We start from the raw sequence: 55,563 nt of genomic DNA, 5'->3' as shown, positions 1-55,563 counted from the left end.
TCCAGGAGGCGCAGTCGCTGCTGGTCGGGGCGCCGGCCAAGGTCAGCGAGGCGGTCACGACCCTGCCGACCGATCTCAAGGCGCTGCAGGAGCGGGCTCAGGGCTTCGCGCTGCAGCAGGTGGCCCGTGCGGTCGAGTTGGCGGTGAAGGCCAAGGAGACGTACGACGAGCTGGCCGAGCGCGGCAAGGTCGCCGTGGACAAGGCCCGCCCCGCCACGCCGGCCGAGGCCGCCGGTCCGATCGGGGGCGCCCGCCCGGCCGAGGAGCCGGTCGAGGTCGAACTGGTGGAGGCCGAGCTGGTGGAGGACGGCGCCGCCGAGCCGACGCCGAAGAAGTCCGCCCGGGCCCGGAAGGCCGCTGCCGCCGACTCGGAGTGAGTGGGGACCGCTGACGGGGGCACATTCGGTGACCACGGGACGTTGACCGCGGTGCGGACGGCCGCCGTGCCAGGATGGGCGGCGATCGAAGCGCCGGAGTTCGAGAGACAGAGGAGATCGTGATGGTCGGAGTGCTCCAGATTCTGGCCTTTTCCTACCTGAACCCGATCTGGTGGGCGACGATCGCCATCCTGGCCTACAAGCTGTTCGCCCTGGTCGACGCGGCCACCCGCCGCGAGGACGCCTACCGGGCGGCGGACAAGAAGACCAAGGGGTTCTGGATCGTGATCCTCGCGATCTCCTTCGGCTGGGACTTCCTGTTCGGGGTGAACTTCTTCACCGGCATCGGCACCCTGGCCGGCCTGGTCGCCTCGATCGTCTACGTGGTGGACGTCCGCCCCGCGATCCGGGCGCTGACCGGAGGCGGCGGCCGGAGCAACACCGGCCCGTACGGGCCCTGGTAGGCGGAGCGGCGGACAAGACGGCGGCCCGGGCGGTGAGTTCACCCGCCCGGGCCGCCGCTTGTCCGCCTGCCTGTCGGCCCGCGTGCCTGCCTGCGCGGCCACCCGCGGGCCCGCCCGCCCGACTGTCAGCCGAGGATCAGCTGCACCGGGTTGCGCTCCAGCAGCAGCACCGCGACGTCGTCGGTCAGCGCGCCGCCGTTCAGCTCCTCGACCTCGGCGATGGCGCTGTCGATCAGCCGCCCCCGGGTCAGCCCGGCGGCTTGGTGGTCGCCGATCAGGTCCGCGAGCCCGTCCTGGCCCAGGCGCCGGGAGCCGGCCCCGACCCGGCCCTCGATCAGCCCGTCGGTGTAGAGCAACAGCCGCCAGCCGGGCCGGAGTTCGATCTCCTGGGCGGGCCAGGCGGCCTGCCCGTCGTGGCACGGCAGCAGGCCGAGCGCGGGCCCGGCGTAGTCGGCCGGCAAGGAGACCGGCTGGTGGTCGCGGCCGAGCAGCAGCGGCGCCGGGTGCCCGGCGAGGTAAAGCCGGGCCCGCTCGCCGGAGCCGAGCGAGTCGAGGCCGCCGGTGCCGCCGGGTTCGATGACGAGCATGCAGAGCGTCGCGAAGATCTCGTCGCTGCGCCGCTCGTGTTCCAGCACGTGTTGGAGGGTGGTGAGCAGGGCCTCGCCGGTGAGGCCCGCGAAGACCAGGGTGCGCCACGCTATCCGGAGTGCGACGCCGAGCGCGGCTTCGTCGGGGCCGTGGCCGCAGACGTCGCCGATCACGACGTGGACGGTGCCGTCGTCGGTGCGCACGGCGTCGTAGAAGTCGCCGCCGAGCAGGGCGCGGCGGCGGCCGGGGCGGTAGCGGCGGGTGAAGGAGAGCCCGGCGCCGTCGAGCAGCGGGGTGGGCAGCAGGTGGCGTTGGAGGCGGGCGTTCTCCTGGCCGCGCAGCTCGGCTTCGACCAGGCGGCGCTGGGACTCGTCGGCGCGCTTGCGTTCGACGGCGTAGCGCAGCGCGCGGGCGAGCAGCGGGCCGTCCGTCTCGTTCTTGATCAGGAAGTCCTGGGCGCCGGCGGCGACGGCGGCCGCGCCGAGTTCGGCTCCGGCGGCGTCGGTGAGCACCACGACGGGTGTGTGCGGGGCCCGGCGGAGCAGCTCGTGCAGGCCTTCCAGGCCGTCGGTGGAGCCGGTGGAGCCAGCAGAGCCGAAGGAGTTGGCGGAGTCGGAGGGGTCGGCCGGGCGCGGCAGGTCGGCGGGCGCGGCGAGGTCGAGCAGCACGCACCCGAATTCGGGGCCGCGGGCGCGGCCGCGCCGGCTGGAGAGCGCGGACGGGGCGAGCAGTCCGGCGGCCTGGTCGAGGCCGCGGGCCCAGTGGATCTCGATCGAGGCGCCGCTGTCGGCCACCGCTGCCTTGATCAGCTGGGCGTCCGACGCGTCGTCCTCGATGACCAGGAGCCGCAGCGGCGTGCCGCCCTCGGCGGGGCTGTCGGGGCCGGGCCTCGACGGCACCTCGGAGACGTGGGACGGGTGGGCGGCGTGCGCGGCCCGGACCGCCTGCGAGCGGGGGTGGGGTATCGGGGGAGTCGCCGTCGCCTGGCCGGTCGTGGCGGGGCGGTTGCGGGCATGGCCGACGGGGGCGCCGCCATGGGCGCCCGGCAGGTCCGCGGCACCAGGTGCCCGCCCGTCTCCCGTTGCGGGCATCGGTCGTTCCTCCCTTTCCCCGACTGCGTAACGGTCGATGTCCGTCCGCAGTGCCCGCCTGGCACCGTGCGTCGGGGAACTTCTCGCGACCATAACGTGATCTCCGGGGATTTCTCGGGCCGACCGGCGCCGTTGTGGTTATTGCCACGCCGGTGGCGGTGCGGTGATCGGACTCGGACGGCGGCTCGGATGCCCGTCCCGGCGGCTGCCGCGCGGGGCGGGGAAGGAGGCAGACGATGGTGGCACGGATCACCCTGGTCGAGGGTGACATCACGGAACAGCAGGTGGACGTGGTGGTGAACGCCGCCAACTCGTCCTTGTTGGGGGGTGGCGGGGTGGACGGTGCGATCCACCGCAGGGGCGGGCCGGAGATCCTGGCGGACTGCCGTCGGCTGCGCGCCTCGCACTGGGGCAAGGGGTTGCCCACCGGGCGTGCGGTGGCGACGACGGCCGGACGGCTCCCGGCCCGGTGGGTGGTGCACACCGTCGGGCCGGTGTACCGGGCGGAGGAGTACGAGGAACGGGCGGAGTTGCTGGCCTCCTGCTATCGCGAGTCGCTGCGCACCGCCGCGGAGCTGGGCGCGCGCACGGTGGCCTTCCCGGCCGTGTCGGCCGGGATCTACGGCTGGCCGCCCGCGGACGCGGCCCGGATCGCGCTGGCCACCGTCGCGCGGGTGTTGGGCGGCGGTGACGCGGAGGCGGGTGCGGAGCTGGCGGAGGTGCGGTTCGTGCTGTTCGGGTCGGAGATGTACGAGGTGTTCGAGCGGGCCCGAGAGGAACTGCTCGGGCGGGACGGCTGACGGCGGGACAGGACGGGACACGACAGGACGGGAGTGGCCTGGGCGGGGCGCGGTGCGTACCGGGCGGCGTGTGGTGCCACCGCCCGGTGGGATCCATCGTCGCGTGACGAGGCGTCAACGCGCCAGAGATATTCGATAACTCGTTCGAGTGAATGCGTCGGATCGCTCACCAGCTCCCGTTCGCCCCGGCCACCACCGGGCGGCTACGGCGCGAGCGCCGACCAGGGCAGCGTGACCTCGCCCTGCCGCCAGCGCCCCCGCGCGTCCACCAGTGGCCAACTGCCCGTCAGTGCCGTGCAGGCGGCCACCCAGCGCTGCCGCGCGCCGAACGCGCCGTACGGCGCGGCCGCCGCCCAGGCCCGGTCGAAGTCGGTCAGGAAGGCGTGCACCGGCCGGCCCGGCACGTTGTGGTGGATCAGCGCCTTCGGCAGCCGTTCGGCCAGGTCGGAGGGCTGGCCGAGGCCGCCCAGCCGGACCGCGAAGGTCACCGTCCGGGGCCCCTCCGGGCCGAGCGCGACCCAGACGTGCCGCCGTCCGATCTCGTCGCAGGTGCCCTCGACCAGCAGGCCGTCCGGGGCGAGTCGCGCGCACAGCCGCTCCCAGACCCCGGCCACCGCCGACTCGTCGTACTGCCGCAGCACGTTGGCCGCCCGGATCAGCTGGGCCGGTACGCCGCCGTCCAGCGGTACCTCGAAGCCGCCGCGCCGGAAGGTGAGCAGCGGCGGCTCGGCGTACGGCAGCGCGGCCGCGACCCGCTCCGGCTCGATCTCGATCCCGACCACCCGGACGTCCGGGCGCACCGCGCGCAGCCGCCCGGCCAGCTCGACGGCCGTCCACGGGGCGGCGCCGTAGCCGAGGTCCACCGCGACCGGCGGGCGGCCGGCGGCGCGCAGCGTCCCGCCCAGGGCGTGGGCGATCCAGCGGTCCATCCGGCGCAGCCGGTTGGTGTTGGTGGTGCCCCGGGTGACGGTCCCCACGGGGCGTCCGGTCCGCCCGCGGGCGGGCGCGGCGGTCGCGGGGTCGAAGGAGGCAGCCATGCCCAGAAGGGTAGTCGGGGCGCCGGCGGCACCGCGCTGACCAGGGGCGACGCCGGTCCGTACGGCTCGTGGGGCGGGCCGGGAATGCCGGACGCCGCCCGCGTGGTTGGCATCCTGGTGGTGATGTGTGCCCGGACGGGGCAGCGCACACCGGACAGCGGGCGGCCCGGACGCGGACCGCTTTGACGGGCCGCACAGAGGAGGCTTCAGCCAGGTGATCCAGCACCCCGTCCGTTCGGTACGCCGTGCCCAGGCCGCCGCGCCCGCGCGCGGCCGGCTCCAGTCGCTCGTCCCGGGGCGCCGCCGCCCGCGCCGGATAGCGATGCTGAGCGTGCACACCTCGCCGCTGCACCAGCCCGGCACGGGGGACGCAGGCGGGATGAACGTCTACATCGTCGAGCTGGCGAAGCGCCTGGCCGATCTCAACATCGAGGTCGAGGTGTTCACCCGGGCGATCTGCTCGGACGACGCCCCGACCGTCGAGCTGGCTCCGGGCGTCCTGGTCCGCCACGTCACCGCCGGGCCGTACGAGGGCCTCATCAAGGAGGACCTGCCGGCCCAGCTGTGCGCCTTCACCCACGGGGTGCTGCGGACGGAGGCGGGCCACCGCCCCGGCCACTACGACCTGGTGCACTCGCACTACTGGCTCTCCGGGCAGGTCGGCTGGCTGGCCGCGCAGCGCTGGGGGGTGCCGCTGGTGCACACCATGCACACCATGGCGAAGGTCAAGAACGCCGCGCTGGCCGAAGGCGACACGCCCGAGCCCGCGGCCCGGGTGATCGGTGAGACGCAGGTGGTGGAGGCGGCCGACCGGCTGATCGCCAACACCACCGAGGAGGCCGCCGAGCTGGCGCTGCACTACGCCGCCCGGCCGGACCAGCTGGCCGTCGTCCACCCCGGGGTCAATCTGGAGGTGTTCCGTCCGGGCGGCTCGCGGTCGCAGTCGCAGTCCGCGGTCCGGGCCCGGCTGGGCCTGCCGCAGGACGCCGCCGTACTGCTCTTCGCCGGTCGGATCCAGCCGCTGAAGGCCCCGGACGTGCTGCTGCGGGCGGTTGCCGCGCTGCTGGCCCGCCGCCCCGAGCTGCGCGAGCGCCTGGTGGTGCCGGTGGTCGGCGGGCCGTCCGGCACCGGGCTGGCCCGGCCGGAGAGCCTGCACAAGCTCGCCGCTCAGCTCGGCATCTCCGACGTGGTGCGCTTCCATCCGCCGGTCGGCCAGGAGCGGCTCGCGCAGTGGTACCGCGCGGCGACGGCCCTGGTGATGCCCTCGTACAGCGAGTCGTTCGGCCTGGTCGCGCTGGAGGCGCAGGCCTGCGGCACCCCGGTGGTGGCGGCCGCGGTGGGCGGCCTGCCGGTCGCGGTGCGGGACGGCGAGACGGGCACCCTGGTGCGCGGCCACGACCCGTTGGAGTGGTCGCACGCGCTGGAGCCGTACGTCACCGATCCGGCGCTGGTGGCCCGACGCGGCGCGGCGGCGGCCCGGCACGCGTCGGCCTTCGGCTGGGACACCGCCGCGGCGACCACCGCCGAGGTGTACGCCGGCAGCCTGGCCCGCCCGGCCGGTCGGCTGGCCGCCGCCCGGCGGCGGCTGACCTGAGCCGGCCTGAGCCGCCCGACCCAGCCGGGTGACGCGACCGAGCCGGGTGACCCGGCCGAGCCGGCCGTGCGACGGCTGAGGCTGCGCCTGGCGGGTACCGGCGAGTAACGTCATCCCCATGGCAATCCGCACCAAGGACGAGGCCCTGACCCTCCTGCGCGCAGCCCTGGACGACGCCGGGGTGGCCTGGGAGCCGGCCGCCACCGACCCGTACACGCTGGTAGCGACCCTCCCCGGAACGCGCAAGTTGAGCACCACCTGCGCCCTGCGGGCCGGCGACCACACCCTGTCGGTGAACGCCTTCGTGATCCGCCGCCCGGACGAGAACCACGAGGCGGTCTACCGCTGGCTGCTGGAGCGCAACACCCGGCTGTACGGGGTCGCCTACGCGATCGACGCGCTCGGCGACGTCTACCTGGCCGGCCGGCTGCCACTGGAGGCGCTCACCCCGGCGGTCGTCGACCGACTCCTCGGGACGGTGCTGGAGAACGCGGACGAGCCGTTCAACACCCTGCTGGAGCTGGGCTTCGCATCGGCGATCCGGCGTGAGTGGGAGTGGCGGACCAAGCGCGGGGAGTCCACCCGCAACCTGGCCGCCTTCGCCCACCTGGCCGCCGCCGACGCCGCCGCCCCGGCCGCACCCGCTGACGACGTCCCGGCCGCCGACTGAGGATTCCGGTTCAGGCTCCCGCCGGAGCCTTCTCGGGCTCCGCCGCCGGAGCCACCGCCGGAGCCACCGCGGGCTCCGCCGCCGGCGCGACGGCCACGACGGTCCTGGCGTCCGCCGCGGTGCCGGCCCGCTTCCCGAGCAGCGCGTACCCGACCGCGGCGATCGTTCCGCAGATGCCGCACGCGCCCCACAGCACCCCGCCGCCCGCCCGTTCCAGCAGCACGCCGCCCGCGGCCGGGCCGAGGAACGAGGCCAGCGACCAGGACAGCGAGTAGACGCCCTGGTAGCGCCCGCGCGCGTGGGTCGGCGACAGTTCGGCGATCAGTCCCATGAGGGTCGGCGTGTAGAGGATCTCCCCGATCGTCCAGACCGCCACGGTGAGGGCGTAGAGCCATGCGGACGATCCGGCCAGGGTCGTCATCCCGAATCCCCAGCCGACGAGCAGTGCGGCCGCCGCCAGCATCGCCGACCGGCTGCGGTTCTCGACCCACCGCGTGAACGGGATCTGCAGCAGCACGATCAGCAGCCCGTTCAGGCCGATGACCAGGCCGTATTCGGAGGAGGTGATCCCCCGGCGGCCCATGTCCACCGCGAGGGTGGTGGAGCCCTGCTGGAGCACGAGGGCGAGCAGCAGGGTGAGTCCGACCACGGCCATGAAGCGGCGGTCCCGGAACACCGTGCCGAGGCCGGTCGCCGGTTCGTCGGCCTTCGCCGCCGGGGTGTCGGGCTTCGTCTCCGGGAGCCTGACGAAGATCACCACGGCGCAGAGCACCGTGGAGAGCGCGTCCAGCAGGAAGAGCGTGAGGTAGCCGTGGGTGGCGATCAGGCCGGCGACGGCCGAGGAGAGGCCGAAGCCCAGGTTGATCGCCCAGAAGTTCAGCGAGTAGGCGCGGACCCGGTCGGCGGCCGGGACGATGTCCGCGATGATCGCCGAGATGGCCGGCCGGGTGGCGTTGTTGCAGAAGCCCACCAGGAAGACCACCACCGCGATCGCCACCTGGCCGTCCGCGAAGCCGAGCACGGCGGTGAACAGCGCGGTGCCGAGTTGGGCGGCGAGCAGGGTCGGGCGCCGCCCGATCCGGTCGGTCAGCACCCCGGCGACGATCGAGGACAGCGCCGAACCGAGGCCGAACAGGGAGGCGACCAGGCCCGCGTAGGACGCCGAGTACCCCCGGCTGCCGGTGAGGTAGAGCGCCAGGAACGTGACCACGAAGGCGCCGAGCCGGTTGATCAGGGTCGAGACCCAGAGCCACCAGAACTGGCGCGGTAGCCCGCCCGCCGTCTCCTGGACCATTCTTCGGAACCGGGGGGTGACGAGCATGTGGGGCTCCCGAGGGCAGGTGTCCGCTGAGCGGCGCGGGCAGGACCGATCAGCCGACGAATGTAAGCGCCAGATGCGCGGAGCACACGTTACACACCGGCTGAAGGTCCCCACCAGGGGTTTTCGGGCCCTCTACTAAGCTGGGCGTCATGGCTGACACGACGTACCGACTCATCCTGCTCCGCCACGGCGAGAGCGAGTGGAACCAGAAGAACCTGTTCACCGGTTGGGTCGACGTCGACCTCAACGAGAAGGGCGAGAAGGAGGCCGCCCGCGGTGGCGAGCTCCTGGCCGCCGAGGGCCTGCTCCCCGACGTGCTGCACACCTCGCTGCTGCGCCGTGCCATCCGCACCTCGCAGATCGCCCTGGACAAGGCCGACCGCCACTGGATCCCGGTCAGCCGCAGCTGGCGTCTGAACGAGCGGCACTACGGCGCGCTGCAGGGCAAGGACAAGGCCCAGACCCTGGCCGAGTTCGGCGAGGAGCAGTTCCAGCTGTGGCGCCGCTCGTACGACACCCCGCCGCCGGCGCTGGCCGACGACTCCGAGTACTCGCAGGCCGCCGACCCGCGCTACGCCGAGATCCCGAGCGAGCTGCGTCCGCGCACCGAGTGCCTGAAGGACGTCGTCGACCGGATGCTGCCGTACTGGTACGACGCCATCGTCCCCGACCTCGCCGCCGGCAAGACCGTGCTGGTCACCGCCCACGGCAACAGCCTGCGCGCACTGGTCAAGCACCTTGACGGCATCTCCGACGAGGACATCGCCGGCCTGAACATCCCGACCGGCATCCCGCTGGTGTACGAGCTCGACGCCGACTTCAAGCCCGTCGCCAAGGGCGGTCGCTACCTCGACCCGGACGCCGCCGCAGCAGCCATCGAGGCGGTCAAGAACCAGGGCAAGAAGTAAGCCGCTTGCCGGAACGGCCCCCGACCTGCGCGAATGGCGCGGATCGGGGGCCGTCTTCGTTCCCGGGCCCCTGGGGGCGGGAGTCCTCAGTGGCCGCCGCAGCAGCCGCCGTGCGCGCCGCCGCACTGGCAGGGCGCGCCGGACTGGCAGCCGCAGCCGCAGCCCGGGCCGCAGCCGCAGCCGGCCGCGAGGACGGGCAACAGCTTCGGGGTGGGCGGCTCGACGGTGTCGCGGGCCGATGCCGGGCGGGTCGGGTTGGCCTTCATCGAGCTGTTCCCTCCGTGAAGCGGGCACACTCCGGCGCCCGATACTCCGAGTGAAACCGCCGAACGGAGGGAGCGTCAACGGGCGCGCAGTGGTGGGACGTACGGGCGTCCGTGCGTCCGCACCACCCCCGCCACAGGTTTACTCACCCCTCGGGGCGAGCGGTCGTCACAGCGGAGCTCATTCCGCCGCGCCGGCCTCCACGGTCTCGGCGGCCTCGGCGGCGGCCATGAACTCGGCCACGTGCTCGCCCGTCACCAGGTACACCACGCGCTTGGCGACCGACACCGCGTGGTCCGCGAAGCGCTCGTAGTAGCGGCCGACCAGGGTGAGGTCGACGGCGGTCTCGATGCCGTGGTGCCAGCGCTCGTCGATCAGGTGCGACAGCAGCTCGCGGTGCAGGCTGTCGATGGCGTCGTCGTCCTGCTCCATCTCCAGGGCCTTGTCGACGTCCTTGGTGGCGATCACCAGACCGGCCTTGGCCACCAGGCGCTGGGCGAGCTGGCCCATCTCCAGGACGGTGGAGTGCAGGTCGCGGGGCACCGCCGTGTCCGGGTAGCGCATCCGCGCGACCTTGGCGACGTGCCGGGCGAGGTCGCCGCAGCGCTCCAGGTCGGCGCTCATCCGCAGCGAGGTGACGACGATGCGCAGGTCGGTGGCGACGGGCTGCTGGCGGGCCAGCAGGTCGATGGCCCGGTTCTCCAGCTCGTGGTGCAGCTCGTTGACCTTCTCGTCGGCGGAGATCACGCTCTCCGCCAGCGCCAGGTCCGCGTCGAGGAGGGCGGTGGTGGCGCGGCCGAGGGCAGAGCCGACCAGCCGGGCCATCTCGACCAGGCTGTCGCCGATCGCATCGAGTTCCTCGTGGTACGCGTCGCGCATGTTCTCTCCTCAGTAGCTGTGTCGGTGGCGGTGCCGACCGGTCATCCCGTCCGACTGTCGTTCCGGCGTCCGGGTGGCCGCTGCTGGTGGCGCGCATCGTACGCGCACACCCGAGCCGGTGGCCGCTGTTCGACGCACCGATCTCTCCCACACGGGCTGCCCGGCCAACTTTCCGCCGCCCGGGCGACGCCGCACGGCCAGTGCGGTGAATCAGTGGCTACCTGAAGGTGAATTCTCGGCAACGTGCGGTCGATGCCTTGATCCACCCCTTGGGGAGTGGCCTGGCCGTGCGCTTACGCTGGCCACATGGACGTGAACGTGGCCGCCGCCGCTGCCTGCGCCATAGCCGGGCTCGGCGTAGGCCTCACCGCCTCCATCGCCTTCCGTTGGAGCGAGCGCGAGCAGGCCAGGAGCAGACACGGCGGAACAGGCGGCAAGAACCACGGCCGGTACCAGGGACTGGGCACCGGCAACCCCGAGCCGCCACTGCCGCCGGGGGTCGACACCGTGCTCTCGGTGCTCCGCTCCTGCGCGATCGTGCTGGGCGAGGGCGACGAGGTGGTCAAGGCCAGCTCGGCGGCGTACGCGATGGGCCTGGTGCGCGGCGGCGCCGTCGCCGTGGACCAGATGCTCGCGCTGGCCCGCGCCACCCGCCGGGACGGCGAGATCCGCCAGGTCGAGCTGGAGGTGCCCCGACCGGGCGCGGCCCGCGCGGCCGAGCCGCTCGCGGTCTCCGTCCGGGTCGCCCCGCTGGGCTCCCGGCTGGTGCTGGTGCTGGTCGAGGACCAGACCGACCGGCGCCGGGTGGAGGCCGTCCGCCGGGACTTCGTGGCCAACGTCAGCCATGAGCTCAAGACCCCGGTCGGCGCCCTGTCGCTGCTCTCCGAGGCGGTCGCCGACGCGTCCGACGACCCGGAGGCGGTGCAGCGCTTCGCCGGCCGGATGCAGGTCGAGGCGACCAGGCTGGCCAGCCTCGTCCAGGAGATCATCGACCTCTCCCGGGTCCAGGACGACCGGTTGATGGTGGACCCGGAGCCGGTCGCCGTGGACGAGCTGATCGCCGAGGCGATCGACCGCTGCCGCCAGCAGGCCGCCGCCAAGCAGATCCTGATCGCGGCGGGCGGCATCGCCGGCCTCTACCTGCACGGCAACCGCGGCCAGCTCGCCGCCGCGCTCGGCAACCTGGTCGAGAACGCCGTCAACTACAGCCCGCCCCGCACTCGGGTGGCGATCGCCACCCGGCGCATCTCCAGCGCCGCGGCGCTCGGCGAGGCGGACGGCGAGCTCATCGAGATCTCGGTCACCGACCAGGGCATCGGCATCTCGGAGAAGGACCGCGAGCGGGTCTTCGAGCGCTTCTACCGCGTCGACCCGGCCCGGTCCCGGGCCACCGGCGGCACCGGCCTCGGCCTCTCCATCGTCAAGCACGTGGCCGCCTCGCACGGCGGCACCGTCTCGGTGTGGAGCGTCGAGGGGCAGGGCTCGACCTTCACCGTCCGCCTGCCCGCCGGACAGGTGCCCGCCGACGAGGAGCCGGACGAGCCCGACGAGCCCGACGAGCCCGACGCCGAAGGGCCTGCCGCCGCACCCCGAACCCGTCCGCTCTCCGCCGGGGAGCGGGAACCACACCTGTCAGCCACAACCCCTCAGCGTGCCCCGGAGGCCCGATCGTGACCCGAGTACTGGTGGTCGAGGACGAGGAGTCGTTCAGCGACGCCCTCTCGTACATGCTCCGCAAGGAAGGCTTCGAGGTGGCCGTCGCCGCCACCGGCCCCGACGCGCTGGAGCAGTTCGAACGCAACGGCGCCGACCTCGTCCTGCTCGACCTGATGCTGCCGGGCCTGCCCGGCACCGAGGTCTGCCGCCAGCTCCGGGTGCGCTCCAGCGTCCCGGTGATCATGGTGACCGCCAAGGACAGCGAGATCGACAAGGTGGTCGGCCTGGAGATAGGTGCTGACGACTACGTCACCAAGCCGTACTCCACCCGCGAGCTGGTCGCCCGGATCCGCGCGGTGCTGCGCCGTCGCGGCGAGGACGGCGGCGCGGGCGAGAACGGCGGCGGCCCGGGCGCCCTGGAGGCGGGCCCGGTCCGGATGGACGTGGACCGGCACGTGGTGACGGTGGACGGGGCCAAGGTCGACCTGCCGCTCAAGGAGTTCGACCTGCTGGAGATGCTGCTGCGCAACGCGGGCCGGGTGCTCACCCGCATGCAGCTGATCGACCGGGTCTGGGGCGCGGACTACGTGGGCGACACCAAGACCCTGGACGTCCACGTGAAGCGTCTCCGGGCCAAGATCGAGCCGGACCCGGGCGCGCCGCGCTACCTGGTCACCGTCCGCGGCCTGGGCTACAAGTTCGAGCCGTAAACCGCGGGCACCCCGCCCATGCGGAAGGCCCCCGCCGGCAGTCGGCGGGGGCCTTCGCGATGCTCCCGGCGGCCCCGTGCGGGCTCGCCGGGAGCGGGTGCCGCCGTCAGTGGGCGGCCGGGACGGCGGGGATGGTGGCGCCGGCCGGGACGGCTGCGCCGCTGGTCGGGGCACCCGGGGTACCAGGAGTGCCCGGAGCGCCCGGGGTGGTGGCGCCGGTGGTCGGGGCGGACGCGGTCGGGGAGGAGGAGCTCTTCGGCGGCGTGGTGCTCGCCGCGGGGGTCGGCCCGAAGCCCTTGTACAGGCCGCGGCCGTTCTCGCCCGCGTCCGAGTTCACGCCGGCCCGGGCCTCGACCTTCTGGCCGTCCTTGAAGGTGAACGTCGTGGCGGCGAAGCCGCCGACGTGGACGGAGGTGGAGGAGACGGAGGCGGACGGGTTGCCCTGGCCGCCGATCGCCACCGCGCCGCCGGCCGGGACGACGATGCTCGACAGCGGGGCGCCCGCGGCGTCCGTGAAGGTGGCGGTGGCGCCGTTGCCGACGGTGATGGACTGCAGCTCGGCCGGGGTGGTCGCGGTGTTCGCGATGTTGACGACCACGTTGGCGGGGCCGGTGTAGTCGCCGGCGGTGCCCTCCCCGGTGACGACCACGATGTTGTTCAGCCGGAGGTTCGCTCCGAGCGTCGCTGCCGCGTTGTCGGGCTTGATCTGCAGGGTGTCCGGCGCGTTGCCGGCCGCGCAGGACGACAGCGAGGCGATGGCGATGGCGGCGATGGCGGCGATGCTGCCGCGTCGAAGGCTCCGGCTCACGGCGGCGGCTTCTCCTCAGGTCACGTGTCGGTAGGTCAGGTCTCAGATTATCGACCTCGCTTATGCGCTCCTCACGGGGTGGTCCCCCGTGTCGCACTCCCGGGGACCGCCGGAGGCCGTCCGGGCGTACGGTCGGCATGTCACGGTCACATCGAGGACAAGCTTCGACCAGGATCGGATAACGATTCGGACGCGACCCGGGAAAGGGTGAAAGCTCAAGATCCAATCACGGGTGCGGGGGTGTTGCGCAAGGGTTTCGGCGAACCCCGGAACCGCCTCCGACCTGCGGGAAGCCCCCGTCGAACATCGGCCGCAGCACGTCATGGGGGTCCTTGTCAAGCCCCGAGACCGGCCCTGACCTGCGAAAACGCCCTTCGGGTGCGCCGAGAAGCGTGTTATTCTGGAAAGCCACGGAAGGGGTCCTGTCACATGACGTTCAAGGTTGGCGACACGGTGGTCTACCCCCATCACGGGGCCGCGCTGATCGAGGCCATCGAGATTCGCCAGATCAAAGGTGTGGACAAGACCTACCTGGTGCTCAAGGTGCAGCAGGGAGACCTGACGCTCCGCGTGCCCGCCGAGAACGCGGAGTTCGTCGGTGTGCGCGATGTAGTCGGCCAGGAGGGTCTGGACCGGGTCTTCGAGGTGCTTCGCGCACCGTACACGGAAGAGCCGACCAACTGGTCCCGTCGCTACAAGGCGAACCTGGAGAAGCTCGCCTCGGGTGACGTTATCAAGGTCGCCGAGGTTGTGCGCGACCTCTGGCGTCGCGAGCGCGAGCGCGGCCTCTCGGCCGGCGAGAAGCGGATGCTCGCGAAGGCGCGCCAGATCCTCGTCAGCGAACTCGCGCTGGCGGAGAACACCAACGAGGACAAGGCGGAAACGCTGCTCGACGAGGTCCTCGCCTCGTAGCGCACGCGTCACCGCAGTGCAGTCGGGCTGCCGCCCAACGCTCACAGCGCCCGGTGCCGGCGCGCCGCTCCTCGGACGAACCGTCCGGGAGTGGTGCAGTGGCACTTCGGGCGCTGAGGCGTGTCCGGACGACGCCTCCCGCCCGAGCCGGTCCCAGGCCTGCAAGACCGTTTCTGCGGAGCTGTGCGGCGGGCAGCGGACCGTGGTTCTTCGGAAGGGGCCCGGTGCGCCCGCCGGGCACGCCATGGCCATACCCACTTCGCCGAAGGAGTGAAACCTGAACGCGTCAGCAGCAGTCGCAGCAGCAGTGGTGCCCGCCGCCGGACGCGGTGAGCGGCTGGGGCCAGGAGCCCCGAAGGCCCTGCGGGAACTGGGCGGTGTGCCGCTCCTGGTGCACGCCGTCCGGGCGCTGGCCCGCAGCCGGGCGGTCGGCCTGGTCGTGGTCGCCGCGCCCGCGGACGGGGTGGCCGAGGTGGTCGCCCTGCTGGACAGCCACGGGCTGGACGGCAAGGACATCCGGGTGGTGGCCGGTGGCGCGACCCGCCAGGAGTCGGTCCGGCTGGGCCTGGCCGCGATCCCCGAGGACGTCGAGATCGTCCTGGTGCACGACGCGGCCCGCCCGCTGGTCCCGGTCGAGGTGGTGGACGCCGTCGCGGCCGCCGTCCGGGCCGGGGCACGGGCGGTGGTCCCCGCGGTGCCGCTGGCCGACACCGTGAAGCGGGTCGAGCCGAATCCGGGCCGCCCCGAGCCGGTGCTCGACACGCCCGAGCGGTCCACCCTGCGCGCGGTGCAGACCCCGCAGGGCTTCGACCGGGCCACCCTCGCCGAGGTGCACGCCAGGGCGCTGGCCGAGGAGAGCGCCGGCACCGCCGACGCGCCGCCGGTCACCGACGACGCCGGCCTGGTCGAGCGGTACGGCGGCCAGGTCGTCGTGGTGCCCGGCCACGAGGAGGCGTTCAAGGTCACCCGCCCGCTGGACCTCGTGCTCGCCGAGGCCGTACTCGCCCGCCGGAGGGCCGCCGATGCCTACTGAGCCGATGCCTACTGATCCGTTGATCCCCCGCGTCGGGATCGGCACCGACGTGCACGCCTTCGAGGCCGGCCGCCCGCTCTGGGTGGCCGGGCTGGAGTGGCCGGACGCCGAGACCGGGCTGTCCGGGCACTCGGACGCCGACGTCGCCGCGCACGCCGCCTGCGACGCGCTGTTCTCGGCCGCCGGGATCGGCGACCTGGGCGCCCACTTCGGCACCGACCGCCCGGAGTGGGCCGGCGCCTCCGGGGCGAAGCTGCTCGGCGAGGCGGCCCGGCTGGTCCGCGAAGCGGGCTTCGAGATCGGCAACATCGCGGTCCAGGTGATCGGCGTCCGGCCGAAGATCGGCAAGCGGCGGGCCGAGGCGCAGGCCGCGCTCTCGGAGGCGGCCGGGGCCCCGGTTTCCGTCTCCGGCACCACCACGGACGGGCTGGGCCTCACCGGCCGGGCCGAGGGGCTGGCCGCGATCGCCACCGCCCTGGTGTACGAGCGGCATTGAGCCGGTGGGCCCGCTTGCCGGTGGGCCTGGTCGGCCAGTTCGGTCAGTTCGGTCGGTCAGTCCGGTCGGCGGGCTCGGTCGGTGAGCCGGAGGCTGCTGAGGTGAGCGGGCCGGGAAGAATCCGCGGCTGACGGGTGTTCACCAGGCCTGGTGGGGGCCCGAGTCGATACTGTGCGGTTCCGGGCCCGCGCGGGGTTTCCCCCTCGGGCCGTACCGCCGCCGACGAGATGAGGATTCCTGCATGAGCGCTCAACTCTCCGACCGTGCCAAGGCGTTGATCGACGGCAAGAGCTTCGCCGTAGTCTCCACGATCCAGCCCGACGGCAGCCCCCAGTCCTCGGTGGTCTGGGTCAAGCGGGACGGCGACGACATCCTGTTCTCCACCGTCGAAGGCCGCCGCAAGCACCTCAACCTGGTGCGGGATCCGCGCGTCTCGATCCTGCTCAACCCGGCGGACAGCCCGTACGAGTACCTGGAGGCGCGCGGGGAGGTCACCCTGACCACCGAGGGCGGCCGGGAGCTGATCGACGAGCTGGCCGCCAAGTACCGGGGGGTGGACAAGTACACCTGGGACGGCCCGGACGACGTCCGGGTGACGGTGCGGCTCACCCCGCGCAAGGTGGTCGGCAGCGTCTGACGTTCCCGCCCGCAACTGCCGTTCCCCGGGATCACACCACCGTTGTCCCGGGGAATGTGGCGGGGCACCCCCCGCTGCCCACTACGCTTGACGCTGTGAGCATTCGTCTGTACGACACCAGCACCCGCCAGGTACGCGACTTCGTCCCGCTTGTACCGGGTTGTGTCTCGATCTACCTGTGCGGCGCTACCGTCCAGTCGGCGCCTCACATCGGACACATCCGGTCCTACCTCGACTTCGACATCATGCAGCGGTGGTTCGCGTACCGCGGCTACCAGGTGACCTTCGTCCGGAACGTCACCGACATCGACGACAAGATCATCGCCAAGGAGCGCGAACTCGGCACGCCGTGGTGGCAGATCGCCTACGAGAACGAGCGCGCCTTCAACGACGGCTACAGCGCCCTCGGGTGCCTGCCGCCGACCGTCGAACCGCGGGCCACCGGGCACATCCCCGAGATGGTCGAGATGATGCAGGGGCTCATCGCGCGGGGCCACGCCTACGCGGCCGACGGCAACGTCTACTTCGACGTGAAGTCGTACCCCGACTACCTCGCGCTCTCCAACCAGAAGCTGGCCGACCTGCGCCAGCCCGAGGGCGACGGCGAGACCGGCAAGCGGGACCAGCGCGACTTCGCGATGTGGAAGGCCGTCAAGCCGGGCGAGCCGAGCTGGGACACCCCGTGGGGCCGCGGGCGCCCGGGCTGGCACCTGGAGTGCTCGGCGATGGCCCACAAGTACCTCGGCGAGGCCTTCGACATCCACGGTGGCGGGCTCGACCTGATCTTCCCGCACCACGAGAACGAGATCGCCCAGTCCAAGGCCTTCGGCGACGACTTCGCGGGCTTCTGGGTGCACAACGCCTGGGTCACCCTGGCCGGTGAGAAGATGAGCAAGTCGCTGGGCAACTCGGTGCTGGTCGCCGAGATGGTCCGGACGTGGCGGCCGATCGTGCTCCGCTACTACCTGGCGGCCCCGCACTACCGCTCGATGATCGAGTACAGCGAGGAGTCGCTGCGCGAGGCCGAGGCCGGATTCGGCCGCATCGAGGGCTTCATCCAGCGCGCCGTCGAACGCTGCGGGACGGTCGACGCGGCGCCCGAGGTGCCGCCGGCCTTCGCCGAGGCGATGGACGACGACTTCGGTGTTCCGCAGGCGCTGGCCGTCGTGCACACCGCCGTCCGCCAGGGCAACAGCGCCCTGAACGCGGACGACAAGGAGAGCGTGGTGGCGCGACTCGCCGAGGTCCGTGCGATGCTCGGAGTACTGGGCCTCGATCCGCTCGACCCGCACTGGGCCGGGACGGAGCGCGGCGAGGACCTCCACGGCGTCGTCGACTCGCTGGTCCGCCTGGTCCTGGACCAGCGGCAGGCGGCGCGCGAGCGCAAGGACTTCGCCACCGCGGATGCCATCCGCGACCAGCTCGGCCTGGCCGGGCTGGCGATCGAGGACACCCCGTCCGGCCCGCGCTGGACGATCAACAGCCAGTAACCCCGTCTCACGATCGGGGTGAGGGTGGGCCGTACCGGACCGGTGCGGCCCTCCCGCATGACGTAGCGCATGTCGACGGCCGCCGCCGGACAGAAACGGGGCGGCCGGGCATGCCGGACAGACAGGAAGTAAGCCATGGCCGGCAACAGTGCACGCAGGAACCGCCGCAACCCCGGATCAAAGAAGGGCGCGTCTGTCGGTACCGGCGGCCACAGCCGGAAGGCGCTCCAGGGCAAGGGCCCGACCCCGCCCGGGACGGAGCGCAAGGGCCACCCGAAGCAGCGCGCGGCCAACGCCGCGATCAAGCGCGAGCGGGATGCCAAGGCCCGCGCCGGCATGCGCCGGGCCGGTGCCGGCGGCCGCGGCGGCCGGGGCGGCGCGGGCAGCGCCGAGCTGGTCTTCGGCCGCAACTCGGTGGTCGAGGCCCTGCAGGGCGGCGTGCCGGCCAACGCGCTGTACGTCCAGCAGTTCATCGACACCGACGACCGCGTCCGCGAGGCCTTCCAGGCCGCCAACGACCGCGGCATCCCGCTGATGGAGGCCCCGCGCCCGCAGCTGGACCAGATGACCGGCGGGCTCAACCACCAGGGCCTGGTGCTCCAGGTGCCGCCGTACGAGTACGCGCACCCCGAGGACCTGCTGGTCGAGGCCGCCGACGCCGGCCAGGAGGCGCTGATCATCGCGCTGGACGGCGTCACCGACTCGCGCAACCTCGGCGCCGTCGTCCGCTCCGCCGCCGCCTTCGGCGCGCACGGCGTGGTCATCCCCGAGCGCCGTGCGGCCGGCATGACCGCCGGTGCCTGGAAGACCTCCTCGGGCGCCGCCGCCCGGCTGCCGGTCGCCCGGGCCACCAACCTCACCCGCACCCTGGAGGCCTACCAGAAGGCCGGCCTGATGGTGGTCGGCCTGGCCGCCGACGGCGAGGGCGAGCTGGGCGACCTGGAGCTGCTGACCGGCCCGGTGGTGATCGTCGCGGGCAGCGAGGGCAAGGGCCTGTCCCGACTGGTCGCGGAGACCTGCGACCTGCGGGTGCGGATCCCGATGTCCGGCTTGACCGAGTCGCTGAACGCCGGCGTCGCGGCCGGCATCGTGCTGTACGAGGCCGCTCGACTGCGCGCCAAGCGCTGAGTGCTGAGTGCTGGACGGTGAACGCTGAATGGTGAGCCCTGAGTGTTGAGCACACGAGGGGTGCGGAGCGCAGGCGTTCTTCCGAATTCTCCGTAAACCGAGTGAAAAGCGATCGGGCCCGACTGGGCTCGATCGCTTTTTTCATGATCACTTCAAGTGTGCGCCGGACATCCACTCGGGAGAGTGTCCTAAGCGGCGGTCACCCGGTTAGACGGGCGTGGACACCAGAACACCTCGGCGCCCCCTGTTCGGCGGCAGCAGTACCGGGATAGACGCGGACCCCGCCCTCAACACCGTCAAGGTGGAGTCGGACCCCGCGCGGCTCAGCAGCACCCAGGCGAGCTTCCGGCTCCGGCTCGGCGCCCCGGTGGCGCCGCTGATCGAGGCACCGGCCGGACTGCTGTCCACCGGCGCCGCGTTCGGCGACCCGTACGCCAACCAGGGCCTGATCCGCCGTCCGCTGGTCACCCCGCAGGTCGTCGTGCCTGCCTCCGCCGTCCCCGTACTGGCCGGGGCCGGGGCCGGTGGCGGCCCGCGCCGCAAGGGCCGGGTCACCGCCGTCACCTGGACCGGGCAGGCGCCCCCCGGGGACCTCGCGGCCACCCGGCTGCTGGAAGCGGTCCAACGCGGCGGCACCCCCGGGGGCGGCGTCGGCCTCGCCGAGGCGGACACCCAGGTGATCCCGTCCATCGCAGGCGCCCGGACCGTCCCGCGCCAGCCCCGCGAAGGCTCCGGCACCGCCACCGACGCGGGCGTCGGACCGGTCGGCGAGCCGCACGGCTGGACCCCGAGCGGCGAACTGCCCGAGGTCTCCGCCACCGACGCCGAGGGCAAGCAGCCCTGGTACCCCGGCCGCCGGGTCGACCTCGGCCTGGTGCTGCTGCCGCTGCGCGCCGTCCTGGGCGCGCTCTCGGTCTACGCCGGGTTCAGCAAGCTCTGCGACCCGGTGTACTTCGACGGCGGCGAACGCGGCTCGATGATGCGCTGGCTCTCCTCGCTGCACCCGTGGAAGGTCGCCGAGCCGCTGCTGTCCTTTGCCATGGCGCACCCGGTGGGCGCCGGCCTGGCGGTGTCGTTCACCGAGATCGTGGTCGGCGTGCTGACCGTCCTCGGCCTCTGGCAGCGGCTCGCGGCCGGCGCGGCGATGGTGCTCTCCGCCGCGCTGCTGTTCACCGTCAGCTGGCGGGCCGTCCCCGTCTACGACACGCCCGACCTGATCTTCCTCGCGGCCTGGAGCCCGCTCCTGATCGCCGGAGCGCCGTTCGCCTCACTGGACGGCCGGCTCAACCTGGAAGCCTGGCGGCGGTTCGGCGCCGACGCGCCCCGGGCGCTGCGCCGCCGGGTGCTGCGCCGGGGCACCGTCGTCACCGCGGTCGTCGTCGGCCTGACCCTGCTGCTCGGCTCGATGCTCGGCGCCGCCGTCCGCACCGGCGCCCGGGCACACCAGGCGCCGAGCCGACCGGCCACCGACTACGGCACCCCGGTCTGGCCGTCCGGCGGCCCCTCCGGCGCCCCGGCGGGCAAGGGCCCGTCCACCTCACCCTCACCCGCCGCCCCGCGCCCGGCCACCCCGACGCCGAACGCCACCACGCCGGCCAACGCGCAGGCCTCCAAGCCGGCCACCCCCACCCCCAGCGGCAAGGGACACAACGGCAAACCGGAGACCGGCGCGGGCACCTCTCCGGCTCCCGCCGCCCCGACCGGGGCGGGCGGCTCCGCCCCCGCGCCGCGCAGCACCCCGGGCCCCGGCAGCTCGGGCCAGGCGCCCAAGCCCAGCCCCAGCTCCGGCGGGCTGCTCGGCGGGGTGCTGGGCAGCGCTCCGCTGGCCGACCTGTCCGGCAGCGGCCGGGCCTCCCGTCCGGAGGCGCCGGCCGCGACCTGAGGGGTCCGAGGCTCCGGTCTGAGGGTCAGGGCTCAGGGCTCAGGGCTCAGGGCTTGAGGGGCCGGGGGCTTCGGGTCTGAGGGCCGAGGTGTCGGGACACGCCGATCGGCCGGGTGCTCCGTGGGGGAGCACCCGGCCGATCGGCGTCCCATCGTCTGGGCGGACTTGGCCCCCTCCGGCGGGTACTGCGGGTACTGCGAGTACTGCGGGGACTACGGGTACTGCGGGCGCCCGGGCCCGCTACTGCGGGGCGCGGCCGGCGCCGGCCGCGAGCTCCTTGGCAGCCTCCGTGAGGTCCTTGGCGGTGTCGATCGCGCGCCAGTACACGCCCTGCGGCAGCTGGTAGCCCGCCAGCCGCTTCCCGCGCGCGAGCTGGGGGAAGGTGGTGCGCTCGTGGTCGCCCACGTCCGGCAGCAGCTCGGCGAACTCCGGGCTGAACACGTACAGGCCGGCGTTGATCAGGAAGGGCGAGGGCGGCGCCTCGATGAAGTCCAGCACGTTGCCGAACTGGTCGGTCTCCACGGCGCCCCACGGGATCCGCGGCCGGGCCAGCGCGAGCGTCGCGACGGCGTCCCGCTCGTGGTGGAAGGCGGCCATGTCGCGCAGGCTGAAGCGCGTCCAGATGTCGCCGTTGGTGGCGTACCAGGGCTCGTCCGGGCGGGGCAGCGCCTTGGCCGCGTACTTGAGGCCGCCGCCGCGCCCGAGCGGCTCCGCCTCGACCACCGTGCGCACCCGCAGCGGCAGGTCCGCCTTGTCCAGCCACTCCTCCAGCACGTCGGCGAGGTGCCCACAGGAGACCACCACATCGGTGACGCCCTCGGCGGCGAGCCAGGCCAACTGGTGGCCGAGGATCGGCGTGCCCGTCCCCGGGATCTCGACGAGCGGCTTCGGGCGGTCGTCCGTGTAGGGGCGCAACCGGGAGCCCTGGCCGCCGGCCAGGATGACGGCCTGGGTGACGGGCGTCGACGTCGGCCGGGGCGAGAGCGGCTGCGGAGGGTTCAGGGACTGCGGGGACTGGGAGGAGTGGGAGGACTGCGGGGACTGCGGGGACTGCAGGGACTGCGGGGACGCGAGGTCGGCGGCGGGGCCGGAGTCAGCGGTCATGCCTGAACAATAGGACGCAGACGCGAACGCAGACAGATGCCGGCCCCGGCCGAGGTTGTCCCCGGACGAGGCCCGGCCGCGTGACTGTCAGCCCACGACACCCGACGCGAACGACCCGTCGCAGACCGGGCGGGCGAAGGAACGGGCCCGCTGGACGTCGCCCTGGTACTTGCGCACCGCCGCCTTGCCCAACTCGGTGGCCAGCGAGGTGCAGTACGGCGTCAGGGCGGGCTGCTCGCGCATCGAGTGCTCCAGCAGGTCCAGCGCGGCGGACGGGTTCTTCGCGCGCAACTCGTCCAACAGGGCCACCCGCAGCGACTCCTGCGGGGCAAGGCCGTCCGGGGCCTTGGTCGCGGTGGTGGAACGCCCGATCCCGGCCCCGTCGCCGCTGGACGCCGCCACGACCTGCTGGTCGAGTCCGGTCGGCGGGGCCCAGGGAACCCGGGTCACGGCGAGGGTGCCGGTGGTCACCAGGACGACCGGCAGGGTCAGGGCGACGGTCTGGCCGATACGGCGCACAAGCTGCTTCACCCTCAGGAGAGTAGCGGTGGGTGCGGGCCGGATCGCCCTCCGTTACACCATCGAGTGACGCACTGTCCGGGTTCGTCCCTGCACCGTGTTGACGCGGGGGTGTACGGACGGAGCCCGCCGGACCGGGGAGGGTCCGACGGGCTCCGTCGTCGCGTTTGTCCTCGCGCGTCCGCCGTGGCGTCAGCTGCTGAGGCGCAGGCCGGTGCTGGTGGAGAAGACGTGGGTCTCGTTGGCGATCGGCACGACGTGGATCGTCTCGCCCCGGGCCGGGATCTGGCGGCCGGGCACGCGCACGACCAGGTCCTGGTCCTTGCCGCTGAGCTGGGTGGTGCCGTAGACGAAGCCGTCCGAGCCGAGCTCCTCGACCACGTTCACGGTCACCGCGACGCCCTCGATGCCCCCGGAGGAGACGATCTCGAAGTGCTCGGGGCGGACGCCGACGGTCACCGTCTTGTCGGTGCCGGCGCCGGCCAGGTCCTCGCGCGAGATGTTGACGACCGAGCCGCCGAACTTCACGCCGCCGTCGACCAGCGGCACCTCGACCAGGTTCATGGCCGGCGAGCCGATGAAGCCGGCCACGAACAGGTTGGCGGGCCGGTCGTACATGTTGCGCGGAGTGTCGACCTGCTGCAGCAGGCCGTCCTTGAGCACCGCGACGCGGTCGCCCATGGTGAGCGCCTCGGTCTGGTCGTGGGTCACGTACACGGTGGTGATGCCCAGACGGCGCTGCAGGCCGGCGATCTGCGTACGGGTCGAGACGCGGAGCTTGGCGTCCAGGTTCGACAGCGGCTCGTCCATCAGGAAGACCTGCGGCTGGCGGACGATCGCACGACCCATCGCCACGCGCTGGCGCTGACCGCCGGAGAGCGCCTTCGGCTTGCGGTCCAGCAGCTCGGTGAGGTCGAGGATCTTCGCGGCCTCCTCGACCTTCGTGCGGATCTCGGCCTTGTTCACGCCGGCGATCTTGAGCGCGAAACCCATGTTCTCGGCGACCGTCATGTGCGGGTACAGCGCGTAGTTCTGGAACACCATCGCGATGTCCCGGTCCTTCGGCGGCAGGTGGGTGACGTCCCGGTCGCCGATCCGGATCGCGCCGCTGTTGACGTCCTCCAGGCCGGCCAGCATGCGCAGGCTCGTCGACTTGCCGCAGCCCGAGGGGCCGACCAGCACGAGGAACTCGCCGTCCGCGATCTCCAGCTCCAGGGCGTCCACCGAGGGCTTGTCCGCCCCGGGGTAGACGCGCGTCGCCTGGTCGTACGTGACAGAAGCCATGATGATGCTCTCCTTCACCGGCAGGAACGTGCCGGACGATCCGAGTAAAGGGGGTCAGTTGAACTCCGCCGGCCCGCCAGTGGTCTGAACCACTGCACGACCCGGCTCCCGGCGACGCTACCTGCGCTTCCGCCGCTTGTCAGCCCCCACCGCCCCCGATTTCGGCATCGGTTCCATCACGCGCCTCCCACCCCACCAACCCCCGGATATCCCACCACCCCGCCACCCCGGCCCGGTAGACTGCCCCCGGTGCCGCCGTGATCCGTCGCGGACGGCCACCGTGCCTCCTTAGCTCAGCTGGCCAGAGCACCGCTCTTGTAAAGCGGGGGTCGTCGGTTCGAACCCGACAGGGGGCTCACAGTGCGAAGGGCCGGCTCGGCGTTTGTCGGGGCGGCCCTTCGGCGTTTTCGGGGTCAGTCGGGTGGGAGGGTGAGGGTGGCGACGGCGCCGCCGGTGGGGTGGTTGGTGAAGGTGAGGGTGGCGTCGATGACGCGGGCGTGGCCGGTGGCGATGGTGAGGCCGAGGCCGTGGCCGCGGCCGCGTTCGGGGGCGTTGGTGCGGAAGCGCTGGGGGCCGTGGTGGAGGAGGTCGTCGGGGTAACCGGGGCCGTGGTCGCGGACGGTGATGCGGTGGCCGTCGACGTGGAGGTGGACGGGGGCGGCGCCGTGGCGGTGGGCGTTGAGGAGCAGGTTGCCGAGGATGCGGTCCAGGCGGCGGAGGTCGGTGCGGACCTGGCGGTCGGCGGCGACTTCGACGGTGACGTCCAGTCCGGTGAGGGAGACGGTCCGGCGAACCGCGCGTTCCATGGGGATGGCGGAGAGGTCGGGGGCCTCGGCGTCCGCGTCCAGGCGGGAGACTTCCAGGAGGTCCTCGACCAGGCCGCGCAGGGCCTGGACGCGGTTCCGGACGAGTTCGGTGGGCCGGCCGGGCGGTAGCAGTTCGGCGGCGGTGACCAGGCCGGTGAGCGGGGTGCGCAGTTCGTGGGCGACGTCGGCGGTGAAGCGCTGCTCGTCGGCGAGGCGGCGGTGCAGGGTGCGGGACATCAGGTCGACGGCGGCGGCGAGGTCGGCCACCTCGTCCTTGCCGTCGATGAGTTCGCCGATCCGGGTGTCCGTCCCGCCGGCGGCGATGCCCCGGGCGGCGGTGGCCGCGGTGCGCAGTCGGCGGCTGATCCGGTCCGCGACGAGCACGCCGGCCAGCACGGTGGTGAAGACCGCGGCGACCACGGTCAGCAGGATGATCCGGTCCAGGTCGGCGATGGCCTGCCGGTCCTGGGCGAAGTCGACCCGGACGGAGAGCACGCCCTGCTGCACCGGGCCGGCGGCCCACATGGACTCGCTCTTGCCGTCGGCGGCGAGCAGTGAGCCCTGCCGGCCGCCGCCGGCGAGGGTGCGCAGCCGCTCGGGCAGGGCCGGGTCGTTGAGGGCGACGCCCGGGCCGATCAGTTCGTCGCGGCCGTAGCCGGCCAGGGACGTGTCGAGGGCGGCGAGCGTCGCGGCGCGGGCCTGGTCGACGTGCTGACGGATCATCGCCTGGTGGACGAGCAGGCCGACGGCCACCGCGACCAGTACGGAGATGGCGGCGACGGCGGTGGCGATCTGGCGGCGCAGGGTCATGCCGGACGTCGCAGCTTGTAGCCGAACCCGCGGACGGTCTCGATCCGGCCGGAGCCGATCTTGGCGCGCAGCCGTTGCACGTGGACGTCCACGACCCGGGTGTCCGCGCCCCACTCGTAGTCCCAGACGCGTTCGAGCAGGGTGGAACGTTCCAGCACGATGCCGGGTGCGGCGGTGAACTCCAGCAGCAGCCGGAGCTCGGTGGGGGTGAGCGGGACGAGGCGGCCGTCCACGCGTACTTCCATGCTGTCGGTGTCCACCTGCAGGCCGTCGAAGCTGCGGACGGCGGGGGAGGACGGGGCGGCGTCGGGTCGTGGAGCCGGGGCTGCCGAGGCTGCCGAGGCCGCCGCGCGGGCCGCCGGGGAGTCCGCCGGCGGGACCGGGGCGTCCGCCGGCGCAGGGGCCTCGGTCGGCGGGACGACGCGGACGCGGCGCAGCACCGTACGGATCCGGGCGACCAGGACGGCGCTCTCGAAGGGCTTGACGACGTAGTCGTCCGCGCCGGCCTCCAGCCCGGAGACCACGTCCACCGGGTCGGTGCGCGCCGACATCATCAGGATCGGCAGCTGGCTCTCCTCACGGATCCGACGGCAGAGGCCGACCCCGTCGAGCAACGGCAGCATGACGTCCAGCAGGAGCAGGTCGGGCCGGACGGCGTGGAAGGCCTCCAGGCCCTCCAGGCCGTCGGCGGCGGTGCTGACCGGGAAGCCGTAGCGCTCCAGGGCCATCCGGGTGGCCTCGCGGATCACCTCGTCGTCCTCGACCAGGAGGATGTGCGGGTGGGCGGGGGACGGCGCGGGGGTCATCGCTTCGGCTCCGGGGACACGGCGGGTGCGGCGGGTGCGGCGGGGGCGACGGGTACGGCGGGGGTGGCGGAGACGGCGGCGGACGGCCGGGGTGCGCGCGGTGATGCGACGGCCGCGCCGGGCGCCTGCGGCGGTCCGACGACGTTGGGACCGCCCTGCACCGGGCCGGCCTTGGGGGTGGCGGTCGGCTGGGCGGTGTCCGGGCTGGTGGGCGGGAGGACGCCGAGGCCTTCGTCCTTGCGCTCCAGCAGGACGAGCCTGACCCCGTCCCAGCTGTAGTGGCTGCTGGTGCGGACGTAGACGCTGGTCGACTCGTACAGCCACAGGTCGGAGCCGATGGTCGCGGCGCTGAAGGTCCGTTGGACCTGCACCGACAGGATGGGCAGGAGGCGGTCCTCGGCGAGGGTGTAGGCGTGCAGGACCACCGGTCCGGGGGTGGTGACGGCGGTGATCAGTTCGGGTTGGCCGTCTCCGGTGAGGTCGCGGAACTCGGGGGTGCGGATCTCGGATCCGGTGGCGGCGTTGAGGGTCCGGCGTTCCTCCGGGATCAACGTCGGGTCCTTGGCGAGGACGGCGCGGACGTCGACCGCGGTGATGTCCCGCCCGGGGACCGTCAGGTCCGGTACGGGCTCCGGCGGGGCCTGGGTGGCTCCGGCGGCCCCGGTGGCGACCGGGGGCGGCGGCGAGGAGGCCAGGTCCGGCCAGAGCGGCCGGGTGCTGGGCGGCGGTGTGACGGACTGGGCCGGGCCGCGGTCCCGCAGGCCGCCGGGGGTGGCTGGGCCGAAGGCCAGCGCGGCGAGCGCGAGCAGGACGACCAGGCCGGCCAGGGCCGCCACGGGGACGGCGCCGGGCCGGCGACGGGGTGCGGGTGTTGCTGCCACGGTCGGGGTTCGTCCTCCTGGTCTGCGGCGCGGTGCCGGTCCTCCGCCTCCGTGGCCGTCCTGGTAGTAGGTCGCCCGGCTGGCGGCCGGTGGTTCCGGGGCCCGGGTCAGGCCAGGTCCGCCAGCACGATGATGTTGTCCGTCCAGTGGCCGTCCGAGCCGATCCGCCCGCCGCAGGTGATCAGCCGCAGCGCGGGCGCGGGCGTGTCGCCGTAGACCTGCTCGGTGGGGAAGCCGTCCTTCGCGGCCTGCAGCATCGTACGGACCTTGAAGTCGACGGTGCTGCCGTCCGCGCGCCGTACCCGGACCAGGTCGCCGGGCCGCAGCTTCGGCAGCTGCCGGAAGACCGCGGGGCCGTGCACGGTGTCGTAGTGCCCGATGAGGACGGCAGGGCCGGCCTCGCCCGGGGTGGGGCCGTTGCGGTACCAGCCGACCTCGTCGCCCCGGTCGGCGGCCGGCACCTGGACCGTCCCGTCGGTGTTCAGGCCGAGGTCGGTCACCGGGGCGTCCACCCCGGCGGCGGGGACCAGCAGGCGGGTCGGCGGGGAGGCGGTCAAGGGCTTCGGGGTGGGGGCCCCGGCGGTTCCGGTGCCTCCGGTGGTCCCGGTGGTTCCGGTGGTCCCGGTGGTTCCGGCGGCGGGTGCGGTCGGCGGGGTGTCCGAGCCGGTGCCGTGCCCGGACGACTCGATCCGCACCACCGGAGCCTCCGGGCGGGACAGTGCCAGCGAGGTGCCGAGCACCAGGCAGAGCAGGCCCACCGTGCCGAAGGCCGTACGGCGCAGGATGCTCGGGCCGGGCTTGGCGGCGCGGCGCCGTCCGCGTACGGGCCCGCTGCCGCTCTTGTGCCCGCGTTCGTTGTCGCGTTCGCGCCCGTGCCGTTGCCCGCGTCCGCGTTCGCGTCCGTGCCCGCGCTCCTCCCGTTCGGCCTCGGCGCGGCCTCGGCTGTCGGTCCCCGCCGTCGGGGCAGCCCCGGCGCCGTTCCCCCCACTGGCCAGGTGCGGAGGAACGGCGCCGGGGCGCCCGGCGGACTCGGGACCGGTGTCAGCCGCGCGCACCGGAGCGGCGGCGCAGGACGGCGAAGCCCAGCGCACCGGCGCCGACGGCCGCGACGGCGCCGCCGCCCGCGAGCATCAGGCCGGAGCCGTCGGTGGCGCCGGAGCCGTCACCGGCCTGCGCGGCGCCCTTCGGCACCTCGCGGACCTGCGGCTGGGTGCCGTTGGGCGCCTGCGGGGCGGCGGGCGTGGCGCCGGCCACACCCTTGGCGGCGCCCGCGGCGGGAGCCGCGGACGGCGTGGCGGTTGCGACGCCCGAGGAGGGGGACACCGCGGGCGCGGGTGCGGCGGGTGCGACGCCCGTGGAGGGGGAGGCGACGGCGGCGGGGGCGGTCGCGACGGGCTTCGGCGCGCCGTCGGCCCAGGCCTGCCCGCCGGTGACGGCGGCCAGCAGCGCGGCGCCGGTCAGGGCGCAGGCCGCCAGGACGCGGCGGGCGGGGGAGCGATCGGTACGGCTCCTGCTCATGGGGGTTTCTCCATCCGGATCGGAATGCAGCTCGGTCTTCCCGGCTGTCTTCGCGTCTTCGTGTCTTGTGTGTCTTGGGGACTCGGTGTCTTGGTGACTTCGGGTCTTCGGGTCTTTCGGGACTTCATGTCGTCGCGTCGCGTCACGACCGGCGTCACGGACCGCGTCGCTCAGGACGTCGCGGATCGTGTGACGCGGGTGGTCGCGGACGTCCGTCGTCGGCGCCGGACGCGCACGTCCTCGTCGCGGACGCCTTCCGGCCGGCGCGGCCGTACGGCCGGGTCGGTCTGACCCGGGGCCGGTACGGCCGGTGTGGCCGGGGCGTCGTCAGTGACGCTAGGAGGCCCGTGTCGCGGTCCTCGGCCGGTCGTGTCACGGCCGGTCATCGGCCGTCCATCGGCTGCGTAACGGGGCTGCGTAACGGGGCTACGTAACGGTCGTCGCCCTCGACGTCACGGCGGGTACCGCTCCGCATCGCGCCGACGGGCGGTGAGTGCCCCCGCCCCCGGCTGCGTACCCATGGGTGGGGACCGATCGGACCGACAGAATCGGGCCGACGGATTCGGACCAACAGAGAGGTGGCAGTGATGAGCATGCTGGCCAACCTGGTGCCGGCGTTGCGGCACCCGCGCAAGCGGGCCGGAGCCGGCAAGGAGACCGGGAACTCGAAGACGAACGACCGTAGCCGCCGCCGTGGAACCAAGTCGCAGCACTGACGGCTTCGCCGTCCTGTCAGGGCCGGGTCCTCGCGGACCCGGCCACGTCCCAGGGTCTGGACTCGTACCGTGTGGTCGCTGCGGCGCCTGATGGCCGTCGACGGGGATGCCGGCGGCGGGAACGCCGGTAACGGGAACGCCGGTGACGGCCGGGCGGATCCGGTGGTCGAGCCGGCGCCGGCCGTCCCGCTGCGGCGGGTGTTCGGGCGGTTCTGGCCCTACACCCGCGGGGGCCGGCGCTGGCTGGTCCTGCTGCTGGGGTTCGTCCTGCTCGGGCCGGTGGTCGACGCGACCGCGATCTGGCTGTTCAAGGTCGTCGTCGACGAGGTGCTGGTGCCGCGCAGGCTGGGGCTGTTCCTGCCGATCGCGCTGGGGTACGCCGGGCTGACGCTGGTGGCAGGGGGCCTGCGCTTCGCCGACGAGACGACTTCGGCCTGGGTCAGCGAGCATTTCCTGCTCGCCCTGCGCACCGACGTGTTCCGGCACCTGCAGGGGCTTTCGCTGGGCTTCTTCGAGCGGCGGCGGCTCGGCGACGTGCTGTCGCGGCTGACGTCGGACGTCGAGGCGGTCGAGACCTTCCTCCTCTCGGGCGTGCTCGACGCGGTCGCGTACGTCGCCGAGTTGGCCGTCTTCCTGGGCGTGTTGTTCTATCTGCGCTGGGACCTGGCCGCCGTGGCCCTGGTCGTCGCGCCGGTGTTCTGGTTCACCGCGCGGCGCTTCTCGGTGCTGGTGAAGGCCGCGTCGCGGGAGCGCCGGCGGCGCAGCGGTTCGGTGAGCGCGCTCGCCGAGGAGACGCTGGGCAACATCGCACTGGTGCAGGCGTACAACCGGCAGGACTGGGAGCAGGAGCGGTTCCGCCGGGAGAGTCTGGCGCGGTTGCGGGCGACGATGGCGGCGACCCGGCTGCGGGCGCTGTTCGCGCCGATCGTGGAGCTGCTGGAGCTGGTCGGGGCGCTGACCGTGCTCGGGCTGGGGGCCTGGGAACTCACCAACGGCCGCCTGACCCTGGGCGAACTCCTCGTCTTCGTCGCCCTGTTGAGCCGCCTGTACAGCCCGATCCGGGGGATCTCGCGGCTCAGCAACGGCTTCTACTCCGCTTCGGCCGCCGCCGAGCGGATCATCGAACTGCTCGACCAGCGCCCGCAGGTGACCGATCCGCCGGCCCTGCGGCGCCTGCCTCCGCTGAGCCCGGCCCGGATCCGCGGCGCGGTGGACTTCGACGGGGTGTGGTTCCGCTACCCCGACACGACCAGGGTGGCGCTGTTCGACGTGTCCTTCCGTGCCGAGCCGGGCGAGACGGTCGCCCTGGTGGGAGAGAGCGGGGCGGGCAAGTCGACGGCCGCCAAGCTGCTGCTGCGGTTCTACGACCCGGAGCGCGGGGCCGTCCGGCTGGACGGCGTCGACCTGCGCCAACTGGCCCTGGCCGACCTGCGGGAGTACATCGCGGTCCTGCTGCAGGAGACCCTGGTGATCCACGGCACCGTCCGGGAGAACATCGCCTACGGGCGGCCGGACGCGACCGACGCGCGGATCGTCGAGGCCGCGAAGGCCGCCGACGCGCACGAGTTCGTCAGCCGGCTGCCGGACGGCTACGACACGCTGGTCGGCCGGCACGGCGGCCTGCTGTCCGGCGGGCAGCGGCAGCGGATCGCGATCGCCCGGGCGATGATCCGGGACGCACCGGTCCTGCTACTGGACGAGCCGACCACGGGGCTGGACGCGGAGTCCGGGCGGCGGGTCCTGGAGCCGCTGGGGCGGCTGATGAGCGGCCGGACGACGATCATCATCTCGCACAACCTGCTCACCGTACGGAACGCGGACCGGATCGTGCTCCTCCGCGGCGGACGGGTCGCCGCCTGCGGCACCCACGAGGAGCTGTTGGCCCGTGACGACGGCTACGCCCGGCTCGACCGGCTGCACCGGCCGCCGCGCCAGGGAGCGGCCCGATGAGACCCCAACGGCCCCTCGCTGCCGGAGAGTTCATCGCCCCCGGCTACCAGGTCCTGGCCCAGCTGTGCCGCACCGGCTGGCTCGACGTCTACGACTGCTGGAGCGAGGAACGGGACTGCCGCTGCGTCGTGAAGGTGCTCCGGCCCGACCGCCGCCGCGAACGCCGGCTGCGTGAACGCCTGCTCCGCGAGGGCCGCTGGCTGACCGAGTTCACCCACCCGCACCTGGTGCGCGGCTACGGCACCGGCGAACGCCCCCAGCCGTACGCGGTACTGGAGACCCTCACCGGCGAAACCCTCGCCCACCTGCTGGACCTCCGGCCGCGCCGCCCGGCCGCCACCGACCTGGCCCTGCTCGGCGTCCACCTCTGCTCGGCCACGCACTACCTGCACCGGCAGGGCCTGCTCCACCTTGACCTCAAGCCCTCCAACATCGTGATCGACTGCCGCCACGCCAAGGTGCTCGACCTCAGCATCGCCCGCCCCCCGGGGCCGGGCACCCCCGGCGTCGGCACCGACGGCTACCTCGCCCCGGAACAGGCCGCCGGCGGCCTCCTCATGGCGGCCACCGACGTCTGGGGCATCGGCGTCACTCTCTACGAGGCCGCCACCGGCACCGTCCCCTTCGACGGGGAACCCGTCGGCCCGGCGCCTCCGGTGACCCGCCTCCGTCGCCTCCCCCGCCCCCTCGCCGAGGCCATCGACGCCTGCCTCCGCCCCGACCCGGAGGACCGCCCAGGACTTCCCCAACTGGCGGACTCCCTGGACCGGTTGCTCTCCCAGGGGCGCCGCGCCACGCCACCGCCGGAGGAGTAGCCGCGGGCCGCGGTGACCCGTGGCCGCCGACTTTCGCCTGCCGGCCTCCGGTTTCTAGCGCGCCGCCCTGAGCTGCCGGAGGGTCCGGCCGGGCCCGAGCTTCCCGGCGTGGGCGGTGAAGAGTTCGGCGGCGCGGCGGTAGGAGAGGCGGGCGCGGCCGGTGTAGGGGCAGCGGTCGGGGGCGGGGGTGGTGGCGGGTGCGCGGCGGTCGGTGAGGAAGAGCGGGCCGGTGCCGCGGCCGACGATGAGGAGGGGCAGGAGGCGGGCGGTGCCGACCTGCCAGTGGACGGGGGTGTGTCCGGGGCGGGTGCGGCGGCGGGGGAGGTCGAGGTGGTCGGTGTCCAGGGCCAGGACGGTCTCGATCGCGGCGCCGGATTCGTGCAGCAGGTGCCAGAGCGTCTGCTCGCGCAGCGGCGCGCGGAGGGCGAACAGCGTCTGCAGTTCGTCGCGGGTCAACGGGCCTGCGGATGCGGCTGGTTGGGGCAGTTGGCGGGGGCGCAGGCCGGCCGTCGGGTCGCCGTCGATCCAGCCCTGGGCCTGCCACCAGGCCGCGGCCGCGCGCAGGGTGGAGAGTTCCCGGTTGAGCGTGCGCGGGTCGGTGTCCGCGCCGCGGTGGGCGACGGCGGCGCGGAGCCGGCCCGCGGTGTCCGGGTGGTCGAGCAGGGCGAGCGGCAGGACGGGCGGCCGGGCGCGCCGCCGTTCGGGGCCGGTGGGCGCGGGCCGGTCGGCGAGCGCCCAGGCCCAGGTGTGCAGCGCGATCCGGTAGATCCGCCGGGAGCCTTCGGCGAGCCCGGAGGCGGCCAGGTAGCGCTCGACGGCGACGGCGTACTCGACCGGGGGGAGTCCGGTCGCGGGCTCTGCCATGTTCGCTCTCTTCCGCAGTAAATCAACCACTAGAAGCCATGAAAAGAATACCCGACATGCGCAGTAAACAGCAGGTGAGAGGCCTTTTTGGCGCCATTTACTGCGGCAGTCGCGCCACCGCCGATAATTGACACGAAAAGGCTCAGGTTTTTCCGGGAAATCCTTGAATCCCGTCCCCCAGGAACCCAGACTTGCTGCCCATGGCAGTGGACACCGAACGGACCCCGGCCCGCCGAAGGCGCCTGGAAGGCCGTCTCGCCGTGCTGGGCGAGCGCGAATTCAGGTGGTTCTTCACCGGGTACACGACGTCCCTCGTCGGCTCCTCGATGGCGCCGGTGGCGGTGGCGTTCGCGGTGCTCGACGGCGGTGGCGGCGGCACCGACCTGGGGCGGGTCATGGCGGCCCGGATCCTCCCGGTGGTGCTGGTGCTGCTGGCCGGCGGGGTGATCGCCGACCGGCTCGGCAGCCGACGGGTGATGCTGGGGTCGGACGTGCTGCGCGGCCTGGTCCAGGCGCTGTTCGCCGGGCTGCTGCTGGTCGGGCACGCGCCGGTCTGGGCGATGGTCGCCCTGGTCGCGGCGTGGGGGATCGGCGAGGGGCTGTTCATGCCGGCCTTCGGCGCGATCGTGCCCGACCTGGTGCGCCGCAAGGAGCTGCTGGCGGACGCCAACACCCTGCTGGGACTGGCCCGTTCGGTGTCCACGGTGGTCGGACCGGCCGCGGCCGGCCTGGTGACCGCGGCGCAGGGCCCCGCCGCCGTACTGCTGGTCGACGCGGTGACGTACGGCGTCGGGGCCCTCGCGCTGGCCAGGCTGCGACTGCCCGAGCGCCGCGCGGCGGCCGGCGGCGGCGAATCGATGATCGGGGACCTGCGGTCGGGCTGGTCGGAGTTCGCCTCCCGCCCGTGGCTGTGGCTCACCACCGCGCAGATGGGCTTGTTCAACCTGCTGGTCTGGGCGCCGTTCCTGGTGCTCGGCCCGCTCACCGCGCAGCGGGACCTCGGCGGCGCCCGCGCCTGGGGCCTGGTGATGGGCGTGTACGGCGCCGGTGCGGTGCTCGGCGGGCTGCTGGTCCTGGGTCGCCGGCCCGCCCGGCCGCTCGCGGTGGCCACCGTGGCCGGCCTGGGCTGGGCGCTGCCGTCCGGGGCGCTCGCGGCCGGGGCGTCGTTGCCCTGGGTGGTCGCGGGCGCCCTGGTGGCGGGGGTCGGCTCGGCGGTCTGCGGCACGCTGTACGGCGCGACCATGCAGGAGTGGGTGCCGGTGGAACTGCTCGGCCGGCTGACCGCCTTCGGGGCGCTCGGCTCCTTCGTCCTCGGCCCGCTCGGCCTGGCGGCGGCCGGTCCGGTGTCCGACCGGTTCGGGACGGGCGCCGTGTTGCTGCTCGGATCGGTCTGGCAACTGGCTTCCGGGGCCGTAGTGTTGGGCATACCGGCCGTACGGAGCCGGCGCTGGGAGGAGGCGCCGGAGAACTGATCCACCCCTCGGACGGCTTCGGGGCGCACCCCCGGCCCCCGGTGCGGCCCACCGCGCACCGTGCCCGGCCGGCCCCGGAGCGCAACCGGCTGCCCCACCCGCGCACGCACGCCTCCGCGGCGGGCGGGGCGGCCGACCCGGTCGTACCGTGGAGGGTGCGGGGGTGACGGAGGAGGTTGACCAATGCCCGGCTCGCTCACCATCAGCCACCACGAATCCGCGGTCACCCTGGACCACGCGGACGCCGAACGGCTCGCCACGGTCCTGGCCGAGCTGGCGTACCTGCTGGAGATCCCGGGCCCGAACCGGATCAACGACGCACAGCTCGCGCTGCTCTGCGAGGGCCGCGCCCCGGACCGCGCCGAACTGGCGCACTGGTCCCAGACGGTCGCCGCCCAGCTGAAGGGGCGGCTCTGAAGAGGCGGCTCTGACCGGAGCCGCCCGGGCCGCCGGCCGCCCCGAAAACCCCGGCCGCTCCGCCGACTGCCCGCCGTACGATGGCGCGCGGGGCGGGGACGCCCTCCGGGTGCCGGGATGGCCGGCGGCCGGTCCGGCGGAGGGTGGGGGCCCGGGTATGCCGCAGTCCTGGTCGATGTCCTGGCTGACCGTGCCGACGCCGCTGCCCAGCGGCCCGATGCACATCGCGGTGACCCCGCTCGGCGTGGCGGCGGCCGGCTACGGCGGACACGACGGCGAGACGCCGCCCTGCACCGACGAGTCGAAGGCCACCGCCGTCACCGAGCGGATCGGCGCCTACCTGGCGGGCCGCACCCGTGAGTTGGGCCTGCCGATCGACTGGAGCCTGAGCTCCGGCCCGCACCGCGCCGTCCTGCAGACGCTCTGGCGTGAGGTGCCGTACGGCCGGACCGTCACGTACGGCGAACTGGCCGCCCGCAGCGGGGTGTTCGAGGACGTCACGGAGCCCGGCCTGGCCGCCCGGACGGTGGGGCAGATGATGGCCGCCAACCCTGTCGCCCTGCTGGTGCCCTGCCACCGGGTGGTGGCGGCGGACGGGCTCGGCGGCTTCGGCGGCGGCCGGGTCGGGATCGAGGTGAAGCGTTGGCTGCTCACCCTGGAGGGTGTGCTGGAGCCGACGCTCGACTGGAACGGGCCGCTGTGACGAGCCCCCGGGCGGGGTGCCGATGGGGTTAGATGGGCGGCGGGATTGCTGCGAGCTTCCTGCGGGGATTGCTGCGGGATTTGCGCACGTTCTCCGGTATGTTCGAATGAATAGTCGAACAGATATCGATCAGGTGATCTAGTCGTACTATTTGTTCGGTTATTTAGAACCACTCGTACGAGTGATTGCGGGTCGCCCTCGAACGGGCCCACCATGAAGCTGCAGCACGAATGTGCAAGATGGCACTTCATCGGGTATCGGGTATGCGAAGGGCTCCCCTCATGTCGACCGAAACCAATGCCGGTATTCCAGCGCCTGGCGCGCCGTCGGAGATCCGGCAGCAGCAGAGTCTGAGCACGGCCGGTGCGCGGAACCTCGCCACGACCACCAAGTCCGCGCCGCAGATGCAGGGCATCAGCCCGCGCTGGCTGCTCAGGAAGCTGCCCTGGGTGCAGGTGTCCGGCGGTACCTACCGGGTCAACCGCCGTCTGCGCTACTCGGTCGGCCGCGGCCGGGTGGGTTTCGTCAAGACCGGCACCGAGGTGCGGGTCGTCCCGCCGACGCTCGCCGAGGTGCCGGTGCTGCGGGGCTTCCAGGACGAGGCCGTCCTGGCGGAGCTGGCCTCCCGCTTCGTACAGCGGGACTTCGCCGCCGGGGACGTCCTGGTCGAGGCCGGGACGCCGATCGGCGAGGTCTTCCTGATCGCGCACGGCAAGCTCGACCGCCTGGGCACCGGCAAGTACGGCGAGGAGACGGTGGTCGGCACGCTCGCCGACGGCGACCACCTCGGCGACGAGGCGCTCCAGCAGGACGACGGCACCTGGCCGTACACCGTCCGCGCGGCGACGTCCGGCACCGTCATGGCGCTGTCCTGGCCCTCCTTCCAGGAGTTGCACGACCGCTCCGAGGCGCTGCAGCTGCAGGTCATCGAGTACTTGAACGGCTTCCAGCAGGCGCAGAACAAGCACGGCGAGGCCGCGATCGACCTCTCCGCCGGCCACCAGGGCGAGTACGAACTGCCCGGCGCCTTCGTGGACTACGAGCTCAAGCCCCGCGAGTACGAGCTGAGCGTCGCGCAGACCGTCCTCAAGGTGCACTCCCGCGTCGCCGACCTCTACAACCAGCCGATGAACCAGACCGAGCACCAGCTCCGGCTGACCATCGAGGCCCTGCGCGAGCGCCAGGAGCACGAGCTCGTCAACAACCCCGAGTTCGGCCTGCTCAGCAACGCCGCGTACGACCAGCGGATCCAGACCCACTCCGGCCCGCCCACCCCGGACGACATGGACGAGCTGCTCAGCCGCCGTCGTGGCACCAAGATGTTCCTGGCCCACCCCGAGGCCATCGCCGCCTTCGGCCGGGAGCTCAACAAGCGCGGCATCTACCCGGGCCCGGTCGAGGTCGAGGGCAAGCACGTCATGGCCTGGCGCGGGGTGCCGGTCTTCCCATGCAACAAGATCCCGGTCGTCGGGAACACCAGCTCGATCATCGCGATGCGAGTCGGCGAGGACAATCAGGGCGTCATCGGCCTGCACCAGACCGGAATTCCGGACGAATACCAGCCGAGCCTTTCGGTGCGGTTCATGGGAATCGACGACAAGGCCATCATTTCCTACCTGGTGAGCGCCTACTACTCCGCCGCCATCCTGGTGCCGGACGCGGTCGGTGTCCTGGAGAACGTGGACATCGCGCAGCGCTGACGACACACCGGGGCCGCCGGATCCGCGCCGCCCGGCCGGGGTACCGACCGACACCCTGGCCGGGCGGCGCGTCCCGGCGTGCTCCGACGCGCACGGGCGTGCCCGCGCGACCGCTGCGATGCCGCGTCCGGGTGCCGCGTTCGCCTGCCGGGTTCGGGCACCGCGCCCGGACCACCGCGTCCGACCATCGCCCCACACCAGAGCGCAACCCCGGCCTGCCCGTGCCGGGCCATTCCATGACAGGTGCCACGAGGGGGAGAGACCCATGACGAGTCAGACGTTGGAGCGGGACCACAAGGAGGGGCACGAGGCGGCGGACATCCTCGCCCGTGCCCGTGCGCTGGTCGACCCGGTCATGCGGGCCGCCGTCGACTCGCTGCCCGGCACGATGCGCAAGGTCGCCGGCTACCACTTCGGCTGGTGGGAGGCGGACGGCACACCGGCCACCGCGCCCGCCGGCAAGGCGATCCGGCCGGCCATGGTCCTCGCCGCCACCCAGGCCCTGGGCGGCACGCCGGGCCAGGCCGCCGCCGCGGCCGCCGCCGTCGAGCTGGTGCACAACTTCACCCTGCTCCACGACGACGTCATCGACCGGGACGACACCCGCCGCCATCGCCCCACGGCCTGGCGGGTGTTCGGCACCACCGAGGCCATCCTGGCCGGTGACGCCATGCACTCCCTCGCGCTGCGCCTGCTCGCCGAGGACACCCACCCGGCCGCCCACGGATCGATCCGCCGGCTCGCCGACTGCGTGGTCGAGCTGTGCGAGGGCCAGCAGATCGACTGCGCCTTCGAGCAGCGTAACGACGTCTCGCTCGCCGAGTGCCTGGCGATGGCGGAGGCCAAGACCGGGGCCCTGCTCGGTGCCGCCTGCGCGATCGGCGCCCTGTACGGGGGCGCGTCCGAGGACGAGGCGCAGGCGATGGACGGTTTCGGCCGGGAGATCGGGCTGGCGTTCCAGTTGATCGACGACCTGATCGGCATCTGGGGGGATCCCGCGGTTACCGGCAAGCCGGTCGGCGCGGACCTGGTCGCCCGGAAGAAGTCGCTGCCGGTGGTCGCGGCGCTGGGCTCCGGCACCGTCGACGGTGAGCGGCTGGCCGCGCTGTACGGGCTCGAACGTCCGCTGAGCCCGGAGGAGTTGGTGCAGTGTGCGGCCGCCGTCGACGGGGCCGGGGGGCGCGGCTGGGCGCAGGGCGAGTCCTGCGAGCGGATGGCCGCGGCAATGGCGCAACTGGCCGCCGCCGTTCCGGAGCCCGCCGCGGCCGACGAACTGCTGGCCCTCGCCGAACTGGTGACCCGCCGCACGCATTGATTGCCTCGGTGGAGGGAGTGGGAAGTCGGCCCGTCCGACTTCCCACTCCGCTGTCACGCCCCCGCTCGGGTTCACCGTGCCGCTTCTCCCCGCGCCGCTTCTGCCCCGCGCCGCGCCGCTCACCCGAAGGCGGCCAACAGCCTCTGCTCCTTGCCGGGTTCGATGCCCTGCCGCACGGCCGCCCCCGGCCGTCCCTTGCGCCCGTCGCCGTCGGTGTCCTCGACCGGCCCGCGGGTCCGCAGCCACTCCCAGGTGTCCCGCGCGGTCTCCTCGAACGGCCGGCAGCGCAGGCCGGACGCCTCGGCCCGGCCCGTGTCGGCCAGCCAGGTGCCCGCCAGTTCGGGCAGGTCGGGCGTCCAGAACGGGAGTTCGCTCCACGGATCGACCCGGTCCGGCCCCTCGGCGAGCAGCGGCCCGTCCGCGACCCAGACCAGGTCGGTGTCCGCGGCGCCCGCGACCGCCCGGCAGGTCTCCAGCCACTCGCCGAAGCGCAGCCGCCCGGGCGGCGCCGTGGTGACGAACCGGCCCGCCGTCCGGGCCGTCAGCCGGTCCAGGCCGAAGACGGCGAAGTCCCGGACGTCGATCACCTGCATGGACCGCTGCGGATCACCCGGGGCGAGCACCCGCCCGCCGCGCGCCATCCGTTCCAGCCACCAGGGCAGCCGGCCGCCGATCTCGTACGGTCCGACGAGCAGCCCGCTGTTGAGGACCAGCGAGCGCTCGGCGCCGAACCCCGCCAGCACCGCGCGCTCGCAGCCGGCCTTCAGGGCGGTGCCGAACGGTTGGCCGGGCGGGGTGTCGGCCGGGCAGGGGTGCCGCGGGGAGTCCTCGCCGATCACCCGCCCGGGCCAGTCGGCGAAGGCGTGCACCGAGGAGACGAAGGTGTAGTGGCCGGCCTGCTCGCGGAGCAGCCGCGCGGCGAGCGCGGCCTGGGCCGGCTGCTGGGCGGAGGTGTCGACGACGGCGTCCCAGTGGCGGCCGGCGACGAGCCGGGCGAGGTCCTCGGCACTGTCGCGGTCGCCCCGGACGGCCTCGACGCCGGGCAGGTCGGCGGCGCTGTGGCCGCGGTTGAAGGTGGTCACCTGGTGGCCCCGGGCAAGGGCCTCGGCGGCGTAGGCCCGTCCGAGGAAGGACGAGCCGCCGAGCAGAAGGATCTTCATACCGGCTACCTTCTCCCGGCCGGCCCGCTCACAAGCCCGGATTAGCGCTGGGCAGAGGCCGTGGGGCGTCCGATCCGACATGCCGCCCGATCCCAGCCCGCTTAGCATCCGATCTGTGGCGGTTCGACACTGATTCGACCGTATTCGGCAATGGGAGCAGCGACAGCATGGTCACCCCGGTACTCGTGGACCCGGCCCCCGTCCGCGTGACCGCCGCCGAAGCCTGGATCGGCGCCCACCCCCGCACTGCCCGCCCGAACCGGCTGCCCGCCCCCCTCTCGACGCCCCTCTCCCCACCGTCCTGACCGACGACCGTACGAAGGACCCGCGATGAACCAGCCCGAGCTGGAGGCCCTGGCCGCCGACGCGTACGTCTACGGCTACCCGCTGGTCGCCGGCCTCACCATGGTCGAACGGTTCACCAGGGGCGGCATGGGCACCCTGCCCGCGGCGTCGTTCAACCACTTCAGCCACGCCACCCGGCTGGCCGGCCCGGCCGACGACTTCGTCTCGGTCAACAACGACACGATCTACTCGATCGCCCAACTCGACCTCTCCGAGGGCCCGCAGGTACTGCACGTCCCGGACACCGAGGGTTCCTACTACGTGCTGCAGTTCATCGACGCCTGGACGGACAACGTCGCCTACCTCGGCCGCCGCGCCACCGGCACCGGCGCACAGACCTGGCTGATCGTCCCGCCCGGCTGGCACGGCACCCCGCCGGACCCGGACCGCGTGATCGAGCTCCCGACCACCATCGGCACCGTGGTCGGCCGTTTCGCCTGCACCGGCCCGGACGACCTGCCCCGGGTCCGGGCCGTGCAGTCCGCCCTCGCCCTGGAACCGCTGGAGCCCGGCGGCCTGGTCGCCGGACTCCCCGAACCCGACCAGGACGTCCCCGAGCGGCTGGCCTTCTTCGAACGCCTGCGGGTGTGGATGCAGGCCTTCCCGCCCGCCACGGCGGACATCGAGTACCAGCGCCGCTTCGCCCCGCTCGGCCTGCTGGACGACGGCGCCTCGCCGTACCGCGCGGCCGCCCCCGAGTGGACGCTCACACTGGCCAAAGGCCTCGCCGCCGGCCGCGAACGGGTCGAGGACGCCACCCGCCCGCCCGAAGACCACCCGCCCGGCGAATGGCGCTCCGCGCTCCACCTCTTCGACTACAACACCGACCACCTGGGGCCCGGCACCCTGGACGACCCCGAGTGGCGCATCCCCGACCGCCGCGCCGCCTACCTCAGCCGCGCCGCCGCCGCCCGGGCCGGCCTCTGGGGCAACCACGCCTACGAGGCCTCGTACGCGATGACGTACGACGACTCCGACGGCCGGCCCCTCAGCGGCGCCAACAGCTACACCCTGCGCTTCGAACAGCAACCCCCGGCCGAGGCGTTCTGGTCCGTCACGATGTACTCCGTCCCGGATTACTACCTGGTCGAGAACCCGATCGACCGCTACTCGATCGGCGACCGCACCCCCGGCCTGGTCTACGGCGACGACGGCTCCCTCACCCTGACCCTCCAGCACGACCAGCCCGAGGACCCGACCGCCGCCGCCAACTGGCTCCCCACCCCGCTCGGCGAATTCCGCCCGATCATCCGCCTCTACCAGCCGAAGCCCCCGGTCCTCGACGGCACCTACCAAGTCCCCCCGATCCACCGCACCACCTGACATCCCGGCCCACGTCGCCGGGGCGGCGGACTCGCGTTGGTAGCGTGACATTGTTCGTGGTGTACGAGTGGGGGTGTCACGGTGGCCACAGAGGTTGTCGTCAGGGCGGGGATCAGATACGGGGCCAGTGGCAAGCTCCTGGACGTCTATCAGCCTGCGGGCGCGCCGGGCCCTGTGCCTGCGGTGCTGCTCTGGCACGGTCGGGGCCCCGACGAACGGGATGTCCTGGCACCGATCGCCCGCGCTGCGGCAGGGCTGGGCGTCATCGTCCTGGTGCCGGACTGGCGACCCGACGCCCCGGACGGCGGGCGAACGCATCTGAGTGAGTCAGCCGTCTTCGTACGGCAGAACGTGGCCTCCTTCGGCGGGGATCCCGAGCGGATCGCGCTCGCCGGTTGGTCGTTGGGGGGCAAGGCCGCGGTGGGTGTCGCCCTGAATCCCGCCGCGTTCGGCAACTGGCGGCCGCAAGCCGTGGTGGGAATCGCCGGTGCGTACGGATCGGCGGCACCGACCACCGGCACCGCCCCGATCGACGACCTCCGCTTGGGCGGCAGCCTGCTGCCGTCCGTGCCGGTGTGGCTGGTGCACGGCACCGCCGATCCAGTGGTGCCCGTCGAGCGTTCACGCGAGTTGCGGACGGTGCTCGAGGAACACGGCTGGCCGGTGTCACTCGACGAGGTCGCGACCGACCACGCCGGCGTCATCATGACCGAGTTCGCCCCCGAGCGCGGCCGCTGCCTGCCCAGCACGGCTGACCACGCCGTCGAGGCGGGATCGCAGACCGCCGACGTACTGGCCCGCGCCGCCGGACTCTCTGCTCAGCACTCCAGTCGCCGATCGTGATCTTGCTGGTGGGTGGGTGCAGAGACCGCTGCGGCCGCCGATGATCACCGTGAGCTGCGTGGACAACCGAAGATCAGGCATGGCTCACAAGGGCGCCAAACCCCGCGGGAGCGCAAGTATTTGAGGTTGTCGTGCCCTGCAAAATACCTACCTCAAGGGCGGGGCTCGAGCACGAAGACGGGGATCACGCGGTCGGTCTTCTCCTGGTACTCGGCGTACGGCGGATATGCGGCGACCGCGCGCTCCCACCACTCGGCTTTCTCGTCCCCGGTGAGCTCGCGGGCCGTCATGTCCCGGCGCACAGGCCCGTCCTGGAGCTCCACGTGCGGGTCGGACTTGACGTTGAAGTACCAGACCGGGTGATGCGGGAAGCCGCCCTTCGAGGCGACGGCCGCGTACCGCCCCTCGTGCTCCACGCGCATCAACGGGACCTTGCGGATCTTGCCGCTCTTCGCACCTCGGGTCGTGAGAATCACGACGGGCAGGCCCGTGTCCCAGAGCGTCGATCCCTGCGTCCCGCCAGAACTCTCGTACTGCTCGACCTGATCGCGCACCCACTGCGCCGGACTCGGCTCGTATTCGCCCTCAAGAGGCATCGCGTTCACCCCATCGTCACGTCATGAAATGTGGTGCCCGATAGGTGGTCAGGTAAAAACACCAAGTGCCTACGACCGGCAAGAATGAGGATTGTCGAGGCCCTTGTTCCCACTCCAGTCGGAGGCACCTCCCAGGCGAGGAAGCATATCGGGTAGTACCCGCGGGTTCGTGTCGTGCCGGTGGCCTGGGCCGGCAACCTGCCCCAGCCTCGAGAAGACCGCACCTCGTAGACCCAGAGTCCCCGTCGGCACGCCGACGAGGACTCCTGAACGACCGAGGCTAATGCGCCGACGTCGATGTGGATGCCGGGGCCGATGCCGTCGGCGTCCCCGTCGGATGCGGTGTCGCACTGGTCGGCGGGGTTGCCGTCGGCGTGCCCGAGCGGGTGGGCGAACTCGTCGGGGTGGTGGACGTGGGTGCCGCCGTCGGCGATCCCGGTGCCGGGGAGCCGGACGGTGACGGCGCGCCCGTGGCCGTCGGCGTCGAGGTGGCCGTCGGCGAGGCGGACCCTGTCGGCGACGGGTCCGCCGGGGTGGAGGTGGGGCCGCCACGGTTGGTCGGGCCGCCTTCCAGGGTGACCACCGCCTGGGAGGGCTGCAGCGCGATCCGGGCGGTCCAGTGCGTCGCGGGCGCCAGGTCCTCGTCCACGGTGACGATCACGGTGATCCGCTGGCCGGGCGCGAGCGTGCCGGAGTCGCGGCTGAGCCGGAGCCAGCCGGCGTCCGTCACCGCGTGCCAGCGGATCTCGGTGGTACCGGAGTTGGTGAGGGTGAGGACCGTACGGCTGCCGTACTCGCCGGCCTCGACGGTGAGCAGCCCGGCCGGGGCCGTCTCGGTGGTGCCGGGCGCGGAGGCCCGTTCGACGACGGGGGCCGGCGCGGCGACGAGGGTCGGGCTGCTGAGCGGGGTGGCGCCGTGGGCCGGGACGGGGACCGCTGCGCCCTGGAAGGTCAGCCGTGGAAAGCCGGGAAGCAACGTTTCTGCACCGCCGATACCGGCCCCACCCGCCCCCGCCAGCTCCAATCCTGGCATCCCTGGCACCCCAGGGCCTCCGGCCGCTACCCCCGGCTGCGGCGGTCGCTGCCCGGCCTCCTGGCCGGCCTCGCCCACCCGCACCGCCGACACCGAGGCCGCCGACCCCGGTCCGCCGCCGACCCGGTGCCCGGCCCAGAGGGCGATCACCGGCGCCGCCAGGACGGCCGCGAGCACCCCGGTGGTCACCACCCGCCGACGGACCGCCAGTCCGCGCCCCGCGTCGGGCGCCCGGTGCCGCGGGAAGCCGCCCTGGTCGAACCGCAACCCCGGCTCCGCCCAGGCCGCAACACCCGCTGGAACACCCGCTGGAACTCCCACCCGAGCACGCGCCGGAGAAGGCGCAGGAACCGCAGCCGGAGCCCGCAACAACGGCAGCCCCGCCAGCCCCGCCACGCCCTCCGCCGCCCCGTCGGCCACCCGCTCCGCCGTCCCCCGGCAGGTCGGGCAGTCCACGACGTGCTGGACCAGTTCCCGCCGCAGTGCCGGGCCGAGCACCCAGTCCCGCCAGGACTCCGCCCCGGCCCCGCCGAGCCGGTCAAGCTCCGGGCAGCTGCCCACGCCGAGTACCAGCAGCGCCGTCCTCGTCCGGGCCACCTCGGCCTCGGCTCCGGCCAGCAGTTCCCGGGTGCGCTCGAACGGCAGGCCCAGCACGGCCGCGACCTCCAGCGGGGTCAGCCGGTGCCGGGCGGACAGCTCCAGCGCCTCGCGCTGCTCGGGGTCGGTGCCGGCCGCCTCCGGCCAGGCCAGCGACGCCAGTTCGCGCCGACGCCGCGCAGCCTCGGCCTCGCTCGGCTCCGCCCCGTACTCGCGCCCAGCCCCGACCCCAACGCCGGCCTCGCCACCAGCACCAACAGCAGCACCAGCATCAGCCCCGGCGCCGGCCCCGTCCGCGAGCCGCCGCAGGCAGCAGTACCGGGCCAGCGAGAACAGCCAGGCCCGTACGAGCCCGGGCTCGGCCAGCCGGGCGCCGTGCCGCTGCGCCAGCTCGCGGGCCTCGTGCAGGGCGTCGGCGGCGGCGTCGTGCTCGCACAGCACCGAGAGGCAGTAGGTGAACAGGCCGTCCACCTGCCGGTCGTAGGCCGCGAGCACGGCGGCGGCCTGAGGCCCGGCCGGCCCAACAGTTCGCGTTGTCACCCGTCCGACGGTAGAGACACCGGACGCTTCTCCCTCACCATTCCCCGCGTATGTACTTCTTTCGGGTAACAACATCGCCCATCTGTGTGGATGCACGGCGAGCCCAGTGGCGGACCGCCGTCTCCGTACCCAAGCACCGCCGCACCCGAGCGCCCCGAGCACTGCCGTACCCGGGCGTCCCAAGCACCGCCGCACCCGAGCGCCCCGAGCTCCGCCCCGAGCACCGCCCTGCGAGCCGCCCCCACGCTCCCCGAGACCGCCCCCACCGTCGCTGTCGTACCCAGGCGCTACCGTGGGCCGCATGCCTCCGCGTTCCAAGACCACTGCCAAGCCGCGCCCGGCGTACCGCTGCACCGAGTGCGGCAACCAGCTGCCCAAGTGGGTCGGCCGCTGTCCGGAGTGCAACGCCTGGGGGACGGTCGAGGAGTACGGCGCGGTGCCGATCCGGACGACGGCGGCCGGCCCGGTCAGCGCGCCCGCCCGCCCGATCGGCCAGGTGGACGGCCAGGTCGCGACGGCCCGTTCGACGGGCGTGCCGGAGCTGGACCGGGTGCTCGGCGGCGGGCTGGTCCCCGGCGCGGTGGTGCTGCTGGCGGGTGAGCCCGGTGTCGGCAAGTCGACCCTGTTGCTGGATGTCGCGGCCAAGGCGGCGACCGCCCAGCACCGCACGCTCTACGTCACCGGTGAGGAGTCGGCCGGCCAGGTCCGGCTGCGGGCCGACCGGATCAACGCCCTGTCCGAGCACCTCTACCTCGCCGCCGAGTCCGACCTCGGCGCCGTGCTGGGGCACGTCGAGGCGGTCAGCCCCGGCCTGCTGATCCTGGACTCGGTGCAGACCATCGCCTCGGCCGAGCTGGACGGCGCGCCCGGCGGCCCGGCCCAGGTCCGCGAGGTGGCGGGCGCGCTGATCCGGGCGTCCAAGGAGCGCGGCATGGCCACCCTGCTGGTCGGCCACGTCACCAAGGACGGCCAGATCGCCGGCCCGCGCCTGCTGGAGCACCTGGTGGACGTGGTGCTCAGCTTCGAGGGCGACCGGCATGCCCGGCTGCGCCTCATCCGCGGGGTCAAGAACCGTTACGGCGCCACCGACGAGGTGGGCTGCTTCGAGCTGCACGACGAGGGCATCGTCGGTCTGGCCGATCCGTCCGGCCTCTTCCTGACCAGGCGTGACAAGCCCGTTCCGGGCACCTGCCTGACCGTCACGCTGGAGGGCAAGCGCCCGCTGGTCGCCGAGGTGCAGGCGCTGATGGTGGATTCGCAGATCCCGTCGCCGCGCCGCACCACCTCGGGTCTGGAGTCGCCCCGGATCGCGATGATCCTTGCCGTGGTCGAGCGGCACGGCGGGGTGAAGCTCGGCAAGCAGGACATCTACACGGCGACGGTCGGCGGGGTGAAGTTGAGCGAGCCGTCCGCGGACCTCGCGGTGGCGCTCGCGGTGGCCAGTTCCTCCACGGACACCCCGCTGCCCAGCAATCTGGTGGCGATCGGCGAGGTCGGCCTGGCGGGTGAGGTACGGCGGGTGACGGGTGTGCAGCGGCGGCTCGCCGAGGCGCACCGGCTGGGCTTCACCCACGCCCTGGTCCCGCCGGACCCGGGCAAGGTGCCGCCGGGCATGAAGGTGGTCGAGGTGGCCGACATCGGCGAGGCGCTGCGGGCCATCCCGGGTCGTCGCCGGGGCGCCGCCAAGCCGCGCGGCGAAGCTCGTGCGCAGGCCGGTGGCGAGGCCGCCGCCGAGGGCCGTGCGAAGGCCCGTGGTGAGGCCCCGTCGGCGCCGCCGGCCCCCCGCTCGGCGCGGGTCGCGGCGTACCCCGAGGAGCTGATGGACGGCTGGGAGCCGCTCGACTCCGACGAAGTGCGCTGACCCAAGCTCTGCCGAAGCCACACGCAGTTAGACTTTCCCCAGTCTCATTGGCCAGAAGGCAGTACCGAGCGGTACTGAGCGACAGAGCAACAGACCGCGGACCGGCGCACGGCGCGAGGCGCGGCACGGGGTCGACCGGAGGAGTCACGTGGCAGCCAGCGACCGGGGGGCGGACAAGGCCTCCCGTGAGGAGGCCCTGCTGCGGGCCTCCCTCACCGCCATCGCGCCCGGCACGGCGTTGCGTGACGGCCTGGAGCGGGTCCTGCGGGCCAACACCGGCGGCCTGATCGTGCTGGGTTTCGACAAGGCGGTCGAGTCCCTCTGCACCGGCGGCTTCGTCCTGGACGTCGAGTTCACGGCGACCCGGCTGCGCGAGCTGTGCAAGCTCGACGGCGCGGTGGTGCTCGACAAGGACATCACGAAGATCGTCCGGGCCGGCGTGCACCTGATGCCGGACTCGACCATCCCCACGGACGAGACCGGCACCCGCCACCGCACCGCCGAGCGGGTCAACCGGCAGACGGGCTACCCGGTGGTCGCGGTCTCGCATTCGATGCGGCTGATCGCAATGTACGTCAACGGCACCCGCCGGGTGCTGGAGGACTCCACCACCGTGCTGTCCCGCGCCAATCAGGCGCTGGCCACCCTGGAGCGCTACAAGCTGCGCCTGGACGAGGTGGCGGGCACGCTCTCCGCGCTGGAGATCGAGGACCTGGTGACGGTGCGGGACGTCACCGCCGTGGCCCAGCGCCTGGAGATGGTCCGGCTGATCGCGACCGAGATCGCCGGCTACGTGCTGGAGCTCGGGACCGACGGCCGCCTGCTCTCGCTGCAACTGGACGAGCTGATCGCGGGCGTGGAGCCGGAGCGCGAACTGGTCGCCCGGGACTACTTCCCGGAGCGGGCGGCCAAGAAGGGCCGGACGGTCACCGAGGTGCTGGCCGACCTGGAGGCGCTCACCCACGCCGAGCTGCTGGACCTGCAGACGGTCGCCAAGGCGCTCGGATACTCGGGGACGCCGGAGTCCCTGGACTCCGCGGTCTCGCCGCGCGGCTACCGTCTGCTGGCGAAGATCCCGCGCCTGCCCAACACGGTGATAGAGCGTCTGGTCGAGCACTTCGGCGGCCTGCAGAAGCTGCTCGCCGCCAGCATCGACGACCTGCAGACGGTCGAGGGCGTCGGCGAGACCCGGGCCCGCTCGGTCCGCGAGGGCCTGTCCCGGCTTGCCGAATCGTCCATCCTGGAGCGCTACGTCTGATCCGCACACCGGCGGCAGACGGCCTCCGGGGAGTTCGCTCCCCAGGGGCCGTCCCCTTGCCGTCACGGCCCCGCGACGCCGGCTCCCCGCCCTGCGACGCAGGAGCCTCCGGCCGCGCGGCGACGGGGGACTCCGAACCGATATGACCCCTCAGTTGTCCAGTCGGATCGAGGTCCGCGCCGAGACCTTGTCCCCGGTGAGCCCGGTGAGTTCGGCGAGCACCACGTAGGTGCCGTTCGCCGGGGCCGCCTGGTCGGCGGTCGCGCACTGCGGCTTGCTGCGGCTGCGGTCCCAGGTGAAGGTCTCGGTCTGGTTGCCGTTGGCCGCCAGCTGTACCCAGATGCTGCCGCGGTCGGCGGGGCAGTCGCCGGAGGACCAGACCCGGTCGCCGTTGCTGGCGCTCACGGTGATCGCGGAGGCGACGCGGCCGAGGTCCACCCGGCAGTTGGCGCCGGAGGAGTTCTTGACCGTCAGGGCCAGCTTCGGCTTGTCCTTGGGCTGGTACGAGTTCTGGGTGCCGGCCAGTTCCAGGGCGACCTGCGAGGAGGCGCAGACCGGGAGCGCCAGGATGTCGGGGGTGTTCACCGGCGGGGTGCCGCCGCCCGAGCCGCCGGCTCCGCCGGACCCGCCAGAGCTGCCCGATCCGCCGCTCCCGTTCGCCGTCCCGCCGCCGGTGCCACCGGCCCCGTTGCCGGCCGTCGAGCCGCCGCCGGCCGTCGAGCCGCCGCCGGCCGTCGAGCCGCCGCCGGGGGCCGGGTTGGCACCGGTGCCGCCGCTGAGGTTGACCTCGGTACCGCCGCCGCCGGCCACCGGGCCGCCGCCGGGGTTGCTCCCGCCGCCGCTGCCGCCACCGGGGCGGGCCGCGGGGCCGCTGGGCGAGGCGCCGGGCGTGATGGCCTCGACCGGGGTCTGGGGCTGGGACGGAACGGGCTGGGCGGCCTTGCTCTGTGAGCCGCCGTCACCGCCTCCGCCCTGATCGGTCATCAGCCAGGCGATCAGGGCGATGACCGCCGCGGCGGCGACGAGCACGACGACGCGCCGTCGCCAGTAGATCGAGGCCGGCAGCGGTCCCACGGGTTGACGCAGAGAGGGCACGACCAAACTCTACGAGACTGTGTGTGGCGATTGACTCACCAACACCGCACAGTCGCCCCTTCCTTCACATGATCCGCCATTTCATCCGTTCGAGGGAGCCCCGGACGGCTGATTTCCGGGAAATTCCCGGGAGGACCCGGAGCGTTCTCCTCCACTTCGGCCGGGTCGGCGGGCATGGCAGGATCGAAGGGCCATGACTGCCATCACCGCCACCGCCACCGCGCCCACCGCGCCCTTCGCCGCCCGCGCCGTCGACGCCGGCCCCGCCGCTGCCGCCGACGCCCTCCGGCTGCCGATGCCCCTGCCGCTGTTCCACTCGACCGTCCTGGACTGGTACGAGGCGAGCAAGCGCGACCTGCCCTGGCGGACCCCCGACGCGACGCCCTGGGCGGTCATGGTGAGCGAGTTCATGCTCCAGCAGACCCCTGTCAAGCGCGTGCTGCCCGCCTGGGAGGCCTGGCTGACCCGCTGGCCGACCCCGGCCGCCCTCGCCGCCGAGGCACCGGGCGAGGCGGTGCGGATGTGGGGTCGGCTGGGCTACCCGCGCCGCGCGCTGCGGTTGCACGCGGCCGCCGTGGCGATCACCGAGGAGCACGGTGGCGAGGTCCCGGACGACCACGCCACGCTGCTCTCGCTGCCCGGGGTGGGGGAGTACACCGCCGCCGCCGTCGCCTCCTTCGCCTTCCGCCAGCGGCACGTGGTGCTGGACACCAACGTCCGCCGGGTCTTCGCCCGCGCGGTGACCGGCGTCGAGTACCCGGCCCAGGCCACCACCGCCGCCGAGCGCCGCACCGCCACCGTCCTGCTGCCCGACGACGCCGAGACGGCCGCCACCTGGGCGGTCGGCGTGATGGAGCTGGGGGCGTTGGTCTGCACCGCGCGCGGTCCGGAGTGCGGGGAGTGCCCGCTGTTCACCGGCTGCGCCTGGCAGCGGGCCGGCCGCCCGCCGTACGAGGGCCCGGCACGGCGCGGCCAGTCCTACGAGGGGACGGACCGCCAGGTGCGCGGCAAGCTGCTCGCGGTGCTCCGCGAGTCCCACGGCGACGTCGGGCAGGCCCGCCTGGACGCGGTCTGGCCGGACGCGGTGCAGCGGGCCAGGGCCCTGGACGGCCTGGTGGCGGACGGCCTGGTCGAGCCGGTCGAGCAGGGCGTCTACCGCCTGCCCCGATAAGGCGGCGGGAGACGACCGCCGCCGACCACGTACGTGACCGCAGCCGACGGCGCCCCCGGGAGGACGAACCTCCCGGGGGCGCCGCGGTCGTACGGGAACGGGCCGTCAGACGGCGGCCGCCTCCAGCGAGGCCTCGGCCGGCTTCTCGCCGTTGCCCGCCCCGCGCAGCGGCACCTCGCGCACGAACACCGCGGCGGCGATGGCGATCACGGCCACCCCGGCGCCCCACAGGAAGATGCTGTGCACGCCGTTGGACACCGCGTGGTTGTAGGCGTCCTGGACGTAGTCGGGCAGCTTGCGCAGGTCGTTCAGACTCATCTGGCTCGGGTCCTTCATCCCGCCGGCGGGCTGCGGCTTCCCGGCGAGCCGCTCGGTCATGGTGTCCTTCACCCGGTTGTTGAACAGGGCGCCGAACAGCGCGACACCGAAGGAACCGCCGATGGTGCGGAAGAGGGTGGCGGTGGAGCTGGCCACGCCCATGTCCTTGAGCTCGACGCTGTTCTGCGCGACCAGCATGGTGATCTGGATCAGGAAGCCCATGCCGGCGCCCAGCACGACCATCCAGCAGGCCGAGGTGAAGCTGCTGGTCCCGGTGCCCATGGTGGAGAGCAGGAGCAGGCCGCCGGTCATCACGACGGTGCCGATGATCGGGAAGATCCGGTACTTGCCGGTCCTGGTGACGGCCTGGCCGACCACCAGCGAGACCACCAGCATGCCGAACATCATCGGCATCAGCAGCAGGCCGGAGTTGGTCGCCGAGGCGCCCTGGACCGTCTGCTGGTAGAGCGGCAGGAAAACGGTCGAACCGAACATCACGAAGCCGACGACGAAGCCGATGACCGCGACCAGGGTGAAGTTCAGGTTGCGGAACAGGTTCAGCGGCAGCATCGGCTCCTGGGCCCGCTGCTCGACGTAGCAGAAGGCGATCAGCGAGGCGGCGGCGAGCGCGGCCAGGCCGAGGATCTCCTTCGAGCCCCAGGCGTACTGCTGGCCGCCCCAGGTGGTGATCAGCACGAGCGAGGTGATGCCGGTGGTGAGCAGCACGGCGCCCGGGTAGTCGATCCGGGCGGTGCTGCGGACCTTCGGGAGCTTCAGGGTGACGACGACCACGGCGAGCGCGACCACGCCGAGCGGCAGGTTGATGTAGAAGGTCCAGTGCCAGCTCAGGTGGTCGGTGATGAAGCCGCCGGCCAGCGGGCCGCCGATGGTGGCGAGGGCCATCACCGCGGCGAACATGCCCTGGTACTTGCCGCGGTCCCGCGGCGGGACCAGCGCACCCATGATCGACATGACGCCGACCATCAGACCGCCGGCGCCCAGGCCCTGGACGGCGCGGAAGCCGATCAGCTCGTTCATGTTCTGCGACAGGCCGGACAGCGCCGAGCCCACCAGGAAGATCACGATCGAGGTGAGGAAGATGCCCTTGCGGCCGTACATGTCGCCGAGCTTGCCCCAGATCGGGGTGGAGGCGGCGGTGGCCAGGGTGTACGCGGTGACCACCCAGGACAGGTGCTCGGCGCCGCCGAGGTCGTGGACGATGGTCGGCATCGCGGTGCCGACGATCAGGTTGTCGAGCATGGCCAGCAGCATGGTGACGACCAGGCCGACCATCACGAGGCGGATCTCGCGGGGTGACCGCGGCTGCTCCTCCTCGGCCGTCTTGTCCTCCGGTACCGGGCCGGCGGTCTTGGACTGTGACATGAGGTGGGTCTCCCGGAGGGGTGGTTCGGACGGAACGTCGTGCCGCGCGGCGGCTCACTTACTTGTCGCCCGGCTAGTTAATCGATCGTCGGCACGGTAAGTTGTTCCCTAGCCGGTCGTCAAGCCAGTTTTCCGACCGAGTACCTGGGCAGGGAGAATGTGCCCGGGGCGGACGCCACCGGGAGTCCGCAGCAGTCACCGACGCAGTCATGAGGCAGGCCATGGGCACTCCGCACAGCCCCCGCAGCGACACCCGGGCTCGCATCATCGAGGTGTCGTTGGAGCTCTTCTCCGAGCAGGGCTACGAGCAGACCTCGTTGCGCGAGATCGCCGACCGCCTCGGCGTGACCAAGGCCGCGCTCTACTACCACTTCAAGACCAAGGACGACATCGTCCTCGGCATCGTCGAGCGGATGGCCGCGCCGATCGACGAGACCATCGCGTGGGGCCGCGAGCAGGCCTGGAGCCCGGAGATGCGCGACGAGCTGATCCGCCGTTTCGCGGACGGGATGGCCGAGCGGGCCCCGCTGCTGCGCTTCTTCCACGAGAACCAGCCCGCGCTGCGCGAATCCCCGGCCGGCCTGGCCTTCCGGGACCGCATGATCACCATGATGCAGCTGGTGCACGGGCCGGACGCGGACTTCCCGGACCGGCTGCGCGCCGCGATGGCGCTGTTCACCGTCCACTCGGCGCTGTTCCTGCTCAAGCAGGACCACGCGGACTGCTCCCACGCCGAGAACGTCTGGGGCGAGCCGCTGGCGGCGACGACCACGCTGGAGGGGGCGATCGAAGCGGCCCGGGACGTCGCGCTGGAGATCGGCGGCCGGATCAACCACCCGGCCCCGACCGCGCCGGCCTCCTGGCAGCCCGCCGGCTCCCGGTAACGCCCCGGCGCCCCGGCGCTCAGGCACCGGGCCGAGGCGCCGGGGTCAGAAGTTCGTGACGCCGTGCCCCGCGAGGTACGCGATCGGGTTGACCACCGCGCCGTAGCGGTTGCTGGTGCGGATCTCGAAGTGCAGGTGCGGCCCGGTCGAGTTGCCGGTGCTCCCGGACAGCCCGATCCGCTGCGCCGCCGAGACCTGCTGGCCCGCCGAGACCGCGACCGAGGACATGTGCGCGTACTGCGCGAAGCGCCCGTCCGCGAGCCGCAGCACGACCTCCTTGCCGTACGCGCCGTCCCAGCCGGCCGACACCACGGTCGCGTTGCCGACGGCCAGCAGCGGCGTGCCCGGGGAGACCGCGAAGTCCACCCCGGTGTGGTACCCGGCCGCGTACTCGCGGTTGGCCACCCCGTACGGATTGCTGGTCGGTGCGTCCGGCACCGGCGCGGACCACTCGGGGGCGGGCGCGGGCGCGGGCTCCGGTGCGGGCTCGGGCGCCGGCGCGGCGGCGGCCTCCGGCTCCGCGGCCGGGGCGGGCGCTTCAAGCGGCAGCAGGTTGGCCGCCACCGCCACGAACTGCTGGGCCGATGCGCCGTCCTCAGGCAGCCGGTACGGGCTGGGCCCAGCCACCTGGACCACTCCCGGGTCGGGCACCTCCGCCCGCGGCGCGGTGAAGGCCGAGCTGCCCGGCGTGGTGGGCCGGACGGTCTGTGCCGAGGCGCTGCCGGGAGCGGCCACCAGCAGGACGCCGGCGATCAGTACCGCGGCCGCTCCGGCCGAGACCAGCGCATGGTCGTGCTCGGCCCGCTGACGACTGCCCGGCAGCGTGCTGTGGCGGGGCGTGGCGAGCATGCGCAGGGGCGCGGCGTGGGTGCGGACGGCGTGGCCGAGCCGGGGCTGCCAGGCGGCCGCCTGGGCCGCTGTGCGGGCGGCGAGCCGGCGCAGGGTCGGCCCCACGGGCGGGACGGTGGACATCGGTAGCCGTACCTCACGGTCGTACGGGGGCAGCACGAAGGGCCCGTTCGGGCGCGTGCTGAGCGGGGGACCACTCAGGTTTAACGGTCACCGGGCGCAGTCCCAAACCGGGCGGCCTACTACGGCGGGTAGTCGGCACGCCGCCGGAGATTCGAGCCGGCCGAGTAATGATCATGAGATCCGATCGCCCTGCCCGCATCGGCCAGGTCCGAGCGCGCCGCCCGCACCGCTACTACCGCCGGTCGTACCAGGCCGAGGGCCTGTGACCAGAGCCACGGAAAAGCGTCCGGCCCGCCCCCGCGCGGTGCGGGGACGGGCCGGACTGGAGGTGTCAGAGCTGCCTGGTCACAGGCCGATCGCTACCGAGGGAGCGATCAGTTGTCGACCGGGCGGACCCGGATCCAGGTCTCCAGGTAGTTCGAGGACTCGTTCTCGATCTCGATGCTGGTCCCGGTCTTCGGGACGTCGACGCCGCTGTACGGGTCGTCCTTCGACCACCAGGACTTCAGGTCCGAGAACTCGTCGACGCCCTTGGCCTTCGGGATGACGGTCTCGACGCCGGCCTTGTGCAGGGTCAGCGCCTGCACGCGGCGCGAGCCGAAGGTGGAGTCGAAGCCCTGGACGCGCGGACGCATCAGGGTGCCGTCGGCCCACTTCAGCGGGGCCGGGTGCGAGTCGACCGGCAGGACCAGGCCGTGGCCCGGGTGGGCGCTGACGTTGTTGTCGGTCTGCGACTCGTCCCAGTACCAGATCAGCAGACCGGCCTGGTAGGGGTAGTGCTCGACCCAGCCCGGCTTGTCGGCGAAGCCGAAGTTGTACGGACCGGTCTTCAGGGTCTGGTCGAAGGACACGTACTGCCGGTTCTCCGCGATGTAGTACTGCGCGTAGTCCTTGGTGTACGAGCCGCCGAAGCGGGAGAACCCGGCGGTCGCCCAGCCGTTGTCACCCTTTTCGACGTCGTCGCTGAACACGGTGGCGCCGTCGGCGGTCACCGTGATGTCGTCCAGCGCCAGGCCGCGGTAGTGCAGGCCGCCGTCGGTGGTGTTGTGGTAGCGGAACTTGACCTGCTTGCCCGCGTAGGCGTCCAGGTTGAAGGACAGGTCGCCCCAGGTCGCGGCCAGGCCGCTGACGGCCGGGCGGCCGTTCTCGCGGGGCAGCGGGGCGCCGTTCCAGGTGCCGTCCACGACGGTCCAGGTCTTGCCGCCGTCGGTGGAGACCTCGCCGAAGGCGTAGTCGAAGTCCGGCTCCAGCTCGTACCAGGCCTTGGCGTTGATGGCGGCCTTGGTCTTGCCGGTCAGGTCGAGGTCACGGGTGAGCGTGACGTTCAGGTTGTCGGCGCTGCCGCTCCACCACTCACCGCTGCCGCCGAACGGCTTGTTGATCTCGGTGGTGATGCTCTTCTTCGGCAGGTCGACGATCAGGCTCTGCGGCAGGCTGGTGTTGTACTCCGCCGGGCCGATGTGGTGGGTCGACTCGGTGCCGGCCTTGGCGCGGTCCGCCTTCAGCCAGCCGAGCTTGAACTTGCTCCAGCCGTCGAGGTCGTTCGGCATGTCGCCGATGCTGTTCTTGCCCTCGCCGAGCCAGGAGCCGGAGGACATCAGCGACCAGAAGCCGACCGAGTTGTCGATGCCCTTGCCGGCGGTGTCGTAGAGGTCCGGCAGACCGAGGTCGTGGCCGTACTCGTGGGCGAAGACGCCGAGGCCGCCGTTCTCCGGCTGCATCGTGTAGTCGCCGATCCAGAGGCCGGTGTCGCCGACCT

General features: G+C 73.2%; 51 protein-coding genes and 1 tRNA gene (2 of these 52 cut by a window edge). 30 read left to right on the top strand and 22 right to left on the bottom strand.

Annotated features, from left to right (window positions below):
• Both AC0B61_RS07935 and AC0B61_RS07930 read left to right on the top strand, forming a co-directional pair.
• Window positions 1-377, top strand: the 3' portion of a protein-coding gene (locus tag AC0B61_RS07935; protein ID WP_471739727.1) for a hypothetical protein. It extends 166 nt beyond the left edge of the window; the window shows 377 of its 543 coding nt (coding positions 167-543); its start codon lies off the left edge, out of view; its stop codon occupies window positions 375-377.
• 122 nt (window positions 378-499) lie between these two features.
• On the top strand, window positions 500-841 hold the full coding sequence (locus tag AC0B61_RS07930) for a DUF2516 family protein (protein ID WP_471739726.1): 342 nt from the start codon (window positions 500-502) through the stop codon (window positions 839-841).
• 125 nt (window positions 842-966) lie between these two features.
• Here AC0B61_RS07930 and AC0B61_RS07925 read toward each other — a convergent pair whose 3' ends face one another.
• Window positions 967-2,520, bottom strand: coding sequence for a PP2C family protein-serine/threonine phosphatase (locus AC0B61_RS07925; RefSeq protein ID WP_471739725.1), 1,554 nt, complete (start codon window positions 2,518-2,520; stop codon window positions 967-969).
• Between the two features lie 236 nt (window positions 2,521-2,756).
• Here AC0B61_RS07925 and AC0B61_RS07920 point away from each other — a divergent pair, with 236 nt between their 5' ends.
• Window positions 2,757-3,320 (top strand): O-acetyl-ADP-ribose deacetylase, encoded by a 564-nt coding sequence (locus AC0B61_RS07920; RefSeq protein ID WP_471739724.1) that lies wholly within the window; start codon window positions 2,757-2,759, stop codon window positions 3,318-3,320.
• A gap of 203 nt (window positions 3,321-3,523) precedes the next feature.
• On the opposite strand, the gene AC0B61_RS07915 is transcribed toward AC0B61_RS07920, so the two are convergent.
• The gene (locus AC0B61_RS07915) at window positions 3,524-4,357 is read right to left on the bottom strand and encodes a methyltransferase domain-containing protein (protein ID WP_471739723.1); all 834 of its coding nucleotides are present in this window, start codon (window positions 4,355-4,357) and stop codon (window positions 3,524-3,526) included.
• 214 nt (window positions 4,358-4,571) lie between these two features.
• Between AC0B61_RS07915 and mshA the strand changes: the two genes are divergently transcribed.
• Window positions 4,572-5,951, top strand: a complete 1,380-nt coding sequence (gene mshA, locus AC0B61_RS07910) for a D-inositol-3-phosphate glycosyltransferase (RefSeq protein WP_471739722.1) — start codon at window positions 4,572-4,574, stop codon at window positions 5,949-5,951.
• Between the two features lie 118 nt (window positions 5,952-6,069).
• Window positions 6,070-6,621, top strand: a complete 552-nt coding sequence (locus AC0B61_RS07905) for a type III secretion system chaperone family protein (RefSeq protein ID WP_471739721.1) — start codon at window positions 6,070-6,072, stop codon at window positions 6,619-6,621.
• A 10-nt stretch (window positions 6,622-6,631) separates the two neighbouring features.
• Here AC0B61_RS07905 and AC0B61_RS07900 read toward each other — a convergent pair whose 3' ends face one another.
• Entirely contained in the window at window positions 6,632-7,942 is a 1,311-nt protein-coding gene (locus AC0B61_RS07900) for an MDR family MFS transporter (RefSeq protein WP_471739720.1), read from the bottom strand.
• 149 nt (window positions 7,943-8,091) lie between these two features.
• Between AC0B61_RS07900 and AC0B61_RS07895 the strand changes: the two genes are divergently transcribed.
• On the top strand, window positions 8,092-8,850 hold the full coding sequence (locus AC0B61_RS07895; protein ID WP_471739719.1) for a phosphoglyceromutase: 759 nt from the start codon (window positions 8,092-8,094) through the stop codon (window positions 8,848-8,850).
• An 86-nt stretch (window positions 8,851-8,936) separates the two neighbouring features.
• Here the strand turns inward: AC0B61_RS07895 and AC0B61_RS07890 are convergent, their stop codons facing one another.
• Together AC0B61_RS07890 and phoU are read right to left on the bottom strand one after the other, a co-directional pair.
• Window positions 8,937-9,116 carry a hypothetical protein gene (locus tag AC0B61_RS07890; protein ID WP_471739718.1) on the bottom strand — a complete coding sequence of 60 codons (180 nt, stop codon included), beginning with the start codon at window positions 9,114-9,116 and terminating at the stop codon, window positions 8,937-8,939.
• Between the two features lie 178 nt (window positions 9,117-9,294).
• Window positions 9,295-9,993, bottom strand: a complete 699-nt coding sequence (gene phoU / locus AC0B61_RS07885; protein ID WP_471739717.1) for a phosphate signaling complex protein PhoU — start codon at window positions 9,991-9,993, stop codon at window positions 9,295-9,297.
• Between the two features lie 306 nt (window positions 9,994-10,299).
• Here phoU and AC0B61_RS07880 point away from each other — a divergent pair, with 306 nt between their 5' ends.
• Together AC0B61_RS07880 and AC0B61_RS07875 are read left to right on the top strand one after the other, a co-directional pair.
• Complete coding sequence (locus AC0B61_RS07880; RefSeq protein WP_471739716.1) at window positions 10,300-11,667, top strand: sensor histidine kinase; 1,368 nt, start codon at window positions 10,300-10,302, stop codon at window positions 11,665-11,667.
• A complete protein-coding gene (locus tag AC0B61_RS07875; RefSeq protein ID WP_471739715.1) occupies window positions 11,664-12,359 on the top strand; it encodes a response regulator in 696 nt (231 codons plus the stop codon). The genes AC0B61_RS07880 and AC0B61_RS07875 overlap by 4 nt, the downstream gene beginning before the upstream one ends.
• A gap of 106 nt (window positions 12,360-12,465) precedes the next feature.
• Here the strand turns inward: AC0B61_RS07875 and AC0B61_RS07870 are convergent, their stop codons facing one another.
• Complete coding sequence (locus tag AC0B61_RS07870; RefSeq protein ID WP_471739714.1) at window positions 12,466-13,167, bottom strand: DUF461 domain-containing protein; 702 nt, start codon at window positions 13,165-13,167, stop codon at window positions 12,466-12,468.
• A gap of 429 nt (window positions 13,168-13,596) precedes the next feature.
• Here AC0B61_RS07870 and AC0B61_RS07865 point away from each other — a divergent pair, with 429 nt between their 5' ends.
• The 7 genes from AC0B61_RS07865 to AC0B61_RS07835 all read left to right on the top strand — a co-directional run bounded on the left by AC0B61_RS07865 (window position 13,597) and on the right by AC0B61_RS07835 (window position 20,745).
• Window positions 13,597-14,079 (top strand): CarD family transcriptional regulator, encoded by a 483-nt coding sequence (locus AC0B61_RS07865; RefSeq protein WP_030244332.1) that lies wholly within the window; start codon window positions 13,597-13,599, stop codon window positions 14,077-14,079.
• Window positions 14,080-14,356: 277 nt separating this feature from the next.
• A complete protein-coding gene (ispD, locus tag AC0B61_RS07860; RefSeq protein WP_471739803.1) occupies window positions 14,357-15,112 on the top strand; it encodes a 2-C-methyl-D-erythritol 4-phosphate cytidylyltransferase in 756 nt (251 codons plus the stop codon).
• A 4-nt stretch (window positions 15,113-15,116) separates the two neighbouring features.
• Window positions 15,117-15,608: a 2-C-methyl-D-erythritol 2,4-cyclodiphosphate synthase gene (ispF, locus tag AC0B61_RS07855; protein ID WP_471739713.1), complete on the top strand. Its 492-nt coding sequence runs from the start codon at window positions 15,117-15,119 to the stop codon at window positions 15,606-15,608.
• 241 nt (window positions 15,609-15,849) lie between these two features.
• A complete protein-coding gene (locus AC0B61_RS07850) occupies window positions 15,850-16,245 on the top strand; it encodes a PPOX class F420-dependent oxidoreductase (protein ID WP_471739712.1) in 396 nt (131 codons plus the stop codon).
• 95 nt (window positions 16,246-16,340) lie between these two features.
• On the top strand, window positions 16,341-17,735 hold the full coding sequence (gene cysS / locus AC0B61_RS07845) for a cysteine--tRNA ligase (protein ID WP_471739711.1): 1,395 nt from the start codon (window positions 16,341-16,343) through the stop codon (window positions 17,733-17,735).
• Window positions 17,736-17,870: 135 nt separating this feature from the next.
• Window positions 17,871-18,863: a 23S rRNA (guanosine(2251)-2'-O)-methyltransferase RlmB gene (gene rlmB, locus AC0B61_RS07840; RefSeq protein ID WP_471739710.1), complete on the top strand. Its 993-nt coding sequence runs from the start codon at window positions 17,871-17,873 to the stop codon at window positions 18,861-18,863.
• Between the two features lie 217 nt (window positions 18,864-19,080).
• Entirely contained in the window at window positions 19,081-20,745 is a 1,665-nt protein-coding gene (locus AC0B61_RS07835; protein WP_471739709.1) for a DoxX family protein, read from the top strand.
• A gap of 240 nt (window positions 20,746-20,985) precedes the next feature.
• Here AC0B61_RS07835 and AC0B61_RS07830 read toward each other — a convergent pair whose 3' ends face one another.
• The 3 genes from AC0B61_RS07830 to AC0B61_RS07820 all read right to left on the bottom strand — a co-directional run bounded on the left by AC0B61_RS07830 (window position 20,986) and on the right by AC0B61_RS07820 (window position 23,652).
• Entirely contained in the window at window positions 20,986-21,849 is an 864-nt protein-coding gene (locus tag AC0B61_RS07830; RefSeq protein WP_471739708.1) for a nucleotidyltransferase family protein, read from the bottom strand.
• Between the two features lie 87 nt (window positions 21,850-21,936).
• Window positions 21,937-22,380: a hypothetical protein gene (locus AC0B61_RS07825; protein WP_471739707.1), complete on the bottom strand. Its 444-nt coding sequence runs from the start codon at window positions 22,378-22,380 to the stop codon at window positions 21,937-21,939.
• Between the two features lie 180 nt (window positions 22,381-22,560).
• Window positions 22,561-23,652, bottom strand: coding sequence for an ABC transporter ATP-binding protein (locus tag AC0B61_RS07820; protein WP_471739706.1), 1,092 nt, complete (start codon window positions 23,650-23,652; stop codon window positions 22,561-22,563).
• Between the two features lie 282 nt (window positions 23,653-23,934).
• On the opposite strand from AC0B61_RS07820, the gene AC0B61_RS07815 reads away from it, so the two are divergent.
• Window positions 23,935-24,008: transfer RNA gene (locus AC0B61_RS07815), tRNA-Thr, on the top strand.
• Window positions 24,009-24,065: 57 nt separating this feature from the next.
• Here the strand turns inward: AC0B61_RS07815 and AC0B61_RS07810 are convergent.
• The 5 genes from AC0B61_RS07810 to AC0B61_RS07790 all read right to left on the bottom strand — a co-directional run bounded on the left by AC0B61_RS07810 (window position 24,066) and on the right by AC0B61_RS07790 (window position 28,473).
• On the bottom strand, window positions 24,066-25,268 hold the full coding sequence (locus AC0B61_RS07810) for a sensor histidine kinase (protein WP_471739705.1): 1,203 nt from the start codon (window positions 25,266-25,268) through the stop codon (window positions 24,066-24,068).
• Complete coding sequence (locus tag AC0B61_RS07805) at window positions 25,265-26,074, bottom strand: response regulator (RefSeq protein ID WP_471739704.1); 810 nt, start codon at window positions 26,072-26,074, stop codon at window positions 25,265-25,267. The genes AC0B61_RS07810 and AC0B61_RS07805 overlap by 4 nt, the downstream gene beginning before the upstream one ends.
• Window positions 26,071-26,955, bottom strand: coding sequence for a hypothetical protein (locus AC0B61_RS07800; protein WP_471739703.1), 885 nt, complete (start codon window positions 26,953-26,955; stop codon window positions 26,071-26,073). Before AC0B61_RS07800 ends, AC0B61_RS07805 begins: the two co-directional genes overlap by 4 nt.
• Window positions 26,956-27,062: 107 nt before the next feature.
• On the bottom strand, window positions 27,063-28,010 hold the full coding sequence (locus AC0B61_RS07795; protein WP_471739702.1) for a class F sortase: 948 nt from the start codon (window positions 28,008-28,010) through the stop codon (window positions 27,063-27,065).
• Entirely contained in the window at window positions 27,997-28,473 is a 477-nt protein-coding gene (locus AC0B61_RS07790) for a hypothetical protein (protein WP_471739701.1), read from the bottom strand. Before AC0B61_RS07790 ends, AC0B61_RS07795 begins: the two co-directional genes overlap by 14 nt.
• Window positions 28,474-29,060: 587 nt before the next feature.
• Between AC0B61_RS07790 and AC0B61_RS07785 the strand changes: the two genes are divergently transcribed.
• The 3 genes from AC0B61_RS07785 to AC0B61_RS07775 all read left to right on the top strand — a co-directional run bounded on the left by AC0B61_RS07785 (window position 29,061) and on the right by AC0B61_RS07775 (window position 31,954).
• Window positions 29,061-29,189, top strand: coding sequence for a hypothetical protein (locus AC0B61_RS07785; protein ID WP_471739700.1), 129 nt, complete (start codon window positions 29,061-29,063; stop codon window positions 29,187-29,189).
• A gap of 69 nt (window positions 29,190-29,258) precedes the next feature.
• Window positions 29,259-31,139: an ABC transporter ATP-binding protein gene (locus tag AC0B61_RS07780; RefSeq protein WP_471739699.1), complete on the top strand. Its 1,881-nt coding sequence runs from the start codon at window positions 29,259-29,261 to the stop codon at window positions 31,137-31,139.
• A complete protein-coding gene (locus AC0B61_RS07775; protein ID WP_471739698.1) occupies window positions 31,136-31,954 on the top strand; it encodes a serine/threonine-protein kinase in 819 nt (272 codons plus the stop codon). Before AC0B61_RS07780 ends, AC0B61_RS07775 begins: the two co-directional genes overlap by 4 nt.
• Before the next feature lie 54 nt (window positions 31,955-32,008).
• Here the strand turns inward: AC0B61_RS07775 and AC0B61_RS07770 are convergent, their stop codons facing one another.
• The gene (locus AC0B61_RS07770) at window positions 32,009-32,818 is read right to left on the bottom strand and encodes a hypothetical protein (RefSeq protein WP_471739697.1); all 810 of its coding nucleotides are present in this window, start codon (window positions 32,816-32,818) and stop codon (window positions 32,009-32,011) included.
• 200 nt (window positions 32,819-33,018) lie between these two features.
• Here AC0B61_RS07770 and AC0B61_RS07765 point away from each other — a divergent pair, with 200 nt between their 5' ends.
• The 5 genes from AC0B61_RS07765 to AC0B61_RS07745 all read left to right on the top strand — a co-directional run bounded on the left by AC0B61_RS07765 (window position 33,019) and on the right by AC0B61_RS07745 (window position 38,425).
• On the top strand, window positions 33,019-34,290 hold the full coding sequence (locus tag AC0B61_RS07765; protein WP_471739696.1) for an MFS transporter: 1,272 nt from the start codon (window positions 33,019-33,021) through the stop codon (window positions 34,288-34,290).
• Window positions 34,291-34,473: 183 nt separating this feature from the next.
• Window positions 34,474-34,707 carry a hypothetical protein gene (locus tag AC0B61_RS07760; protein ID WP_471739695.1) on the top strand — a complete coding sequence of 78 codons (234 nt, stop codon included), beginning with the start codon at window positions 34,474-34,476 and terminating at the stop codon, window positions 34,705-34,707.
• Window positions 34,708-34,864: 157 nt separating this feature from the next.
• Window positions 34,865-35,410 carry a methylated-DNA--[protein]-cysteine S-methyltransferase gene (locus AC0B61_RS07755; RefSeq protein ID WP_471739694.1) on the top strand — a complete coding sequence of 182 codons (546 nt, stop codon included), beginning with the start codon at window positions 34,865-34,867 and terminating at the stop codon, window positions 35,408-35,410.
• A 281-nt stretch (window positions 35,411-35,691) separates the two neighbouring features.
• Window positions 35,692-37,110, top strand: a complete 1,419-nt coding sequence (locus tag AC0B61_RS07750) for a family 2B encapsulin nanocompartment shell protein (protein ID WP_471739693.1) — start codon at window positions 35,692-35,694, stop codon at window positions 37,108-37,110.
• A gap of 265 nt (window positions 37,111-37,375) precedes the next feature.
• Window positions 37,376-38,425, top strand: coding sequence for a family 2 encapsulin nanocompartment cargo protein polyprenyl transferase (locus AC0B61_RS07745; protein ID WP_471739692.1), 1,050 nt, complete (start codon window positions 37,376-37,378; stop codon window positions 38,423-38,425).
• A 119-nt stretch (window positions 38,426-38,544) separates the two neighbouring features.
• Here AC0B61_RS07745 and AC0B61_RS07740 read toward each other — a convergent pair whose 3' ends face one another.
• Window positions 38,545-39,585 (bottom strand): NAD-dependent epimerase/dehydratase family protein, encoded by a 1,041-nt coding sequence (locus AC0B61_RS07740; protein WP_471739691.1) that lies wholly within the window; start codon window positions 39,583-39,585, stop codon window positions 38,545-38,547.
• 330 nt (window positions 39,586-39,915) lie between these two features.
• Here AC0B61_RS07740 and AC0B61_RS07735 point away from each other — a divergent pair, with 330 nt between their 5' ends.
• Both AC0B61_RS07735 and AC0B61_RS07730 read left to right on the top strand, forming a co-directional pair.
• A complete protein-coding gene (locus tag AC0B61_RS07735) occupies window positions 39,916-41,253 on the top strand; it encodes a DUF1254 domain-containing protein (RefSeq protein ID WP_471739690.1) in 1,338 nt (445 codons plus the stop codon).
• A gap of 81 nt (window positions 41,254-41,334) precedes the next feature.
• Complete coding sequence (locus AC0B61_RS07730; RefSeq protein ID WP_471739689.1) at window positions 41,335-42,096, top strand: alpha/beta hydrolase; 762 nt, start codon at window positions 41,335-41,337, stop codon at window positions 42,094-42,096.
• A 152-nt stretch (window positions 42,097-42,248) separates the two neighbouring features.
• Here the strand turns inward: AC0B61_RS07730 and AC0B61_RS07725 are convergent, their stop codons facing one another.
• Both AC0B61_RS07725 and AC0B61_RS07720 read right to left on the bottom strand, forming a co-directional pair.
• Window positions 42,249-42,692 (bottom strand): nitroreductase family deazaflavin-dependent oxidoreductase, encoded by a 444-nt coding sequence (locus AC0B61_RS07725; protein ID WP_471739688.1) that lies wholly within the window; start codon window positions 42,690-42,692, stop codon window positions 42,249-42,251.
• A gap of 280 nt (window positions 42,693-42,972) precedes the next feature.
• Entirely contained in the window at window positions 42,973-44,862 is a 1,890-nt protein-coding gene (locus tag AC0B61_RS07720; RefSeq protein WP_471739687.1) for a BACON domain-containing protein, read from the bottom strand.
• Between the two features lie 301 nt (window positions 44,863-45,163).
• On the opposite strand from AC0B61_RS07720, the gene radA reads away from it, so the two are divergent.
• Together radA and disA are read left to right on the top strand one after the other, a co-directional pair.
• Window positions 45,164-46,723, top strand: a complete 1,560-nt coding sequence (gene radA / locus AC0B61_RS07715) for a DNA repair protein RadA (protein WP_471739686.1) — start codon at window positions 45,164-45,166, stop codon at window positions 46,721-46,723.
• A gap of 199 nt (window positions 46,724-46,922) precedes the next feature.
• The gene (disA, locus tag AC0B61_RS07710; RefSeq protein WP_471739802.1) at window positions 46,923-47,981 is read left to right on the top strand and encodes a DNA integrity scanning diadenylate cyclase DisA; all 1,059 of its coding nucleotides are present in this window, start codon (window positions 46,923-46,925) and stop codon (window positions 47,979-47,981) included.
• Window positions 47,982-48,131: 150 nt separating this feature from the next.
• Here disA and AC0B61_RS07705 read toward each other — a convergent pair whose 3' ends face one another.
• Window positions 48,132-49,076: a hypothetical protein gene (locus AC0B61_RS07705; RefSeq protein ID WP_471739685.1), complete on the bottom strand. Its 945-nt coding sequence runs from the start codon at window positions 49,074-49,076 to the stop codon at window positions 48,132-48,134.
• Window positions 49,077-49,269: 193 nt separating this feature from the next.
• On the opposite strand from AC0B61_RS07705, the gene AC0B61_RS07700 reads away from it, so the two are divergent.
• Window positions 49,270-50,247: an HhH-GPD family protein gene (locus AC0B61_RS07700; RefSeq protein WP_471739684.1), complete on the top strand. Its 978-nt coding sequence runs from the start codon at window positions 49,270-49,272 to the stop codon at window positions 50,245-50,247.
• Between the two features lie 105 nt (window positions 50,248-50,352).
• On the opposite strand, the gene AC0B61_RS07695 is transcribed toward AC0B61_RS07700, so the two are convergent.
• Complete coding sequence (locus AC0B61_RS07695) at window positions 50,353-51,948, bottom strand: MDR family MFS transporter (RefSeq protein WP_471739683.1); 1,596 nt, start codon at window positions 51,946-51,948, stop codon at window positions 50,353-50,355.
• A 221-nt stretch (window positions 51,949-52,169) separates the two neighbouring features.
• Here AC0B61_RS07695 and AC0B61_RS07690 point away from each other — a divergent pair, with 221 nt between their 5' ends.
• A complete protein-coding gene (locus tag AC0B61_RS07690; RefSeq protein ID WP_471739682.1) occupies window positions 52,170-52,832 on the top strand; it encodes a TetR/AcrR family transcriptional regulator in 663 nt (220 codons plus the stop codon).
• Window positions 52,833-52,877: 45 nt separating this feature from the next.
• Here the strand turns inward: AC0B61_RS07690 and AC0B61_RS07685 are convergent, their stop codons facing one another.
• Window positions 52,878-53,804 (bottom strand): M23 family metallopeptidase, encoded by a 927-nt coding sequence (locus tag AC0B61_RS07685; RefSeq protein ID WP_471739681.1) that lies wholly within the window; start codon window positions 53,802-53,804, stop codon window positions 52,878-52,880.
• A 374-nt stretch (window positions 53,805-54,178) separates the two neighbouring features.
• Window positions 54,179-55,563, bottom strand: the 3' portion of a protein-coding gene (locus AC0B61_RS07680; protein WP_471739680.1) for an immune inhibitor A domain-containing protein. The gene runs 937 nt beyond the window's last position; the window shows 1,385 of its 2,322 coding nt (coding positions 938-2,322); the start codon falls outside the window, past its right edge — the gene reads right to left on this strand; it ends in the stop codon at window positions 54,179-54,181.

Source organism: Kitasatospora sp. NPDC023385 (genome assembly GCF_055664045.1).
This window is presented reverse-complemented; position numbering and strand designations above follow the sequence as displayed.

What these genes read in the sequence shown, in the direction of transcription:
- ispF (WP_471739713.1), top strand. Translation starts at nt 15,117, where the DNA reads ATGCCTACTGATCCGTTGATCCCCCGCGTCGGGATCGGCACCGACGTG.
- AC0B61_RS07685 (WP_471739681.1), bottom strand. Translation starts at nt 53,804, where the DNA reads ATGTCCACCGTCCCGCCCGTGGGGCCGACCCTGCGCCGGCTCGCCGCC.
- AC0B61_RS07765 (WP_471739696.1), top strand. Translation starts at nt 33,019, where the DNA reads ATGGCAGTGGACACCGAACGGACCCCGGCCCGCCGAAGGCGCCTGGAA.
- rlmB (WP_471739710.1), top strand. Translation starts at nt 17,871, where the DNA reads ATGGCCGGCAACAGTGCACGCAGGAACCGCCGCAACCCCGGATCAAAG.
- phoU (WP_471739717.1), bottom strand. Translation starts at nt 9,993, where the DNA reads ATGCGCGACGCGTACCACGAGGAACTCGATGCGATCGGCGACAGCCTG.
- AC0B61_RS07690 (WP_471739682.1), top strand. Translation starts at nt 52,170, where the DNA reads ATGGGCACTCCGCACAGCCCCCGCAGCGACACCCGGGCTCGCATCATC.
- AC0B61_RS07920 (WP_471739724.1), top strand. Translation starts at nt 2,757, where the DNA reads ATGGTGGCACGGATCACCCTGGTCGAGGGTGACATCACGGAACAGCAG.
- AC0B61_RS07750 (WP_471739693.1), top strand. Translation starts at nt 35,692, where the DNA reads ATGTCGACCGAAACCAATGCCGGTATTCCAGCGCCTGGCGCGCCGTCG.
- AC0B61_RS07925 (WP_471739725.1), bottom strand. Translation starts at nt 2,520, where the DNA reads ATGCCCGCAACGGGAGACGGGCGGGCACCTGGTGCCGCGGACCTGCCG.
- AC0B61_RS07755 (WP_471739694.1), top strand. Translation starts at nt 34,865, where the DNA reads ATGCCGCAGTCCTGGTCGATGTCCTGGCTGACCGTGCCGACGCCGCTG.
- AC0B61_RS07790 (WP_471739701.1), bottom strand. Translation starts at nt 28,473, where the DNA reads ATGAGCAGGAGCCGTACCGATCGCTCCCCCGCCCGCCGCGTCCTGGCG.
- AC0B61_RS07880 (WP_471739716.1), top strand. Translation starts at nt 10,300, where the DNA reads ATGGACGTGAACGTGGCCGCCGCCGCTGCCTGCGCCATAGCCGGGCTC.
- AC0B61_RS07890 (WP_471739718.1), bottom strand. Translation starts at nt 9,116, where the DNA reads ATGAAGGCCAACCCGACCCGCCCGGCATCGGCCCGCGACACCGTCGAG.
- AC0B61_RS07930 (WP_471739726.1), top strand. Translation starts at nt 500, where the DNA reads ATGGTCGGAGTGCTCCAGATTCTGGCCTTTTCCTACCTGAACCCGATC.
- AC0B61_RS07830 (WP_471739708.1), bottom strand. Translation starts at nt 21,849, where the DNA reads ATGACCGCTGACTCCGGCCCCGCCGCCGACCTCGCGTCCCCGCAGTCC.
- AC0B61_RS07865 (WP_030244332.1), top strand. Translation starts at nt 13,597, where the DNA reads ATGACGTTCAAGGTTGGCGACACGGTGGTCTACCCCCATCACGGGGCC.
- AC0B61_RS07760 (WP_471739695.1), top strand. Translation starts at nt 34,474, where the DNA reads ATGCCCGGCTCGCTCACCATCAGCCACCACGAATCCGCGGTCACCCTG.
- AC0B61_RS07905 (WP_471739721.1), top strand. Translation starts at nt 6,070, where the DNA reads ATGGCAATCCGCACCAAGGACGAGGCCCTGACCCTCCTGCGCGCAGCC.
- AC0B61_RS07775 (WP_471739698.1), top strand. Translation starts at nt 31,136, where the DNA reads ATGAGACCCCAACGGCCCCTCGCTGCCGGAGAGTTCATCGCCCCCGGC.
- AC0B61_RS07915 (WP_471739723.1), bottom strand. Translation starts at nt 4,357, where the DNA reads ATGGCTGCCTCCTTCGACCCCGCGACCGCCGCGCCCGCCCGCGGGCGG.
- AC0B61_RS07740 (WP_471739691.1), bottom strand. Translation starts at nt 39,585, where the DNA reads ATGAAGATCCTTCTGCTCGGCGGCTCGTCCTTCCTCGGACGGGCCTAC.
- AC0B61_RS07725 (WP_471739688.1), bottom strand. Translation starts at nt 42,692, where the DNA reads ATGCCTCTTGAGGGCGAATACGAGCCGAGTCCGGCGCAGTGGGTGCGC.
- AC0B61_RS07805 (WP_471739704.1), bottom strand. Translation starts at nt 26,074, where the DNA reads ATGACCCCCGCGCCGTCCCCCGCCCACCCGCACATCCTCCTGGTCGAG.
- AC0B61_RS07785 (WP_471739700.1), top strand. Translation starts at nt 29,061, where the DNA reads ATGAGCATGCTGGCCAACCTGGTGCCGGCGTTGCGGCACCCGCGCAAG.
- AC0B61_RS07700 (WP_471739684.1), top strand. Translation starts at nt 49,270, where the DNA reads ATGACTGCCATCACCGCCACCGCCACCGCGCCCACCGCGCCCTTCGCC.
- AC0B61_RS07770 (WP_471739697.1), bottom strand. Translation starts at nt 32,818, where the DNA reads ATGGCAGAGCCCGCGACCGGACTCCCCCCGGTCGAGTACGCCGTCGCC.
- AC0B61_RS07695 (WP_471739683.1), bottom strand. Translation starts at nt 51,948, where the DNA reads ATGTCACAGTCCAAGACCGCCGGCCCGGTACCGGAGGACAAGACGGCC.
- AC0B61_RS07850 (WP_471739712.1), top strand. Translation starts at nt 15,850, where the DNA reads ATGAGCGCTCAACTCTCCGACCGTGCCAAGGCGTTGATCGACGGCAAG.
- AC0B61_RS07820 (WP_471739706.1), bottom strand. Translation starts at nt 23,652, where the DNA reads ATGGCTTCTGTCACGTACGACCAGGCGACGCGCGTCTACCCCGGGGCG.
- radA (WP_471739686.1), top strand. Translation starts at nt 45,164, where the DNA reads ATGCCTCCGCGTTCCAAGACCACTGCCAAGCCGCGCCCGGCGTACCGC.
- AC0B61_RS07895 (WP_471739719.1), top strand. Translation starts at nt 8,092, where the DNA reads ATGGCTGACACGACGTACCGACTCATCCTGCTCCGCCACGGCGAGAGC.
- AC0B61_RS07735 (WP_471739690.1), top strand. Translation starts at nt 39,916, where the DNA reads ATGAACCAGCCCGAGCTGGAGGCCCTGGCCGCCGACGCGTACGTCTAC.
- AC0B61_RS07900 (WP_471739720.1), bottom strand. Translation starts at nt 7,942, where the DNA reads ATGCTCGTCACCCCCCGGTTCCGAAGAATGGTCCAGGAGACGGCGGGC.
- AC0B61_RS07810 (WP_471739705.1), bottom strand. Translation starts at nt 25,268, where the DNA reads ATGACCCTGCGCCGCCAGATCGCCACCGCCGTCGCCGCCATCTCCGTA.
- AC0B61_RS07745 (WP_471739692.1), top strand. Translation starts at nt 37,376, where the DNA reads ATGACGAGTCAGACGTTGGAGCGGGACCACAAGGAGGGGCACGAGGCG.